The sequence below is a fragment of the Streptomyces sp. AK010 genome (genome assembly GCF_014207295.1).
Taxonomy (GTDB): Bacteria; Actinomycetota; Actinomycetes; order Streptomycetales; family Streptomycetaceae; genus Streptomyces; species Streptomyces massasporeus.
In genome coordinates this window covers 1-56,694 of sequence record NZ_JACHCX010000020.1, presented here as the reverse complement: position 1 = coordinate 56,694, position 56,694 = coordinate 1, and the positions used below count along the sequence as shown (strand labels likewise).

Here is a 56,694-nt window from a genome sequence, read left to right as displayed (position 1 = left end):
CACGCCCGTGGCGCAGAAGGCGGCCGGTGACGCGGCGGGCTCCGCCGGGCAGCTCGTCGGCGACACGGCCGGTCCGGCCAAGGGCGGCCTGCCGACGGACTCCCTCACCAAGGGCGGCGTGCCGTCCGCGGACTCCCTGCCGGCGAAGAGCCTGCCGGTCGGCTGACGCGACGGCGTTGTGACGTCGAAGGGGTCCGGGGAGCTTCCCCCGGACCCCTTCGGTGTGCTCGGCCGCGGTCACAGCCGCTGTACGGCCGCCGCCACCCTCTCGTCCGTGGCCGTCAGCGCCACGCGCACGAACTCCGCGCCCGCCGGGCCGTAGAAGTCGCCGGGGGCCACGAGGATGCCGCGCTTGGCGAGGTGGTCCACCGTGTCCCAGCAGGACTCGCCCCGGGTGGCCCACAGGTAGAGGCTGGCCTCGCTGTGCTCGATGCGGAAGCCGTGGGTGACCAGGGCCTCGCGCAGCAGCTCGCGGCGGGACGCGTAGCGCTCGCGCTGGACGCGCACGTGGTCGTCGTCGCCGAGGGCCGCGATCACCGCCGCCTGCGTCGGAGCCGACGTCATCATGCCGCCGTGCTTGCGGATCTCCAGGAGCGGACCGAGGACCGCCGGGTCACCGGCCAGGAAGGCCGCGCGGTAGCCGGCGAGGTTCGAGCGCTTGGAGAGGGAGTGGACGGCGACGATGCCGTCGTACGAGCCGCCGTTGACGTCCGGGTGCAGCACCGAGACCGGGTCGGCCTCCCAGCCCAGCTCCAGGTAGCACTCGTCGGAGAAGAGCAGGACGCCGTGCGAGCGGGCCCAGGCGACGATCCGGGTCAGCTCCTCCTTGGAGAGGACCTTGCCCGTGGGGTTCGACGGGGAGTTCAGCCAGAGGAGCTTCAGGCCCTCGGGGTCGAGCTCCGTCGGGTCGTCGTAGGCCTCGTGGTCGGCGCGTGCCAGGCGGGCGCCCACCTCGTACGTCGGGTAGGCCAGGCGCGGGTAGGCCACCCGGTCGCCGGGGCCGAGGCCCAGCTGGGTGGGCAGCCAGGCGACGAGCTCCTTGGAGCCGACGATCGGCAGCACGTGGCGGTGGGTGACCTCCCGGGCGTCGAGGCGGCGCTCGACCCAGCCGGTGATCGCGTCGCGCAGCTCGGGCGTGCCCCAGACCGTCGGATAGCCCGGCGAGTCGGCCGCGGCCACCAGTGCTTTCCGGATCAGCTCGGGCACCGGGTCGACCGGGGTGCCGACGGACAGGTCGACGATGCCGTCCGGATGGGCGGCTGCCGTGGCCTTGTACGGGGTCAGCTTGTCCCAGGGGAAGGTGGGGAGGCGGTCGGAGACTGCGGACACGGGTTCGGGCTCACTTTCTGGCACGTACGAGCCGGTCACGGCAAACGCCTCGGCCCCGTACGGCGATCAGCGGGCTGATCGGGCCGTACGGGACCGAGGCGGCACGGAGTGCGGGCCGCTCTTACTGGTTCTGCGGCGGCAGCGCGGCGACGAAGGGGTGGTCGCGCTCGATCAGCCCCAGCTTGCTGGCTCCGCCGGGCGAACCGAGCTCGTCGAAGAACTCGACGTTCGCCTTGTAGTAGTCCTTCCACTCCTCGGGAGTGTCGTCCTCGTAGAAGATCGCCTCGACCGGGCAGACCGGCTCACAGGCACCACAGTCGACGCATTCGTCCGGGTGGATGTACAAGGACCGCTGGCCCTCGTAGATGCAGTCGACCGGGCACTCCTCGATGCACGCCTTGTCCTTGACGTCGACACAAGGCTGCGCGATGACGTAGGTCACGCTGTCGTTCCTCCTCGATAGGGCGCTGGCGGGCCTCCTCAGGCTCCGCCGCCTGGCGCGCGGGAGCGCGGCGTCGTCGATGCCCGCCTCTAGTATCTCCGTTCCTGGGCATGATCCGAACAGGAGGGGTGAACTGACCTGTGGAAATCTCTGCCGCCGGGCGACTCGAGGTCCGTATCACCACTGCTGACGTGGGCAAACGGGTCTCCGTGCGGAGCTTGATCGAACATGATGCTCCGGGTGAGAAGTTCACCGACACGGTCGGTGTTCTCACATCATGGGACAACGGTGTGCTGCTGATCACACGCAAGAGTGGCGAGAGCGTCCGTATCGCGGAATCGGCGCTGGTCGCGGGCAAGACCGTGCCCGCCGCACCGGCGCGTCGCCGCGGTCCCGCCGCCTCCTACGAGGAGCTGGCCGGGGTCGCCGCGCGGGCCTGGCGGCCCGTGGAGAGCGAGTGGCTCGGCGGGTGGGAGCTGCGGGCCGCGTCCGGGTTCACGCGGCGGGCCAACTCGGTGCTGCCGCTGGGCGCGCCGGACATGCCGCTCGACGAGGCCCTGGACGCCGTGCGGCGGTGGTACGGCGAGCGCGGACTGCCCGCCTACGTCCAGACCGCGACGGGCGCCGAGGGCACGCAGGAGCTGCTCTGCGCCGAGCTGGAGCAGCGGGGCTGGGTGCGGGAGGTGACCGCCGAGCTGTGGGTCGGGCCGCTGGCGCCGATCGCCGACCGGGGTGATCCGGCGGGGGTCGTGCTGTCCCGGCAGGCCGGTGAGGGATGGCTGGCCCGGTACCAGCGCAAGGGCGTGAGCGAGGTGGCGCTCCGCGTTCTGGAGAGCGGGCCCTCCGTGTGGTTCGCGACCGTGCCCGGGGAGAGCGCGCAGGCGCATCCCGCCGCCATCGGGCGGTGTGTCGTCGACGGGCGGTGGGCCGGCTTCGCCGCCGTCGAGGTCGACCCGGCGCTGCGGCGCCGAGGGGTTGCCACGGCTGTGATGGCCGCGCTGGCCCGGCAGGCGCTCGACGAGGGCGCGTCGGCCGCGTGGCTCCAGGTCGAGGCCGAGAACGCGGCAGCGCGGGCGCTGTACGCCGGGATGGGCTTCGCCGCGCACCACGCCTACCACCACTACCGGGCGCCGGACGTCCGCGGCACCGGCAGATAGCCGGACGTCCGCGCCACCGGCAGACAACCGGACGTCCGCTCCACCGGCAGACAGCCGGACGCCTGCGGCACCAGCAGACAGCCGATCGTCCTCGGCACCGGCAGGTAACCGATCGTCCTGAGAGGGCACGAGCCAGATATGCGTCCCCCGCACCCCCCGTCCCCCGAGCGCTCCGCCGAGCTGCGGCGGCGGTTCGCCGAAGAGGCCCGGTCCGAGCGGCCCGATCTGTCGACGCTGTGCCTGCTGGTGGGCGCGGAGGCGGACGGGGAGCTGGACGAGGCCGGCCTGGACGCCGCGCAGGTCGAGCTGGACCGGCTGGCCGGGCTGCTGCCGTACCGGCCCGGCGGGCCGCGGGCGTGGGCACTCGCCCTGCGGGAGCTGCTCGGTGAGCGCATGGGCTTCCACGGCACCCCCGCCGACTACCAGCGGCTGGAGTCCTCGCTGCTGCACGAGGTGCTGGTGCGGCGCAGGGGGCTGCCGATCCTGCTGTCGGTGGTGTGGCTGGAGGTGGCCCGGCGGGCCGGAGCCCCGGTGTACGGGGTGGCCCTGCCGGGGCACTTCGTGGTCGGGTTCGGGCCCGACGAGGGGCAGGTGCTCGCGGACCCCTTCGACGGCGGGCGGGTGCTGACGGGGGCGGACGCGGAGTTGCTGGTGGCCGGGGCGACGGGGGCGGGGATCGATCCGTCGATGCTGCGGCCGGCGGATCCGCTGGATGTGGTGCTGCGGATCCTGAACAACGTGCGGGCGTGGGCGGTGGCGCGTCCGGAGCGGTCGGATGTCTCGCTGTGGGCGGTCGAGTTGTCGTTGCTGCTGCCGTCGCATCCGGCCCGGTTGCGGTACGAGCGGGCGCAGTTGCTGGTGCAGCGGGGGGAGTTCCTGGGCGGGGCCTCGGAGCTGGAGGCCTACGCGGAGGTGGTGGAGGCCGTGGACGAGGCCGCGGCCGAGCGGGTGCGGGGGGAGGCTTTCGCGGCCAGGGCGATGCTCAACTGACGCCTTTCGCCTCGGAGTGCCGGATGACGGATGTCATGCCGTTCGGATGACGACGCAGAGCAGCCCCTGCCCGGTGAGGCAGGGGCTGCTCGTGCGTCCGGGCCTACGAGGTCAGTTCGGCTTGGTCTCGATGACCCCGACGCGCTCCGCCGGTGTCTTGCCGCGCAGGGCCTTGCGCAGCGCGGAGACGACGTCCTGCGGCAGAACGGCGCGCTTGCCGCTCGCGCCCTCGATCTTCACACCCTCGAAGGTCGTGCCGTACGCCGCCTGGAGGGCCTTGAGGTCGTACGTGTCCACGAGCTTGCCGTCCACGGCCTTGAAGCCGAGGATCTTCGGCAGGGACACGGGACCGAAGTCGATGCTGTGGGCCGCGTCGGTGCGAACGGTGACGAGGTCGGACATCGCCGGCTGCGCGAACTCCTTGAGCATCCGGTCGACCTCGGCGTTCGAGACCGTCGGCCGGCGGGTGGTGGTCGGGAGGTTCACCGTGCCGGCCGTGCCGGTCTCCACCTGGGTGCGGTACGCCTCCTCCACCGCCGTCGTCGACTTGGCGAGGTCGACGCCCTTGCCGGTCTTGCCGTACACGGGGACGGCCTTGCCGCCCTTGAACTCGATCGTGCCGTCGCTCGTCGCGCCGGAGCCGCCCGCGGCCGCCTCCAGGGAGGCGTGCAGTTTCTCCTCGTCGACGGGCATGACCGGGGTGACGACGCGGTGGTTGCCGAACAGCGAGCCGATCACGGAGACCGGGTTGTAGTCGCTCTTGGCCGCCGCGTCGGCCGTGGCGTCCATGTCGAACTGCAGGCCCGCGTTGTCCGGGTCGAGGGCGACGGTCTTGCCGCCCAGCGACAGCTTCAGCTCCTTGCCGGCGTTCTTGTCGAAGGCCTCGTCGAGCTTCCTGACCGCGCCGTCGCGGGTGGTGCCGCCGATGTCGACGCCGAGCACGGTGGTGCCCTTGGGCACGTCGGTGCGGTTCATCAGCAGCCCGGCGCCGTAGACGCCACCGGCGAGGACGACCACGCCGACGGCCAGCAGCACGAGCTTGTTGCGGCCCTTCTTCTTCGGCGCCTTGGAGGAGCTCGCCGGGGGCGGGGACACCGGCTCGGGCAGCTTCGGCGCCGCGTGGGGCACCGGGCCGTCACCGGACGCGCCCGGGCCGAACGGCGAAGCGGCGCCGGACGGTACGACGGGGATGCCGCTGGTGACCGTGTGCCCGGAGACGTTGTCGTGCCGGGGGTTGTAGCCCTGGCCGTCCGGCGGTTCGGGGGCCGGCTTCTGCGGGGTCAGGATGGCGGTGTCGTCGCTCATGCCGCCGCCGGGGCCGGGGCCTGCGGCGCCGGGAGCGGGGGTGCCACCCTGGGCACCCGGGCCACCGGGGCCGCCGCCTATGGCTCCGGGGCCTCCCGGCCGGCCAGGGGCGTTGTAGGCGCCGGGGGCTCCGGGAGCACCGGGGCCGCCGGGGCCGCCGGGGCGACCGGGGTCGTTGAAGGCCTCGGGGGCGCCGGGCCTGCCCGGGTCGTTGAAGGCCTCGGGGGCGCCGGGCCTGCCCGGGTCGCCGAAGGCTTCAGAGCCGCTACGGCCACCGGGGACGCCGGGTGCGTTGAAGGCACCGGGGCCGGCCGGGCCGCCCGGCTCGTTGTCGAAGCCGCCGGGGCCGCTGGGTGCCCCCGGGCCTCCCGGCGCGTTGAAGCCGCCCGGCCTTCCGGGACCGCCCTGCTCGTCGTAGCCCGTGCCGGCCGGCGGCACCATGGGGCCGTTACCGGTGACCGGTCCGCCCGTCGGGCCGGCCGGGCCCCGGGAGCCGGGGCCGGGCGTGCCGAAGCCGTCCGCGGCGCTCGGGCCACCGGGCTGACCGCCGTAACCGGCCTGCCCGTTCTGACCGTTCCGACTGTTCCGACTGTTCCGTCCGGCCGGGCCGCTCTGACCGTTCTGCCCGTCGCGGTCGCTCTCCGAGAAGTACGGCAGGTCGTCACGGCGCGGTTCGCCGCCGCCGGGGTCGGGACGCGAGCCGTTGCCCAGCGGGCCCGCCGCCAGGGCCTCGGTGACGTCGAAGGAGCCGGTGCCGCCACCGTGCCCGGGCGCGACGGGGCCGCCTGTCGCGCCGCCCGGGAGCCCGGCACCGTTCGTACCGCCGGACCGGGAGCCGCCCGGCGCGCCCATGGAACCGACCACGCCTCCGGGCCGCCCGGCACCCGGCCGCGCACCGCCGGACGCACCGGCAGCGGGACCGCCCGCGCCGGAGCCGCCCGGCGCCGGACGCGAACCGCCCGGCAGCCCGGCCCCGTTGGTGGAGCCGCTGCCCGGACCGCCCTTGCCGCCGCCCGACTTGCGGGGGGCGAACCAGTCGCTGGCCGGCTTGTCGTCGCCCTGCTGTGCGGGCTCGGCGGGGGGCTCGACCGTGCCCGGGCCCGCGTACGTGGACGGGGCGGTGCCCGGCGCCGTCGACGCCTCACCGTGCGTGTCGGTGCCGGCCGGGGTCTCCGCCTCCGCGACGGGCTTGCGCACCACCACGGGCGGAATGGGCCGCGACCCGGGGATGTTGATCCGGATCCGGGTCGTCAGCGTGGTCTCGGTCTTGCGTTCCTCCGGCCGCGTGGCGGAACGGCCCGCGTCCGTACCCGCGTCGGAGACCGTCGGGGTCCCGTACGGCGGCGTACCCGACGGGTAGGCGGCTCCACCGCGCCCGTTGGGCCCGGAGGACGGAGTGTCAGTTTCACGACTCAAGGCAGGTTCTCCCGGTTGGCTCCGCCGCCCGACACAACCTCACGCGGGCAGCTCGGCGGCGCGCACCACCATACTGGCCACTTCTCGCCCGTATCCCGTGACCGCCGGGAAACCCACACCGGATCCCCCAGGCCACGTCCCGGCGAAGTGGTACGTCACTTGGCAAGTCGGACGGGACCGCCGTCCGGTTGCCGCCCGGGGGCGAGGGTGGCACAGATCACAGCCACGGCGATGCCCCCGAGCAGGAAGAGATAGGAGCCGCTCCCCGCGGCGAAGAGGAAGTCGCCCTCGGGGCGGCTGGCGGTGAGCAGGACGACCGCGAGCATCCATCCCGCGGCGGCCGCGACGCCCCCGGCCCGGCCGCGCAGGACGCGTGAGGCACCCAGGACGGCTCCGGCCTCCCCGGCCAGGGCGAGCAGCAGCCCGCCCGGGAACCAGCCGGGCTGCACCAGGGCCCCGGCCACGCCGACCAGTGCGCCGAGCACGAAGAACCCGAGGCAGGCGCCGACGCGTCCGGCGGTGGGCGGGCGCATCGGCTGGGCGAGCATCGACGTCCGGTCGCTCATGAGGCCTCCCCGACACCGTCGAAGAGGTCCGTCTCCGGTTCTCCGGAGCCCCGCTCGCCCCGCACCAGTTCGTAGTACTCGGTGGTGAGGATCGGCTGGGCGAGTTCGTTGGACAGCACGAAGTACGGCTCGGCCACGGTGATCTGGGTGGCGTGGGCGCGCATCGCGGCGGCCTTGGCGGCGGCGTGGGCGGTGCCGTCGACCACGGTGGTGATCCGCTCCTCGGGCACGACACCCGGGACGTCGTCGACCTCGGCGGCCTTGGCGAAGGGCGTGCCGGGCAGGTCCTCGCGGAGCCGCGCGAAGGACGCCTCCACAACGGGCCGGGGGACCCGGTTCCAGTAGACCTTGGGGATGGGCACACCGGCGTCGGCGGACAGTTCCGCGGCGCGCATGGCGACCCGGTGGGCCTGGATGTGGTCGGGGTGGCCGTAGCCGCCGTGGTCGTCGTAGGTGACGAGGACCTGGGGGCGTACCTCGCGGATCACCTCGACGAGGTGTGCGGCGGCCTCGTCGACGTCGGCCTGCCAGAAGCAGCCGGGGTCGTCGTTGTCGGGCAGGCCCATCATCCCGGAGTCGCTGTAGCGGCCGGCGCCGCCGAGCAGGCGGAAGTCCGTCACGCCGAGCTCGGCCATGGCGGCGGTGAGCTCACGGCGGCGGTGCCGGCCCAGGGCGGCGCCCGTCAGGTGTGCGAGTTCGGGCGGGATGACCTCGCCGCGCTCACCGAGGGTGCAGGTGACCAGGGTGACGTGGGCACCCTCGGCCGCGTACCTGGCCATGGTCGCGCCGTTGTTGATCGACTCGTCGTCCGGGTGCGCGTGCACCAGCAGCAGACGCCGGTCGGGCAGTTCCGTCATGGGACCACCCTATGAGGCGCCGGGGGGCTGTTCACCCCTGCCCAGGCGCTCGACGCCGGGGGTGACCGAAGCCCTCTCGGATTTTGGGATCAGGCCCTTCACTGATCCGCCTCTTCCGCGCCGTGGTCCTGGTAGCGCGGCAGGCCGCTCGTAGAGATGGTCCACTCGCCGATGGTGACGTCCTCGCCGTAGACGAAGTTCTTGCGCACCGCGTAGCGGGGGCCCTCAGGGGTGGCGTGGATGTCGGTGAAGACGGCACCGCTGCCGGTACGGGGGTCGAAGATCACGTAGATCGGGATGCCGAGCAGCGGGTAGTCGCGCATCTTGCCCACCCAGTCGTTCTCCGGGCTGGACCGGGAGACGATCTCGATGGCGGCGACGACCGTACGGGGGTCGACGGAGCCTTCGACGTCGAGATCGGCCCAGGCGATCACCATCACGTCCGGGTGCCGCATGATGCCCTCGGGTACGTCTTCCACGTCGGGTGTGCCGTTGTGGGCCAGCAACTCGTCCGGCATGACCTTCTCCAGACGGCGGCTGACGTGCGCGGCCGTGACCTCGTGCGGTCCCCCCGGCGACATCATGTCGTGCACGATCCCTTCCTTGGTGACTTCGAACTTCCCGGGGAGGGTGTCGCCCATCGACTGCACGACATCCCTCATGGCCCGGTACAGATGGGAGCCGTCCCGCCGCGCGTTGCCGGATGCGATGGTCATGGCGCTCGCTCCTCGTCGTCTGTGCCCAGGGGCAAGGATCGTCACTTTCATGCTAGGCGGCCTCCTCGAGGTCGGAGCGGCAGTCGCGGCAGCGGCCGGGACGGACAGCGCGGAACCCGCGGTCGCAGCCGTCGCAGTTCTGCATCGGGTGTCGTACGGGTGGCGGCGGGTCGACGGCCGGTGCCCGGAACGGGGCCGGGGGCGGAAGCAGGGCGGCGAGACGGTGGGCCAGAAAGGCGGCGGGCCGTCGTACGCCCTCGGGCGGCAGGTCGGCGGTCAGGGCGCGGCGCAGGGCGACGGGGCTGACGTCCCGTTCCAGCCAGGCGGCGACACCGGGGGCGAGGTGGGCCGTGTCGTCGGCGGAGAGGAGCAGGCAGGGATCGTGGCGACGGAGGTCCGCGAGGAGGCCGGTGGCGGCCTGGAGGAGCGCGGGGGCGGGGTACGAGGGTCGCGGTACGTCCGGGAGCGGCTTGCGGGGTGCTCGTGCCTCACGATTCACCCGGGACGCGCGCTCCTCGCAGGCATCCCGAGGCTTGGCCTCCGTGACCCCACGGGTCGCCTCGGTGGGGTGGCGGGCCGCCGCCGGCTGGTTGCAGGAGATCGTGCGCGTGACGATGCGGCCGGTGGGGGTGCGGACGCGTTCGCGGCGCAGGTAGCCGTGGGCCTCCAGTTCGCGCAGGGCGGCGGCGATCCGGGTGGCTCCCTCGGGGAACCGGTCGGCGAGGGTCTTGATGTCGGCCGGGGCGCCCTTCGGCAGTGACTGAAGGTGCGTGCCGAGCCCGATGGCGAGGAGCGAGAGCTCCTCGTGCTGGGCCAGGTGGTTGCCGACCACCGTGAAGCGGGTGGTGTGGCGGGTGTTGTCGTGCTGAAGCCCGCCGGTGCGGCGGGCCGCGCCGGGCCGCCGGTTCGGGTGCTTGTTGCCCGCAACTCGGGCCTGGGCGCGCGGGGGCGCGCTAGGGTTCTGGGTACCCATCGGGAAGCCTCTATCTTCCTCGGTGGTCAGGCCCTCGCACGGGATTGCAGTCCCGGCGGGGGCCGTCGCATGTCTGCGGTTGTGGTGGTGCGTTGCGCTGAGCCTCAGGCCCCGGGGGCCGCGAAATCCAGCCGGTTCGGGGATGTTCACCCGCCCGAGTGAGCGTGGGCCACGGGCGGGAGGGGTGGGGCTTGGTGGGGTGTTTTCCCCGGAGTTCTTTGTCTTTCAGCCTCCGACGGCACCGGAGCGCGAGGGTGCGGGTTCCGGCGGCGTGAAGCCCGGAGTTGGGGCCCGGTCCGGGCAGTTTCCTGATTCACGTCACTCAGCGTGGCCGACCGGACCTACCGTGATGCGTGATCGTCCGGCTACGCAGAGCTACAGCCCGACGCTCGTCCGGTGCTGTCCGGACTGTCGACGCGGCTCCCACGGGCAGGGCGCTGGTACGACGCGGCACTACGGAGGAGCGCGCATGTCGGTGAACGGTGAGGCGGTGCGGGTCAGGACCGAGGCGGAACAGGCCGACGAGCCGGGCTGGGAGGTGGACCCGGACGACGACTGGGCGCTCGCCGTGGTGGCCACGGTGGGGCGGCAGTTGAGGCTCCGCCGGGAGGCGGCGGGGCTGCGGGCCGGCGAGTTCGCGGTGGCGGTCGGGTACGGCGAGGACCTCGTCTACAAGATCGAGAGCGGCAAACGGATCCCCCGGCCCGAGTATCTGGACACGGCCGACGAGGTGCTGGACGCCGGTGGGCTCATCGCGGCGATGAAGGAGGACGTGAAGAGGGTCCGGTACCCCAAGAAGGTGCGGGATCTGGCGCAGATGGAAGCTCGGGCGGTGGAGCTTCAGCTCTACGATCCGCTGCACATTCACGGCCTGCTGCAGACTCCGGAGTGCGCGCACGCCCTGCTGTCGATACGACGCCCCGCCTACTCGACGGAGGAGGTGGAGCGCTTCATCGCGGCACGCGTAGCCCGGAAGGCGATCTTCGAGCGGAACCCGGCGCCCGACATCAGCTTCGTCCTGGAGGAGTGGACGCTTCGGCGGCCACTGGGTGGAAGGGTGATCCTGCGCGGCCAACTTGAACACCTGCTCAAAGCAGGGAACATGCGTAACGTCGAGCTTCAAGTGATGCCGATGGAACGGCAGGAGCATGCTGGGGTGGACGGCAGCATCGAGGTGCTCAAGTTCGAGGACGGATCAGCGATTGGACGTTCACCCGCGGTGGCCAACGGACGACCGGTTTCCGACCTGCGGCAACTCCGTATCCTGGAACTTCGGTATGGCATCATCCGGGCGCAGGCACTCACACCACGTGAGTCCACCGCCTTCATCGAACAACTGCTGGGGGAGACATGATCCGCAAGACCTGGTCGGGGGACACCTCCGACCTGGCGTGGTTCAAGAGCAGTTACAGCAGCGGCAGTGAGGGCGACTCGTGCGTGGAGCTCGCCACCGAGCCCGGCACCGTCCACGTCCGTGACTCGAAGAACGTCGAAGGTCCTCGCCTGGCCTTCGCCCCCGCCGCGTGGGCCGACTTCGTGCCGTACGCGGTCGGGCCCTGAATCGCACGAGGCACACACCCCGGCCGGATCCCGGGTCTCACCCGAAGCCCCGGCCGGGAGGCACGACGCTCAGAACTTGATGCTGCCGATCATGCCCGCGATGTTCGTCGTCAGCTCGTTGATCGTGGGAGCGACGGTCGAGGAGGCGAGGTAGAAGCCGAGCAGCATGCAGACGATCGCATGCCCCGCCTTCAGCCCCGACTTCTTGATCAGCAGGAAGACGATGATCGCCAGCAGCACCACCGCCGAAATCGAGAGTGCCACGGCGGCTCACCTCCAAAGATCCACAGGGGCGCGGGGGGTCGGACTATGGGGGCATCAAATCCGTACAGCAGCCAGCAGGTTCATACCCACTATGCGACATTGATCATAACTATCCCTCCGCGCGCATCGGTCGGCGCACGGCCGCACAAGGGGGCGCATGGCCAATATGGTCAGGGCATGACGACCGAGCCTCACTCCTTCCCCCGACGGCACGCCCGTACCCAGCGCTTCACCCTCGGCGCGCCGCGTTCGTTCAGCGTGGCGCCCGACGGTTCACGTGTCGTGTTTTTGCGCTCCGGTTCCGGTACGGACCGGGCGAATTCGCTCTGGGTCCTCGACACGGAGGAGGGCGCCGAGCGCGTCGCCGCCGACCCGAGCGCCCTGCTGGGCGGTGCCTCGGAGGACCTGTCGCCCGAGGAGCGGGCCCGCCGCGAGCGCAGCCGTGAGGGCGGGGCCGGCATCGTCGGGTACGCCACCGACACAGCGGTCGAACTGGCCTCTTTCGCCTTGTCAGGGCGGCTTTTCGCGGCCGAGCTGCGGGCCGGGACGGCGCGTGAACTGCCCACGCCCGGACCGGTGATCGACCCGCGTCCGTCGCCCGACGGGCGGCACGTCGCGTACGTCGCGCAGGGTGCCCTGCGGGTGGTGGGCGCCGAGGGGGAGGGCGACCGGGCGCTCGCCGAGCCGGAGTCGGAGAATGTCTCATACGGGCTGGCCGAGTTCATCGCGGCCGAGGAGATGGGGCGCTCCCGGGGCTTCTGGTGGGCTCCGGAGTCGGACCGGCTGCTCATGGCACGAGTGGACGACACGCCGGTGCGGCGGTGGTGGATCGCCGACCCCGCGCATCCGGAACGGGAGCCGCAGCGGGTGCCGTACCCGGCGGCGGGCACGGGCAACGCGGAGGTGCGGCTGTTCGTGATCGGCCTGGACGGGCCGCGCACGGAGGTCGCCTGGGACCGGAAGCGCTACCCGTATCTGGCGCATGTCCACTGGTCAGCGGCGGGCGCGCCACTCCTGCTCGTACAGGCGCGCGACCAGCGCAGTCAGCTGATCCTGGCCGTGGATCCGGGCACCGGTGCGACGCGGATGGTGCACGCCGACGAAGATCGAACTTGGCTGGATCTTTTCCCCGGGGTGCCGTGCTGGAGCCCGTCCGGTCAGCTGGTGCGGATCGCGGACGAGGGTGGTGCGCGGGTCCTGGCGGTCGGGGAACGGCCGCTCACGGGAGCGCAGTTGCATGTCCGGGCCGTGCTGGACGTCTCCGAGCACGACGTGCTGGTCTCGGCGTCCGCGGGTGCGGAGGCGGCCGGGGAGGCGGAGACGGGCCAGGTGCATGTGTACCGGGTGAACGAGCTGGGTGTGGAGCGGGTGTCGCAGGAGCCGGGCGTGCACGCGGCGGTGCGGGCCGGGGCGGTGACGGTTCTGGTCTCGGCGACGCTGAATCGGCCAGGTTCTCTGGTGCAGGTCCTGCGCGACGGAAAACCGACCAGGACTGTCCCCTCTTACACCGAAGATCCCGGTATGTCCCCCCGCGTGACACTCACCGAGGGGGGCGCACGCCGCGTCCCGTGCGCCGTGCTTATGCCTCGGGACTACGACGGTGACACTCCGCTGCCGGTGCTCATGGACCCGTACGGCGGCCCGCACGGCCAGCGGGTGGTCGCGGCCCACAACGCGCACCTCACCTCGCAGTGGTTCGCGGACCAGGGCTTCGCGGTCGTGGTCGCGGACGGCCGCGGCACCCCGGGCCGCTCCCCCGCCTGGGAGAAGGCGATCCACCACGACTTCACACTGTCGCTGGAGGACCAGGTGGACGCGCTGGAGGACCTCGCGAAGCGCCACCCCCTGGACCTGTCCCGGGTCGCGATCCGCGGCTGGTCCTTCGGCGGCTGGCTGGCGGGCCTGGCGGTGCTGCGCCGCCCGGACGTCTTCCACGCCGGCATCGCGGGCGCGCCGGTGACCGACTGGAGCCTGTACGACACCCACTACACGGAGCGCTACCTGGGCACGCCGGCGGAGCACCCGGAGTCGTACGCGAAGAGCTCCCTGGTCACTCCCGACGGACTGTCCTCCCCCGCCGAGCCGCACCGCCCGCTGATGATCGTGCACGGCCTCGCCGACGACAACGTCGTGGTCGCCCACGCCCTGCGCCTGTCCTCGGCCCTGCTCGCCGCCGGCCGCCCCCACGAGGTGCTGCCACTGTCCGGCGTCACCCACATCACCCCGCAGGAACAGGTCGCCGAGAACCTGCTCCTCCTCCAGGTCGACTTCCTGAAGCGCTCCCTGGGCATCACGACCGCCTGAACACGGCGACGGGCCGGGGCGACATGGCGCGCCCCGGCCCGTCTACGGCACCCGCACGGCCGTACGCTGACCAGCCTGACGCGTCCGTATATCGGAACCGGGTCGGCGAAGTTGCCTGCGTGTTAACGCAGTTGGCGGGGGTTTGCGGGGGTGTGCGCCTCGGACGCCACGAGTTCCACCTCGAAACCGTCGGTGTTCGAGAGATAGGCCGCGTAGTGCTCGGGGCCGCCGGCGTGCGGGTAGCGGTCCGCGAAGAGCGGCCTCCAGCCGTGCGAGGGAGCCTCGGCGGCCAGAGCGTCGACCTCCACCGGTGGCCCCGCGTGGAACGCGAGGTGGTTGAGCCCCGGCCGCATACGGTCGTGCCCGGCCGCGCTCATCGCCGGCGACTGCTCGACGACCAGGTACGTCGGGCCGAGCCGCCAACTGCGGCCGTGCTCCCACTCCTGGTACGGGTCGCAGCCGAGGCGGCCGAGGAGCCAGCCCCATGCGCGGACCGCCCGCGGCAGGTCAGGGACCCACAGTTCGATGTGATGCAGCATCCAGGATCCTCGAACGCCGGTTCCCGGCACCCCGTTGAAGGGATGCCGGGAACCGGTGTGGACGTCGGAACGACGGGTCAGGCCGCGTGGACCACGTCCTTTTCCTCCGCGAAGTGGCAGGCCGACTCGTGGGCCGCCGGGGTGTCCGAGCCCTGGAAGCGCTCGGGGATGGCCAGGAGGGGGACCTCCTGGGCGCACTTGTCCTCAGCCTTCCAGCAGCGGGTGCGGAAGCGGCAGCCCGAGGGCGGGTTGGCCGGGGACGGGACGTCGCCGGTGAGGATGATCCGCTCGCGGCCCTCGCGGGACGACGGGTCGGGGACCGGGACGGCCGACAGCAGCGCCTGGGTGTAGGGGTGCGTCGGGTGGTCGTAGATCTCCGTGTCCGAGCCGATCTCGGCCATCTTGCCGAGGTACATCACCCCCACGCGGTCCGAGATGTGCCGGACGATCGACAGGTCGTGCGCGATGAAGAGATACGAGAGGTTGAACTCGTTCTGCAGCTTCTCCATCAGGTTGATGACCTGCGCCTGGACGGACACGTCCAGCGCGGAGACCGGCTCGTCGCAGATGATGATCTCGGGGTTGAGGGCCAGGCCGCGGGCGATGCCGATGCGCTGGCGCTGACCGCCCGAGAACTGGTGCGGGTAGCGGTTGATGTACTCGGGGTTGAGGCCGACGACGTCCAGGAGGTCCTGGACCTTGCGGCGGCGGTCGCCCTTCGGCGCCACCTCGGGGTGGATCTCGAAGGTCTCCCCGATGATGTCGCCCACCGTCATACGGGGGTTGAGCGAGGTGTACGGGTCCTGGAACACCATCTGGATGTTCCGGCGGACCGCCTTCAGCGCGCGCCCGGACAGCTTGGTGATGTCCTGGCCCTTGTAGAAGATCTCGCCCGCGGTCGCCTTCTCCAGCATCATCAGCAGCTTGGCCACCGTGGACTTGCCACAGCCGGACTCGCCCACGATGCCGAGCGTCTCACCCTGGTAGAGGTCGAAGGAGACCCCGTCCACGGCCTTGACCGCACCGATCTGACGCTTGAACAGGATGCCCTGGGTCAGCGGGAAGTGCTTGACCAGGTTGCGCACCTGCAGGATCGGCTCACCGCGCTCGACCGGCGCCTCGATGGCGGCTACGGCCTCCGCATCGGTGGCGGCCTCGATCGTCTCGACCTCGGTGACGCTGGGGGTGGCGTCCATGGACTCGTCCGTCTTGTCCAGCTCAGCCATGGATCGTCTCCTTCCAGAAGTGGCACGCGCTGCCGCGCCCGGGCAACTCGCCGCCGTCGCGCTCGGTGACCGGGTGCAGCAGCGGGACGTCCGTACGGCAGATGTCCTGTGCCTGCGGGCACCGCGGGTTGAAGGCGCAACCGGACGGGATGCGCGTCAGGTTGGGCGGCAGGCCCTTGATCGCGTACAGGTCCTGGCCCTTCTGGTCCAGGCGCGGGATCGACTCGAGCAGACCCTTGGTGTAGGGATGCGCGGGCCGCTTGTACAGCTCGTGCACGGGCGCGGTCTCCACGATCCGGCCCGCGTACATCACGGCGATCTTGTCCGCGACGTCGGCGACCACGCCGAGGTCGTGGGTGATCAGGATCAGGCCCATGTTGTACTCGCGCTGCAGCTCCGCGAGCAGGTCCATCACCTGGGCCTGGACCGTCACGTCGAGAGCCGTCGTCGGCTCGTCGGCGATGATCAGGTCCGGCTCCAGGGCGAGCGCCATCGCGATCATGATGCGCTGGCGCATACCGCCGGAGAACTGGTGCGGGTAGTCGCCGACGCGCTCCTTGGCGGCCGGGATCTTCACGCGGTCCATCAGCTCGATGGCCTTGGCCTTGGCGTCCTTCTTGCTCAGGCCCTGGTGGACGCGGAACATCTCGCCGAGCTGGTAGCCGACGGACAGCACCGGGTTCAGCGCGGACAGCGCATCCTGGAAGATCATCGCGATCTTCCTGCCGCGGATCTTGCGCCGGGCGTCGTTGGACATGGTGAGCATGTCCTCGCCGCGGTACAGGATCTGCCCCTGGGGGATCCGCCCGGGCGGCATGTCGAGGATGCCCATGATGGCCTGGGCGGTCACCGACTTGCCGGAGCCGGACTCGCCGAGCACGGCGAGGGTCTCGCCGGAGCTCACGGTGTAGTTGACGCCGTTGACGGCCTTGGCCACACCGTCACGGGTGTGGAACTCGACGTGCAGGTCGCGCACTTCGAGCAGGGGAACGTCACCCTCGGCCGCGCCGCGCGGCTCGGGGACGTTCCTGGTCTTGTCGATGGTGGTCACGTACGCCCTCCTCAGCGCAGCTTCGGGTCAAGGGCGTCGCGCACCGCGTCGCCGAGCATGATGAACGCGAAGACCGTGAGGCTGAGCATGCCCGCCGGGAACAGCAGCGTGTGCGGGTTGTCCCGGATCACCTTGCTGCCCTCGGAGATGTCGATGCCCCACGAGATCGTCGGGTCGCTGAGGCCGAGGCCGAGGAACGACAGCGTCGCCTCGGCCGAGATGTAACCGCCGAGGGCGATCGTGGCCACGACGATGGTCGGCGCGACGGCGTTCGGCATCACGTGGCGGAACAGGATCCGCGGGGTGCCGGCGCCGAGCGCCCGGGCCGCCGTCACGTAGTCCGCCTGCTTGGCCGTGATCACCGAGCTGCGCATGACGCGGGCGATCGAGGTCCAGCCGAGGAAGGCCAGGGCCAGGATGACCACGTAAACCTTGCGCTCGGTGAAGGCGTTCAGGACGACCATGGTGCCGAGCAGGAACGGCAGGCCGAAGAAGATGTCGACGATCCGGGAGATCACCGAGTCGATCCAGCCGCCGAAGTAGCCGGCCAGCATGCCGAGCAGACCGCCGAGCAGCGTGACGGCCGCGGTGACGCAGACGCCGACGAGGATCGAGGCACGAGTGCCGTGGATGACACGCGAGTAGATCGAGCGGCCCTGCTGGTCGTAGCCGAACCAGTCGGGCTGGAAGAAGTGCCCCAGCTCCGGCTTGCCCAGGTAGTGGTGGACGAGGTCGCCGTCACGCGGGTCGACGCTGGTGAACCAGCCGGGGAACGCGGCGATCACGAGCAGCATGACCAGCAGCACCGAGGAGATCCAGAACATGGGCCGGTGGCGCAGGTCGTACCAGGCGTCGCCCCACAGGGAGCGGGGTTTCTCGCTCTTCTGCGTGCGCTCGTTGCCGGGTGCGTCGACGGCCGGCGGGGCGATGGCGTCCACGGCCGCGGCGTCGGTGGTCTGGGCCTTGGTCACGTCAGGCATACCGGATCCTCGGGTCCAGGACCGCGTACAGCAGGTCGATGAGCAGGTTGATCAGGAGGATGACGAGGACGAGCACCGTCACCACACCCGTGACCGTCGAGCCCTCGCTCGTCTGGATCGCCCTGTAGAGGAGGTTGCCGACACCCTGGATGTTGAAGATGCCCTCGGTGATGACCGCGCCGCCGATGAAGCCGCCGACGTCGGTGCCGACGAAGGTGACGACGGGGATCAGCGAGTTGCGCAGCAGGTGGACACCGATGATGCGGCGCCGGGGCAGGCCCTTGGCGAGCGCGGTGCGCATGTAGTCGGCGCGCAGGTTCTCGGCGAAGGTCGTCCGCGTCAACCGGGCCACGTAGGCCATGGACAGCATGGCCAGGACGAAGGCCGGCAGGAACAACTGCGAGTAGCTGGTGGAGTCCTGGACGTTGGGTGGCAGCCAGCCGAGTTCGTCGGCGAAGATGAACCGGGCGATGAAGCCGAGCACGAACACCGGGATGGAGATCACCGTCAGGGTGAAGACCAGCACGCCGGTGTCGGCGGCCTTACCGGCCCGCAGACCGGCCCACGCGCCCAGGCCGACACCGATGATGATCTCGATGGTGATGGCGAGCAGCGTCAGCCGCAGGGTCACCGGGAAGGCTTCGGCCATCAGGTCGGCGACCGGGCGTCCGGCGAGGTTGCTGCCGAAGTCTCCCTTGAGGAGATTCAGCATGTAGTGGAAGTACTGCTCGAGGACGGGCTTGTCGAAGCCGTACTCGCGCTTGATCTGCGCGATCTGTGCGGGATCGGGAGCCTTGTCCCCGTAGATGGCCCGGACCGGGTCGCCCGGCAGGATGTGGACCATCAGGAAGATCAACAGAGTTGTCCCGATGAAGATCGGGATCATCTGGAGCAGTCGCCTGGCGGCGTAGCGCCCCATCTTGCGCCTCCATGCCGTGAGGGGTCGGCGAGGCCTGCGCACTCATCTACCGCAGGTGAGGGGGGTGAGGTGGAGGCCTGTGCCTACGGACCGGCGCCGCCGCTCCCCTGGTACGGGAGAGGCGGCACCGGTCTGCGGTCGTCTGGTTACTTCTGCTTGACCTGGATGGTGTCGAAGATCGGGTCACCGTCCTGGCCGTACTCGATCTTGCCCAGGATGTTCTTGGACTGACCGCTGTTGACCTTGTAGAACCAGAGCGGAATCGCCGGCATGTCCTTGGCGAGGAGCTGCTCCGCGTTCTGGTACAGCTTCACGGTCTCGTCGATCGAGCTGGCCTTGTCCGCCTCGGAGCTCAGCTCGTCGAACTCCTTGTTGGAGTAACCGCTGGTGTTGCCGGCCGCCGTGGAGCCGTACAGGTCCCGCATGAAGTTCGAGTTGACCGGGTAGTCGAGTACCCAGCCACCCCGGTACATGGACTTGACCTGCTCCTTGTCACGGGCGTCGAGGTCGGCCTGGAAGGTCGGCTTCGGGTCGCCGGTGCACTCGACGCCGGTGGACTTGCGGATCGAGTTGCAGACCGCGTCGACCCAGGGCTTGTGGTCCTGGTCGGCGTTGTACTGGATCTGGATCTTGTTGCCCGGGACGCCGCCACCCTCCTGGATGAGCTTCTTGGCCTGGGCCGGGTCGAACTTGACGATGTCGCCGAGCGCGCCCTTCTTGTAGCCGAGGACACCGGGGGCGACATAGGAGTCGGCCGGGGTACGCGTGCCCTGGAGGACGGTCTTGGTGATCGTCTGGCGGTCGATCGCCATGGACAGACCCTGGATGACCTTGGGGTCGATGTCCTTGAACTGCTTGGTGTAGAACGCCGGGACGATCGACTGGACGGCCGAGTACGGCTCGTCGATGGCGCGGTCGCCGAGGTCGGTCTTGTAGTTGGTCAGCGCGGTGGTCGGGACCTGCTCGATCCAGTCCACGTTGTCCGAGCGCAGGTCCGAGTACGCGGCGTCGGCGGTCGTGTAGTTCTTGAAGTCGATGCCGCCGTTCTTGGCGACGTTCGGGCCCTTGTAGCCCGCGAACTTGCGGACCTTGATGAGCTTGTTGTGCTCCCAGGACACGAACTTGTAGGGGCCGTTGCCGACCGGCTTCTCGCCGTAGCCCTTCGGGTCCTTGAAGAAGGCCTCGGGCAGCGGAGCCCACACGTCGTAGCCCAGCTTGTACGCGAAGTACGAGACCGGCTGCGTCAGCTTGATCGTGAAGGTGTTGTCGTCGACGACCTTCAGACCCGACATCTTGTCGCTCTTCGGGTCACCCTTCTCCGGGTGCACGTCCTCGAAGCCGACGATGTCCGCGAACCAGCTGGAGTTGGTCTGGTTGTTCTTGATGTTGGCGGACCAGTTCCAGGAGTCCACGTAGGACTTCGCGGTGACCGGGGTGCCGTCGTGGAACTTCCAGCCCGGCTTGAGCTTGACGGTCCACTCGGACGAGTCGTCGTTCGGCGTGACCGACTCGGCGTTGACGTACTCGAGCTTGCCGGTGCCGGGCTCGTAGTCGACCAGGCCGGCGAAGATCGTGCGCAGGACACGGCTGCCCTGGCTCTCCTTGGCGTTGGCCGGCTGGAGCGGGTTCTGCGGTTCGCTCAGCTGCGCAGTGACGATGCCGTTCGGGTCGGCCTTCCCCTTGTTCATGTCGTCGCCGGCACTGTCGTCGCCGCCGCCGCAGGCGGTGGCGGCCAGGGCGACGACTATCGCCCCCGCGACCCACTTGGCGCTCTTGGCACCGCGCATGGGTTCCTCCTATGAAGTCATTGGTTCACCGCGAAGGGAGCACACGACACATCACGGCCCCCGCCCGTCGCCGGTGCCGGAATTCGTCGAGTGCCCCCGCGCTCGTGAGTCGCGCCGCTGCCGGCTACTGACCCGTACATCCGAGCTCTACGCGCCTAACTATCTGCCAAACGCCATGACCGAACCACACTCTCGAGGTCTCGGTTCGATCACAGCTCTCGCCTACATCTTCCAAAATCCGGACAAAGGGTTTGGTGAAAGATCCCTGCGAAACGGACTTGTTACACATCTATCGGTGTCGGCTGTCCGCAATCCGGACGCGAGAGTGAGATAAACCGCTTGCGACGTACCGTGGGTCCCGTGCAGGGTGCCACCGGAGTCTGTCGCGCGCTCAAGAAGCCTGTGCGGCAAGGCCGTTGTGCCTTCCCCGGGGTCGGGGAAGGCTGGCGCTTCGGGAGCAGGGTAGTGGGAGAAAACCGCCCCTGACGGCTGTCACCGGCAAATCGAGGGTTTTCCCTACCCCTTCCCTTCGCGTTCCCCCTCCTTTACACAACGGCACCGGGCACCCCGCATGAGCGGGGTGCCCGGTGCCGTTGGTGAAGTGCGTCAGCCGTGCTTGGCGCGGCTCGCGGCGCGGGCGCGCTCGCGGGCGTCCAGGTTCACCTTGCGGATGCGCACGGCCTCCGGGGTGACCTCGACGCACTCGTCGTCCCGGCAGAACTCCAGGGACTGCTCCAGCGACAGCTTGCGCGGCGGGACGATCGCCTCGAACGAGTCGGCCGAGGAGGACCGCATGTTCGTGAGCTTCTTCTCCTTGGTGATGTTCACGTCCATGTCGTCGGAGCGCGAGTTCTCACCGACGATCATGCCCTCGTACACCTCGGTGCCCGGGTCCACGAACAGCACACCGCGCTCCTGGAGGTTCGTCATCGCGAAGGCGGTGACGGCACCGGAGCGGTCGGCGACCAGCGAACCGTTGTTGCGGGTCTGCAGGGTGCCGAACCAGGGCTCGAAGCCCTCGTGGATGGAGTGGCCGATGCCCGTGCCGCGGGTCTGGGTCAGGAACTCGGTCCGGAACCCGATGAGACCGCGGGAGGGCACCACGAACTCCATGCGGACCCAGCCGGAACCGTGGTTCGACATGTTGTCCATACGGCCCTTGCGGACACCCATGAGCTGCGTGACCGCGCCCATGTGCTCCTCGGGCACGTCGATCGTCATGCGCTCGACCGGCTCGTACGTCTTGCCGTCGACCTCCTTGGTGACGACCTGCGGCTTGCCGATGGTCAGCTCGAAGCCCTCGCGGCGCATCTGCTCGACCAGGATGGCCAGCGCCAGCTCACCGCGGCCCTGCACCTCCCAGGCGTCGGGACGCTCGGTGTCGAGCACGCGGAGGCTGACGTTACCGATCAGCTCGCGGTCGAGGCGGTCCTTGACCTGGCGGGCGGTGACCTTGCGGTCCTTGACGGCCGCCTTGTTGTCGGCGCCCTTGCCGGTGGCGCCACGGCCGACCAGCGGGGAGGTGTTGGTGCCGATGACCATGGAGATCGCGGGCTCGTCGACCGTGATCAGCGGCAGCGCGACCGGGTTCTCCGGGTCGGCCAGCGTCTCACCGATCATGATGTCCGGGATACCGGCGACCGCGCAGATGTCACCGGGGCCGGCCATCTCCGCGGGCTTGCGGGTGAGCGCCTCGGTCATCATCAGCTCGGAGATGCGGACGTTGCTGACGGACCCGTCGCGCTTCATCCACGCGACCGTCTGGCCCTTGCGCAGCTCGCCCTGCTCGACGCGGAGCAGCGCGATACGGCCGAGGAAGTTGTCGGCGTCCAGGTTGGTGACGTGCGCCTGGAGCGGGGCGGCCTCGTCGTAGGTCGGGGCCGGGATGTGCTCCAGGATCGTGGAGAAGAACGGCTCCAGGCTGGTGGAGTCGGCGGGGACCGTGCCGTTGTCCGGCTTGGTCAGCGAGGCGATGCCGTCGCGGCCGCAGGCGTAGACGATCGGGAACTCGATCTGCTCCTCGTCGGCGTCCAGGTCGAGGAAGAGGTCGTACGTCTCGTTGACGACCTCGTCGATCCGGGAGTCCGGGCGGTCCGTCTTGTTGATGCAGAGGATGACGGGCAGCCGCTGCTGGAGCGCCTTGCGCAGCACGAAGCGGGTCTGCGGGAGGGGGCCCTCGGAGGCGTCCACGAGCAGGACGACACCGTCGACCATCGACAGACCGCGCTCGACCTCGCCGCCGAAGTCGGCGTGACCGGGGGTGTCGATGATGTTGATGGTGATGACGTCCCCCCCGTCCTTCGGGTGGTACTTCACCGCCGTGTTCTTGGCCAGGATCGTGATGCCCTTCTCACGCTCCAGGTCGTTCGAGTCCATCATGCGGTCGTCGACGCCTTCGAGCTGGTGCGCGGCGAAGGCGCCGGCCTGCTTCAGCATGCCGTCGACGATGGTGGTCTTGCCGTGGTCGACGTGGGCGACGATAGCGACGTTGCGGATGTCGTGGCGCGTGGCCATATTGCGGCGTTCTCCCGGAGTATGAGGAATGCCCTGCGCGGACGTCTGCGGTGCGCGGGCCCTGCCGGGCTGAACGTGCCACGGCCTCACCCCATGGTACGGGTGCGCTGCCGCTGGGACGCGCCGGGAGGCATATACGCAGGTGGCGAGGGCTCCACGGCGTCCTGCAGGGCACCCGGCGGCCGGGGCGGGCCGCCCCGGCCGCTCGGGGACCGCTCGGCTCAGTCCGCCGCCCTCGCGGCACGGGAGTCCGCCGGGCACAGTTCACCGGCCGCCGCACGGCCTGCCACGCCTTCGGGCGGCTCGGAACAGGGCATGAAGCCACTGCCGGTGCCTTCCCAGGTCCGCACGTGCCCCTTGACGGGCTCGCTGTCTCCGCAGGTGTACGTGAAGTCGGCCGTGACCAGCTTGGTGTAGCCCCAGGAGTAGTACGCGCCCTCGAGGCCCCCGGTCGCCACCTCGAAGTAGTGGCCTTGCTCCGGGATCTCCGTCTCGGACGGGCCCGCGAGCGGTTCCTCGACCTTCAGGTGCTTGCCCAGAGCCTTGATCACCCCTGCCGCGCCGACGCCGTCGGGTGTACCGGTCACCGAGGGGCGGTACACCGTGTCGTCGAGGGGCTTCAGGCGGGAGGTGTAGGTGCTGGTCTTCTTCTTGAACATGATCGGGTCGGACAGCTCGGTCAGCCGCTCCTCCCGCCGGACACCCGACCAGGCGTACGCACCGTCCGCGCAGGCCACGGCCTTGCCGTCCCTGTCGTCACCCGCTCCCGTACAGGCCGTCAGCCCCGTCACCAGTACCCCCATGACCACCCCGGCCGTGCAGGCCCGCCCCACCATGCCGCGCATCCGCCGACTCCCGTCCCCCGTGCGCGGACGCCGCCCGGCGCCCACACCATGATCGTTGCTGATCTCATGGTGCGGACGCCGGGCGGGAAGCGGCAAGGCGTTTGAGCGTTCCCAGAGCTACGGGGCGGGCGAGCCCTTCGCCGACGGGCCCGACGCGGGCTTCGCGCCCTTCTTCAGGAAGCCCATGTCCTCGTAGACCGGTGTGCCGAAGCCGAAGGCGCCGGTGTTGACCAGGTTCTTGCGGGCCGCGAGGAGCTGGGGGCGCTGGAAGAGGGGGATCGAGCCGGCCGCGGCCCAGATGCGGGAGTCGGCCTTGCGGATCAGGGAGCGGGACTCGCCCTCGTCGAGGGTGGCCACGGCCTCGTCGAAGAGCTGGTCGACCTGGTCGGTGCCGACGCGGGTGTAGTTCTGCTCGACGTTCAGCGAGCCGTCTGCGGCCGGGACGGGCTTGGCGTAGACGGGGCGGGCGTCGGTGGCGGGGTAGGCCGTGGCGGGCCAGGAGTACAGGGCGAGGTCGTACTGGCCGGAGGCGATGTGGTCCTTGAAGTAGGACTCGTCGGAGACCTTGGAGATCTCGGTGCCGATGCCGACGTGCTCCAGCATCCGGGAGATGCGGTCCGCGACCGTGCGCAGCGTCTGGGAGCCGGGGCCGGAGGGGAGCACGAAGCGGAGCGTGAGGGGCTTGCCGTTCTTGGCGAGCGGGGCGGCCTCCTGGTTCGCCGGGGCGGCGGTGCCCCGGGGGGCGTACGCGCCGGGGGCGCCGCCCTGGTGCGGGGCCTGGTACTGCGTGCCGTCCTGGGCGAGGTGCCCCGCGGGGTCGGGGCCGTGGTGCGCCTTGTTGTCCTCGCCGGTGTCGTCGTTGTCCTCGCCGGTGTCGTCGGACTTCTCGCCCTCGGGGCCGGCGGCCTTCTCCTTCTTCTTCTGCTCCGTGACCGGGCCGCCGCGCACCCACCCGGCGTCCGCGAGCAGCGCCTGGGCCTCCTTGGTGTCCTGGCCGCCGAGGGCGCCGCTGTTGTCGGCGTAGTGGGCCTGGCCGGACAGGGCGAGGTGGCTGCCGACCGGCACGGACGGCAGGCCGAGCGGCTTGAGGACGACCTGGGCCAGTTCCTTGCGGTCCAGGGCGCGGGCGACGGCCCTGCGGACGCGCTCGTCGGTGAGCGGGCCCTCGGCGCCGTTCAGGGCGAGCTGGGTGTAGGCCGGCTCCAGGGACTTGCGGACCTCGAAGCCGCCGAGGGCCTGCTGCTGCCGGGCGTACCTGACGGCGGCCTTGCGCAGCTTCTTGCGGGCGACGGTCTCCTCGTCGGCGGCCTCCTCGTCGGAGCCGTTGGCGACGGCCCACGACTCCAGGGAGTCCGCGGCGGACCGGTCGGCGCCCGGGCCCATCAGCGGACTGCCGGACGCGTGCGGGCGGGCGGCGACGGTGATACGGCGGGCCGCGGCGGGGTCGATCTCGGCCAGGTCGAGGGTGCCGGCGGCCAGCTCGGAAGCCCGCTTGTCGCGCGGGACGGTGCGCAGCACGATCTCGGAGAGCTTGGCCGGCTCACCCCACCAGCGCGGGTTGCGGGCGAGGGTGATCTCCCCGTCCTCGCGGTCGGTCTTCTTCACCCTGAAGGGCCCGGCGGTGACCTTGAGCTTCTTGCGGGCCCCGTCGTTGAAGGAGTCCGGGGTGCCCATGACGTCCTTGGGGTACAGCGGGGAGAAGAGCGAGCGCCAGTCCGCGTAGGGGCGGCCGAAGGTGACCCGGACCTCCAGGGCGTTGTCGCCGCGCTCGATCTTCTGGATGCGGTCGTAGCCGGCGTTGCGGGCGGTCCAGTACGCGGTGTCCTTGCCGGACAGGGCGCGCCACTGGGCGGCGAAGTCGGCGGCGCCGATCTCCCGGCCGTCGCTCCAGACGGCCTGCTGGTTGAGCTTGTACAGGACGACCTGCTTGGGCTCGGTGTCGACGACCTTGGCGGACTCCAGGTAGGCGGGGTTGCGCTCCGGGCGGCCGGAGGCGTCCATGCGGAACATCGACGGCAGCACGGCCTGGGCGACGCGGGTGGTGGTGGCGTCGGCGTCCGACTGGAACGTGTTCAGCGTGTCGGGTACGGAGTCGACGGCCCAGCGCAGGGTGCCTCCGTCGGTGATCCGGTCGCGGGGCGCGGGCTGGATGTCCTGCCCGGCGAGCGGCTTGCCGGACGGGTCCTCGGAGCCGCATCCGGCGAGCGCGGGCACCGCGAGCACTCCCGCGGTGAGGAAGGCGACCGAGCGCGTGACCGCACGCGGGCCGACGCCGTGCTGGGACATCTGTGCTACCTCCGGGAAGCCGCGGGCGTTATGATCACTTTTGGCGGTATTTGGAGTTCATCTGATGTATGCGGCCACTGAAGAGGAAAGGGTTCGGCAACACAGGGCGACACGGCGGTCACGGGCGGGAAGCCACCCGTGCGGCCCAATGCACCGCACGGTGCACCCGCACGCCTCGGCCAATCGATGCACATCCCTTCACAGCACAAGGTGTGACGCGCAACACTCGCAGGCGCATGAACGTTGCCGCCTTGGGCCACGAAGGACCCGCGGAAGTGAGGGCAAGTCATGTCCGTTCACGACGAACTGACGTCAGTCCAGCGCAGTCTCGACGAAGTGTTCCGATCGCTGGGACGCCTGGAGAAGCAGCTCGGCACCGGTGGCCTGGAGATGCGCCGCGTCCGGGCCGACGCCAACCATCTGCGCGAGAGCGTCGCCCTGCTGCGCGACGCCGCCGCGTCACCGGCCGCGCCGACCCGCCCCGAGCTGGTCACCATCTCGGACACGCCGTACGACTCCGCCCTGTGGAGCGACTCGGACGACGAGGGGCTCGGCGCCCGGGACCGGCGCGCTCCCTGACCCGGGGAGGAGTCGAGCGCGACCGGCACCTCCCCCGAACCCGACCGGAGTCGTCACGTGGCCACTGGTACGGAACCCCCTGCCACCGAACCCAGACCTGAGAGCGGCGGTGTGCGGGGTGGTACACGCGCCGCGATCGCCGCCCCGCATCTGCGCACCGACCGCTGGTGGCTGGCCCCGGCCGGCACGGCGGCGGGACTGCTCGCCTTCATCGTCTACTCGACGTGGCGGGCCTTCGCCGACGCCCACTACTACGCGGCGCCCTACGTCTCGCCCTTCTACTCCCCCTGTCTGGCGGAGAACTGCGAGCCGATGAAGGCCGGCCCGAACTGGGAGATCTTCGGGAGCTGGTGGGGCATCTCGCCCGCGATCATCATCCTGATCTTCCCGCTCGGCTTCCGCCTGACCTGCTACTACTACCGCAAGGCCTACTACCGGGGCTTCTGGGCGTCCCCGCCGGCCTGCGCGGTGGCCGAGCCGCACAAGAAGTACAGCGGCGAGACCCGCTTCCCGCTGATCCTGCAGAACATCCACCGGTACTTCTTCTACGCCGCGCTCGTCGTCGCCGGGATCCTCACGTACGACACCGTGCTCGCCTTCCGCGACGAAAACTACGCCTGGGGCCACATGGGGCTCGGCACGCTGGTGTTCCTGGTCAACATCGTGCTGATCTGGGCGTACACGATCTCCTGCCACTCCTGCCGGCACATCGTCGGCGGCAAGCTCAAGCACTTCTCCAGGCACCCCGTGCGCTACCGGATGTGGCAGTGGGCCGGAAAGCTCAACGCCCGGCACATGCAGCTCGCCTGGGCGTCGCTGGTGAGCGTGGCGCTCGCCGACTTCTACGTCTACCTGGTCGCGTCCGGCGCCTTCGACGATCCGCGCTTCTTCTAGAGGGATGGGGCCTTATCTGATGTCCGTGGTCGACCGGCAGGAGTGGGACGTCGTCGTGGTGGGCGCGGGCGGCGCGGGCCTGCGCGCCGCCATCGAGGCCCGTGAGCGAGGCGCCCGTACGGCCGTGATCTGCAAGTCGCTCTTCGGCAAGGCGCACACGGTGATGGCCGAGGGCGGCATCGCCGCGGCGATGGCCAACGCCAACGAGAACGACTCCTGGCAGGTGCACTTCCGCGACACCATGCGCGGCGGCAAGTTCCTCAACCAGTGGCGGATGGCCGAACTGCACGCCCAGGAGGCGCCGCAGCGGGTGTGGGAGCTGGAGACCTGGGGGGCGCTGTTCGACCGCACCAAGGACGGCCGGATCTCCCAGCGCAACTTCGGCGGCCACGAGTACCCGCGCCTCGCGCACGTCGGCGACCGCACGGGCCTGGAGCTGATCCGCACGCTCCAGCAGAAGATCGTCGCGCTCCAGCAGGAGGACTTCAGGGAGACCGGCGACTACGAGTCCCGGCTGAAGGTCTTCCAGGAGTGCACGGTCACGCGCGTGCTCAAGACGGTGTCCGACGGCGGCTCCGCCGCGGGCGGGAAGGTCTGTGGCGTCTTCGCCTACGAGCGCGAGTCGGGCCGCTTCTTCGTGCTGGAGGCACCCGCCGTGGTGATCGCCACCGGCGGCATCGGCAAGTCCTTCAAAGTGACGTCGAACTCGTGGGAGTACACGGGCGACGGCCACGCGCTGGCCCTCCTCGCGGGCGCTCCCCTGCTGAACATGGAGTTCGTGCAGTTCCACCCGACCGGCATGGTCTGGCCGCCGTCGGTGAAGGGCATCCTCGTCACCGAGTCGGTGCGCGGCGACGGCGGTGTGCTGCGCAATTCCGACGGCAAGCGGTTCATGTTCGACTACATCCCCGACGTGTTCAAGGACAAGTACGCCGAGACGGAGGAGGAGGGCGACCGCTGGTACGACGACCCGGACCACCACCGTCGCCCGCCCGAGCTGCTCCCCCGCGACGAGGTCGCGCGGGCCATCAACGCCGAGGTGAAGGAGGGGCGCGGCTCCCCGCACGGGGGCGTGTTCCTCGACGTGTCGACCCGGATGCCCGCCGAGGTCATCAAGCGCCGGCTGCCGTCGATGTACCACCAGTTCAAGGAGCTGGCGGACGTCGACATCACGGCCGAGGCGATGGAGGTCGGGCCCACCTGCCACTACGTGATGGGCGGGATCGCGGTCGAGTCCGACACGGCGGCGGCGCGCGGGGTGCCCGGTCTCTACGCGGCCGGTGAGGTGGCCGGGGGCATGCACGGCTCCAACCGGCTCGGCGGCAACTCCCTGTCCGACCTGCTGGTCTTCGGCCGCCGGGCCGGCTGGCACGCGGCCGAGTACGCGGCGGGGGCGGCCGGGGCGCGGCCCGTGGTGGACGACGTCCAGATCGACTCGGCGGCGGCGGAGGCGCTGCGGCCCTTCTCGGCCGAGGCGGAGATCGAGGAGCCGAAGGGCGGCCCGCCGGAGAACCCGTACACCCTGCACCAGGAACTCCAGCAGACGATGAACGACCTGGTCGGCATCATCCGCCGGGCGCCGGAGATGGAGCAGGCCCTTCAGAAGCTGGCCGAGCTGCGGCTCCGGGCGCGCCGGGCCGGGGTCGAGGGACACCGGCAGTTCAACCCCGGCTGGCACCTCGCCCTGGACCTCAGGAACATGCTGCTGGTCAGCGAGTGCGTGGCGCGCGCGGCGCTGGAGCGCACCGAGTCGCGCGGCGGGCACACGCGTGAGGACCACCCGGGGATGGACCGCACGTGGCGCCGGATCAATCTGCTGTGCGCGCTCACCGACCCCACGGGCGGCCTGGCGGCGACGGACCCGGTCCGCGGCCAGATCGCCCTCACCCGTGAGACCACCGAACCCGTCCGTGACGACCTGCTCGCCCTGTTCGACAAGGAGGAGCTGGTCAAGTACCTCGCCGAAGAGGAGCTCCACGAATGAGCGGCTATACGGCCCACTTCAAGGTGTGGCGCGGGGACGTGGGCGGCGGCGGCCTGGAGGACTTCGAGATCGAGGTCAACGACGGTGAGGTGGTGCTCGACATCATCCACCGCCTCCAGGCCACCCAGGCGCCCGACCTCGCCGTGCGCTGGAACTGCAAGGCGGGCAAGTGCGGTTCCTGCTCGGCGGAGATCAACGGCCGTCCGCGGCTGATGTGCATGACGCGCATGTCGGTCTTCGACCGGGAGGAGACCGTCACGGTGACGCCGCTGCGGGCGTTCCCGGTCGTCCGCGACCTGGTCACCGACGTCGGCTTCAACTACACCAAGGCCAGGGAGGTCCCTGCCTTCGTGCCGCCGGCCGGGGTCGGTCCCGGTGAGTACCGGATGATGCAGGAGGACGTGGACCGCTCGCAGGAGTTCCGCAAGTGCATCGAGTGCTTCCTGTGCCAGGACACCTGCCATGTGGTCCGCGACCACGAGGAGAACAAGCAGGCGTTCGCCGGGCCCCGTTTCCTGATGCGGGTGGCGGAGCTGGACATGCATCCGCTGGACGCGGCGTCGGAGGCGGGCCTGGACCGCAAGACCACCGCCCAGGACGAACACGGCCTCGGCTACTGCAACATCACCAAGTGCTGCACGGAGGTCTGCCCCGAGGGCATCAAGATCACGGACAACGCGCTGATCCCGCTGAAGGAGCGGGCCGCCGACCGCAAGTACGACCCGCTGGTGTGGCTGGGCTCGAAGATCAGGAGGCGCTCCTCAGCAGGCTGAGCGTCTGGTGGAGGTTGTGTTCCGCGATCTCCCGCATCGGGTCCGGGTGCGGGAAGTCGCCCTCGATCAGGGTCAGCGGGCCCGAGACCAGGCCGATGTGCATAGCCAGGCGGTACAGGCGCAGGCGTGCCTCGTCCAGGCCGGGGGCGCGCAGGGCGTCGTAGTGGGGGCCGAAGCGGAGCCGCAGGAAGACGTGTTCGTGCTCCACGTCGAAGTACATCAGGCCCTCGATGTCGATGAGCGCCGGATGCCCGTCGGGCGTGAGCAGGACGTGGTCGGCCCCGAGCTCGCCGTGGACGAGGGTGTGGTGGTCGCGGGGCCGGACCTCGGCGGCCAGGGCGTGGATCTCCTCCTCCAGCTCCCGGCGTGCGGCGGCGGCGCGGGGGTCGCGTGCGGCGGCTTCGGCCACGGCGCGCAGGGCCCCTTCGGTGACGCGCCGCTCGTGGCAGTCCAGTCGGTCAGTGCCCGGAGGGCGCGCGGCGCGATCGCCCGGCCCCGTGCGCGCTCCGCCGTCCAGTAGCCGACCTCGGCGGCACCGGGGACGACGTTCTGGTCCACCTGGAGCCGCGTCGTGATGTCGGGCATGGGGCGATCGTACGGGCGGTCGTCAGCTCCTGTCAGAACAGGCTCAGCAACGCCTCCGCCGGGTCCGTCAGGCTCGTGTCGCCTCCGGGCAGGGGCAGTTCGAACCACACCGTCTTGCCCCGGGGGGTGCGGCGGGAGCCCCACGCGGCGCTGAGGAGGCCGACGAGCTGGAGGCCGCGGCCGCCCTCGTCGGTGTCGCGGGCCCGGCGGCGGCGGGGCTGGACGAGGCCGGAGTCCCAGACCTCGCAGACCAGGGTGCGGTCGAGCAGGAGGCGCAGCCGGATCTCGCCCTCGCCGTAGCGCAGGGCGTTGGTGACCAGTTCGCTGACCAGGAGCTCCGTGGTGTCGACCAGGGGTTCCATGTCCCAGGCGAGCAACTGGGCGCGGGCGTACTCGCGGGCCCGGCCCACACTGCGCGGCTCGCGCGGCAAAGTCCAGTCGCCGACGGACTCCGTGGGCAGCCCCTGTACACGTGCCATCAGCAGCGCGATGTCGTCCTCGCCGTGATGGGTGTCGAGGGTGTTGAGGACGTGGTCGCAGACGTCCTCCAGCGGCTGGGTGGGGTCGGAGAGCGCGCTGACGAAGGCCTGGAGACCTTCGTCCAGGGGGTGGTCGCGGCTTTCGACCAGGCCGTCCGTGTAGAGCGCGAGCAGGGCGCCTTCGGGGAGTTCGACCTCGACCTCTTCGAACGGCTCCCCGCCGACGCCGAGCGGCATGCCCGGCGGCACGTCGAGCATCAGCGCCGCCTCGCCCGGCTCGACCAGGACGGGCGGCAGATGGCCCGCGTTGGCGAAGGTGCAGCGTCGGGTCACGGAGTCGTAGACGGCGTAGACGCAGGTGGCGAGGTACACCTCCGAGAGGTCCGCCTCGCGGGGGCGGCGGGCTGCCCGGGTCGCCTGCGTGACACCCCCGGGGGCGCCGAGGCCGCGGGCGATCTCGTCCAACTGGGAGAGCACCTCGGCCGGTTCGAGGTCGAGCTGCGCCAGGGTCCGGACCGCCGTACGGAGTTCACCCATGGCGACGGCGGCGCGCAGGCCGCGGCCCATGACGTCGCCGACGACCAGCGCGGTGCGGTGCCCGGGCAGTTCGATGACGTCGAACCAGTCGCCGCCGACCTCGCTGGGCCGGCCGGTGTTGACGTTGCCGGGCAGATAGCGGCAGGCGATGTCGAGGCCGGAGGCCTCCGGGTCGCCGGGCGGGAGCAGGGACCGTTGCAGTATCAACGCGCGTTCGTGCTCCCGGCGGTAGAGGCGCGCGTTGTCGATACAGACCGCGGCCCGCGCGGCCAGTTCCACGGCGAGGTCGCGGTCCCGGTCGCCGAACGGCTCGCTGCCCTTCGTTCGGGCGAACTGCGCGAGCCCGACGACCGTGTCGTGGGCGACCATCGGCACCGCGAGCGTGGACTGCACGAGCCCGCCGTCCTCGCCCGGGACGGTCTGCGGGCGGGCCGTGCGCAGGGCGTCCGCGCAGGGCGAGTTGAACGGGTAGTGGTGGACGGCACCGACCGCGACGGGCACGCCGGTGCCGGCGAAGGGCGCATCGGAGACAGCGCTGGCGAAGGCCACGCGGCGCAGCTCGGCGCTGCCGTCGGCGAGCCCGGGCGGGGTCTCGTCGCCGGCCAGCAGGCCCTGGTAGAGGTCGACCGTGGCCAGGTCGCAGAACCCGGGGACGACGACGTCGAGGAGCTGACGGGCCGTGGTCTCCAGGTCCAGGGAGTTGCCGATGCGGGCGCCGGCCTCGTTCAGCAGGGCGAGGTTGCGCCGGGCGGCGGCGGCCTCGCGGGCGGCGGCGCGGCGCGCGGTGATGTCGATCCCGAGCCAGGCGACCCCGATGGGGCGGCCCGAACCGCTGTGCACGCGGTAGAGGTTGACGGACCAGTGGCGGCGCTCGTCGGAGCCCGGCGCGAAGCCCGTGACGTGCATGTCGGTGATGGAGCTGCCGGTCTCCAGCACCCGGCGCAGCGTGGCGGCGACCCGCTCGGCCTCGCCGCGCTGGAGGTAGTCGTGGACGCCCCTGCCGCGGTGGTCGTCGGGCGCGCCGCCGAAGATGGACGCGAACCGCTGGTTGACGCGGCGGACCCGCAGATCGGGGTCGATCAGCAGGAATCCGAACGGGGATTGACTGAAAATGGCCTGCGAGGCGGCGAGGTCGGTCTCGATGCTGCGCAGGGTGCGTACGTCGACGACGATGCAGACGGCGGCCTTCTCACCCTCCTCGGTGCGCGTCGGCATGACGTACACCTCGGCGAGCCCCTCGTGGCCGCACTCCCCCTCGACGCCCCTCGGCATCCGGAAGGGCACCACGCCGGTCCACTCGCGGCCGTCGAGGATCTCGGCCATCTTGCGCATGCCGCGCTCGCGGTGGCGCGGGTCGATGAACGCCTCGATGGGGTCCATACCGACGGCGCGGTCGGCGGGGATGCCGAAGAGGTGCTCGGCACGCAGGCTCCACTGCTCGACCAGTCCGTCGGGGCCGATGGAGAAGGACGCTACCTTGATGTAGTCGTAGATGGATCCGGGGGGACTGCTCTGCCACATGGCGTCCCCGGTCCGCACCCCGTCGGCCGCGAGCGCACCTCCCACCGCGGAGGCCAGGCCGTCGGCAGCCCTCGCCCTCGCGCCCTCCGACGGGTCCTCGGACTCCGTGGCCTTCGCTGGTATCTCGCTCACGCGAACCGTCCCCTCCAGCTCACCGCGTCCGGCACCGGTCACCGGGGGCGGCTGCCCGCAGTATCCAGCACTACGGTGCCGCACAACACGGTGTTCACGATCACAGCACGGTCCCGATGGTTTTCGGTCCGGACCGTGACAACACTTCCAGTCTTCTAACCAGGGGACACGTCGTCGAATCCCGTCTGCCCTCAACCGCCACTGGCCTGAACCATTCGCTCTACAGCGGTAAGACGTACGTACACCGGATTCTCACTCCGTCACCGCGAGTTCGAACCACACGGTCTTGCCCGTGGCGCCGGGCCGGGTGCCCCAGCGGCGGGAGGAGGAGGCCACCAGGTACAGTCCGCGGCCGCTCTCGTCCTCCAGGCGGGCGGGGCGCTCGTGGGGCGGGTCCGGCAACGGGTCGGAGACCTCGACGAGGAGGACGCCGCCCAGGCCCGAGGGGCGTACCAGGCGTACCCCGATGGGGCCCGTGGCGTGCCGCAGGGCGTTGGTGACCAGCTCACTCACGAGCAGGGCGGCGAGGTCGGCGAGGCTGTCCAGGCCCCAGCGACGGAGTTGGCCACGCACGGCCTGGCGGGCGGTGCGCACGGCACCCGGGTCGGCGGGAAAGCTCCACGCGGCGCAGTCACCTTCGGTGTCGATCACGCCGATCACTTCCCAGGCAGGAGCCCCGCCCATGTCCGGTTTCATGGGGTTAATGGGCACATACCCGATATCCGGGGTGGATTACCGCGCGGGGCGGCGCACTGTGGCACGAAAGGCGTAGGAAGCACCCCTACGGCAGTGCGATGAGGGCCGCACGCCCCCGGCCGCAGGCTTCAGGCGCCGGGCGCTTGCGCTCCACCGGAGCCGGGGCCGTGCGAGGCGAGGTTCTCCGCGGCTCCCAGGTGCGCGAGGGCCTGCCGTACGGCCGGGACGTCCTGGTCGAGCCAGGGCACGTCCCAGATCTCGTCGGGGCCGAGCCAGCGCAGTTCGTCGTGGTCCTGGAGGGGTTCGGGGGCGGCGGAGCCGGGTCGCAGCCGGGCGGTCCACACATGCAGGACGTACGGCGCCCTGAGGGGCCACTCCCCCGGGACGCGCCCGCCCACCTCGGCGTCGACGCCGAGCTCCTCGCGCAACTCCCGCGCGAGCGCCGCCTCGGCCGTCTCCCCGGGCTCGACCTTGCCGCCGGGCAGCTCCCAGCGCCCGGCCAGCTCGACGGGCGCGCTGCGCCGGGCGGCCAGCAGCCGCCCGTCCTCGACCAGCGCGGCCCCCACGACGATCCGCTCACTCATGCGGGGAGCCTACGGGAGCCCCGCCGGCTTCCGGGGTCCCCGGGGCCTTTCACGATGGTCGGTCGTGCGCCCCTCACGATGGTCGGTCGTGCGCCCTTCACGACGCTCAGTCGTGCGCCACGGCCGACCCGTTCTGACCGAGCCGCTCGACCCAGTACAGCTGTTTGTGGCCGCGACCGTCGAGGCTGTCCGCGATCTTCTGGGCCTCGGCCCGGGTCGCGTACCGGCCCACGCGGTAGCGGTTGCCGTTGTCGTCCTCTCGTATCACGAGCCAGGGAAGAGTGACCGTGCTGTCGTTCATCGCGCCCCTCCACTTCCCACCCGCGGCCTGTGCCGTGCCCCACCCGCCAAGGAAACCGCAATGCGCATATGCCCGAGCCTACGCCTAACCTTTACGCAGCGAACACGGCTTTTTACAAAGAGGTACGCAACCAGCCAGAACGCAGGGGCGCACGCCGACGAACGCGCCGTCGGCGCACCTCGGCGCAACCGGTCCGGGGCATACCGCAGAGGCGAGCGCCGACCTGCGCAAACGACGGCGGGTCACGGGGCACGCGCCGCCCCCGCCCATGACCATCCGCACGGCGACCGTGTGAGCGGGGCGCGCGGGGTGCGCGCCGCGGGGCGGATGTGAGCGTTCGCTACTTGACCGGAAGGTGGTATGCGACCCGGTACCGATCGGCCGGAACGACCACGTCGGCCGTCTCGACGGGGCGGCCGGAGGCGTAGAACGTGCGCTGGATGACCAGGACGACATGACCCGGTACGCCGCCCAGGACGAGCAGTTCCTCGGCGAGGCCGGGGCGGGCGCCGACCTCCTCCGTGACGTTGTCCACGATCACGTCGATGGCGCGCATGCGCTCGACGACGCCCATGCCGCCGACCGGGCCCTCCTCCGGCAGCATCACGGGCGTACGCCCCGTGACGGTGAGGGGTTCCCAGGACGTGGAGAGCATCATCGCCTCGCCGCCCTCGCGGTAGAGGTACCGCGTGCACATGACCCGCTCGCCCGGCTCGATGCCCAGCCGCTCGGCGACCACGACGCTCGCCTCGGACTGCTCGCTGCTGGACTCCCAGGTGCCGCGGCCCTCGCCGTCGGCCTGCTCCTGGCGGAACGGGGTGGCGCCTCCGGTCGGGCGGTAGCCGGAGCGGGAGATGCGCCGGGGCACGGGCCGCTCGCGCACATACGTCCCCGAGCCGGAGCGGCCCTCGACCAGGCCTTCCGCCATGAGCACCTTGCGGGCCTCCAGCGCGACCGTGTCCGAGACCCCGTACTCCTGGCGGATTCTGGCCTGGGAGGGGAGGCGGGTGTGCGGTGGCAGCTGACCGTCGACGATCTTCTTGCGGAGATCACCCGCGACGCGCAGGTACGCCGGCTGCTCACCGAATGTCACTGGCCGCTCCCATCAGGTTGTACAGACAGCAACAGCGTGGCAACCGTAGGTTGTGCGGTGCAAGCAAAGGCCAGGGAATCACTCGATGTGATGACATAGGGGGCCTGCGGGCTTTACGCAGGCACTTTCTCCCCGCTATGGCCGCCGTCACACCTGCGCTTCGGAGGTGCTTCTCTCGTCCTCCCCGGAGGCGGGCGGCGTCGCCCCCAGCGCGAGGGCCTTGCGCGCCGTGACGGTCACAGGGCCGTCCACGGATCCGTACGCCTTGTCTGAGTGCGCGAAGTAGGTGTCCACGTCGCGTGCGGTGCTCGCCCTGCGCCACTCCTCCCGGGCGCCCTCCATGTCCTCGACCAGGTCGGCGACGGGCTTGCGGGCACCGGCCGGCCAGGAGTGCCCGCGCAGGGCCTCGATCTGCTCGCCGAGCACGTCGTGGACCTGGCCGGCCCAGGCCCGGTGGGCGGCGAGGTCGTCCTCGGGGCTCTTCTCGGGCCCCTCGTGAAGCACCGTGTCGAGGGCGTTGGCCGTCGAGAGGAAGACGACCTGGTCGGTGTCGAGGGTGGTGGGGTCGGTGCGCAGTGGAGCTTCCCCTTGATCGTGGACACCTGGAGTCTGGGACCTGAGGTTCCAGAGGAAGTAGCACCAGGTGGGAAGCAAGTACACGAAGCGGTACACCGAGGAGTTCGAGCGGGACGCGATCGCGCTCGTCGATTCCTCGGGCAAGACGGTCACCGCCGTGGCCCGGGAGCTCGGGTTCAGCTCCGAGTCCCTGCGCGGCTGGTACCGCCGGGCCAAGGCCGACCGGGGAGAGGGCGCCTCCGGCGAGCTGACCAGCGCCGAGCGCGAGGAGCTCAAGCGGCTGCGCAAGGTCCAGCAGCGCGTGCCGGGTGTCCTGGTCCAGCACCGAGGAGAACCGCGAACAGCAGCAGACGATCGAGATCCTGGCATGCGGCGCCGAGGGGTTCGGGGCGGCGGCGGTGGCGACGTTCACCGCGGTCCACCGGGGCCGGTCGCCGGAGGAGCCGCCGTACGGGACGACCCGGGCAATGGCCTGTTTCGACCGTCCCTTCGGGTTACTGACGGTCCACCGTGACAGCGGGCTGGTCCTCGTGGCCGGGTGGGTCAGCGATCCACCGTTCGCGAGGGACGGGGGCGGTCACGTCGCGGACGTCCTGGTGGAATGACGCGTGCCCGCCCCACCCACCGGGAACACCGCCCTCACCGTGAAGCCGCCGTCGGGCGCCGGGGGCCGCGTGGAAGTCGCCAGGCACGTGGAAGTACGCCACCCGCAAGATCTGGGTCGTGATCAACAAGGCCGGCAACGTCGTGTCCATCGGCCGCGACTGAGGTTCCCGAGAGCGGTTCCACGGGTTGAGCGGGGGCACCAGGCCGGTACGCCCGGCCTGCCCCTCAGGGACCGGAGTGACCTGAGCGCAGGGCCGGGCTCGTACGAGTCCGGCCCCGTCCCGTGTGTGACGAGCCCTCAGGCGGAACCCCGGCGCAGCAGGGCCAGTTCCGCGTTCATCTCGGCGAGGAACCGGACGACCACGTCCAGATCATCCGCGCTGAACCGGCTCCTGGCCGCTTCGGTGCTCCGGGCCAGGGGCCGGAAGTAGTCCCGGGCCACGCCCCGGGCCGTGTCGGCGTAGTGCAGGTGCACCACGCGGCGGTCGCCGGCGTCACGGACCCGGCGGATGTGCCCGGCCCGCTCCAGCCGGTCGAGGCAGGCCGTCACCGCTCCGGACGTGAGGTTGAGCTGCCCCCGCAGGCGGCCCGGTGTCATGGGCTCGCCCCCCGCGTCCGGGTCGGAGTCGGCGTCGAGGATCGCGATCAGGGCCTGCATGTCGGTGAGGTGCAGGCCCTGATCCTGGGCGAACTCCTGGGCGATGCGGTTGAACTCGCTGTTCATCCGGCGCAACAAGACGGCGAAGGTCTGCAACCCGGTGGGGTCGTCCGCCGGAAGAGATGCCGTGGGTGCACCGGAGCCGCTCATGCCCCCAGCCTAGTATCTCTTAATCATTGAGATACTTTATGAGTGAGCTACTTCTCCCGTGGCTCACCTCCTACGGCTTGGGATGCGCATGAGAACCGCACAGCGTCGGGCCCGCCGGCTCGTACCGCTCGTCCTGCTCCTCGTCTGGCTGGGCGTGGGCGGAACGCTCGGCCCCTACGCGGGCAAGCTCGGCGAGGTCGCCACCAACGACCAGGCCGCCTTCCTGCCCCGGAGCGCGGAGTCCACCCGGGTGCTGGAGGCCCGCGCGGCCTTCGACCAGGCCGAGACCGTGCCGGCCATCGTCGTCTGGACGGCGGACGGGGCCCGGTTCACCGAGGACCGGCAGGCCGAGGCCACCCGGGCCGTCGCCGCGCTCGCCGGGAAGCCCGGCGTCGTGGGCCGCCCGTCGCCCGCCCTGCTCTCCGACGACCGCGAGGCGCTACAGGCCGTCGTCCAGCTGGAGCCCGACCTGGGCGACGAACTGCCCACCGTCCTCGACGCGGTGCGCGAGGCGGCCGGGGCCGTGCCGGACACCACGGCGCGGATCGCCGGGCCCGCGGCCAGTCAGGCCGATCTGTCGGACGCGTTCGCGGGCATCGACGGACTGCTGCTCGGCGTGGCCCTCGGTGCCGTGCTGCTGATCCTGCTGCTGGTGTACCGGAGCGTGTTGCTGCCGTTCCTGATCATCCTGGGGTCGGTCTTCGCGCTGGGCCTCGCCTGCGCGGTGGTCTACGCACTGGCCGACCGGGACGTGGTCCGCGTCGACGGACAGGTCCAGGGCATCCTGTCGATCCTGGTGATCGGCGCCGCCACCGACTACGCCCTGCTGCTGGCCGCGCGCTTCCGTGAGGAACTCGCCCTGCGCGGGGACCGCTTCGGGGCCGCGGTGGCCGCCGTACGCCGCTCGTTCGGCGCGATCACCGCCAGCGCCGCCACCGTCGCGCTCGGACTGCTGGCCCTGCTCGCGAGCGACCTCACCAACAACCGCGCCCTCGGGCCGGTCGGCGCCATCGGCATCGGCTGCGCCGTGCTGGCCACGCTCACCTTCCTGCCGGCCGCGCTGGCCCTGCTGGGCCGCACCGCCTACTGGCCGTCCCGGCCGAAGCCCCCGCAGGAGTCCGGGGATGCAACCGGCGTGTGGCGCCGGGTCGCGAGGACGGTGAACGGCCGGCCGCGGCGGACCTGGGCGGTGACGGCGCTCGTACTGGCCGCCTTCGCGGCCTTCTCGCCCTCCCTGTCCTCCAAGGGCGTGCCGCTCGACGAGATCTTCGTGAACGACGCGCCCTCGGTGGCCGCGCAGACGACGCTCGGCGCGCACTTCCCCGGCGGGTCCGGCAACCCGGCCGTCATCATCGCCGACGCCGGCCGGACCGCCGAGGTGACGGCCGCCGCGCGCAGCACCGAGGGCGTGGCCTCCGCCGGCGCCGTCTCCGCCTCCGGCCGTCCCGGGGCGGGCGAGCCGCTCGTCGTCGACGGGCGCGTACGCATCGACGCCACCCTGAAGGCCGCGGCGGACAGCGACGCGGCCAAGGAGACGGTCGAACGGCTGCGCGCGGAGGTCCACGCGGTCCCCGGGGCCGACGCGCTGGTCGGCGGGTACACCGCGCAACAGTACGACACCCAGCAGACCGCCGCCCGGGACCGGACGGTCATCGTGCCGATCGTGCTCGCCGTCATCCTGCTGATCCTGATGCTGCTGCTGCGTTCCCTGCTCGTACCGGTGCTCCTGGTCGCGACCGTGGGGCTCAACTTCCTGGCGACGCTGGGGGTGTCGGCGCTGGTCTTCCAGCACGTGCTCGGGTTCAGCGGCACGGACGCCTCGGTGCCGCTGTACGGCTTCGTTTTCCTGGTGGCGCTCGGCGTCGACTACAACATCTTCCTCATGTCGCGGGTCCGGGAGGAGGCGCTGGTGCACGGTAACCGGCAGGGGGTGCTGCGCGGGCTGACCACCACCGGCGGGGTGATCACCTCGGCGGGTGTGGTGCTCGCCGCGACGTTCGCGGCCCTGATGGTGATCCCGCTGGCGTTCCTGGTGCAGATCGCGTTCATCGTCGCCTTCGGGGTGCTGCTCGACACGCTCGTGGTGCGCTCCCTGCTGGTGCCCGCGCTGATGATCGACATCGGGCCCCGGGCGTGGTGGCCGAGCACGCCGGCCCGCCGAAGCCCGGATGGCGGCGGGACCGGTACTCCCTCCGGCTGAACCGCCGGCGGCGCCCGTGTCGTGCATCCGCCGAGGGCCCCGGGCGGGAAGTGTTCGCGTCAAGGCCGGCCGTGACCCGACAGCACGGCGACGGTGTCGGAGAACGGAGGCACGACCATGACGACGGACGGGCAGCGGCTGCATTGCCTGGTCACCGGGGCGTCCGGCTACATCGGCGGACGCCTGGTGCCGGAACTGCTGCAGGAGGGCCACCGCGTCCGGTGCCTCGCCCGCTCCCCCGGCAAGCTCCGCGACCACCCCTGGGCGGCGCACGCCGAGACCGTCCAGGGGGACGTCACCGACGCGGAGTCCGTCGCCTCGGCGATGCGCGGGGTGAACGTCGCCTACTACCTGGTGCACGCCCTCGGCTCCGGCTCCGGGTTCGAGGACACCGACCGCACCGCCGCCCGGATCTTCGCCGAGCAGGCCCGGGCCGCCGGCGTACGGCGGATCGTCTACCTCGGCGGGCTCACGCCGCGAGGCGTCCCCGAGGAGGAGCTCTCCCCGCACCTGCGGTCCCGGGCCGAAGTGGGGCAGATCTTCCTCGACTCGCCCGTGCCCGCGACCGTGCTGCGCGCGGCCGTCGTCATCGGCTCGGGCTCGGCGTCGTTCGAGATGCTGCGCTACCTCACCGAACGCCTGCCCGTCATGGTGACCCCCAGCTGGGTGCACACCCGCACCCAGCCCATCGGCGTCCGGGACGTGCTGCGCTACCTCGTCGGGTCGGCCACCATGCCGGACGACGTCGACCGGGCCTTCGACATCGGCGGCCCGGACGTCCTCACCTACCGGGACATGATGCGGCGCTACGCCGCCGTCGCCGGACTGCGGCGGCGGTTCATCGTGCCGGTCCCGGTCCTCACACCTCGGCTGTCCAGCCACTGGGTCGGCCTGGTCACGCCGGTGCCCGCCTCGCTCGCCCGGCCGCTGACCGAGTCGCTGCGGCACGAGGTCGTCTGCCACGAGCACGACATCGCCCGGTACGTGCCCGACACCCCGGGCCGGCCCCTGCCGTTCGACGAGGCGCTGGCCCTGGCGCTGCGCCGGGTGCGGGAGGCGCAGGTCTCCACGCGCTGGTCCTCCGCCTCGGTGCCCGGGGCGCCCAGCGACCCGCTGCCCACCGACCCCGACTGGGCGGGCGGCAGCCTCTACCAGGACGAACGGCAGCGGCCGGTCAACGCGTCCCGGGCCACGCTGTGGAAGGTGATCGAGGGCATCGGCGGCGACAACGGCTGGTACTCCTCCCCGCTGGCCTGGGCGGTCCGGGGCTGGCTGGACCGGTTCGCGGGCGGGGTGGGGCTGCGCCGCGGCCGGCGGGACACCGAGCGGCTGCGGGTCGGCGACTCGCTGGACTTCTGGCGGGTCGAGGAGATCGAACCGGGTCGTCTGCTGCGGCTGCGCGCCGAGATGCGGCTGCCCGGCCTCGCCTGGCTGGAGATGTACGCCGAGACCGACGACGAGGGCCGCACCCGCTACCGGCAGCGCGCCCTGTTCCACCCGCGCGGCCTGCTGGGCCACGCCTACTGGTGGAGCGTCGCCCCCTTCCACTCCGCCGTGTTCGGGGGCATGGCACGCAACATCGCGCGGGCGGCGGCCGAGGGCCCGAGCGGACGCCGGAGCGCCTCGCGCATCCGACGGGCCCGCAAGCGGCGAAGCCTCCGGGAGCGACGAACGCAATCCGCACCACCGCACCAGGAGTGACGCCATGACCGTCGCGGTCGTCCTGTTCACCTCGGACCTGCGTCTGCACGACCATCCGCCCCTGCACGCGGCGCTGAAGGCGGCCGACGAGGTGGTGCCCCTGTTCGTCCGCGACCCCGCCGTCCACGCCGTGGGATTCGACGTGCCCAACCGGGCCGCGTTCCTCGCCGACTGCCTGGCCGACCTCGACTCCTCGCTGCGCCGGCGCGGTGGGCGGCTGGTCGTGCGCACCGGGCCGGTCGCCCGGGAGGTCCGCGCGGTCGCCGCCGCGTGCGGTGCCACGCAGGTGCACATGGCCGCGGGAGTCACCGGCTTCGCCCACCGCCGTGAGGAGCGACTGCGCGAGGGACTCGACGCGGACGGTGTCGCACTGCGGGTGCACGACCGCGTGATCACCGCCGTCGCGCCGGGGGCCGTGACCCCCCAGGGCTCGGACCACTTCGCCGTCTTCACGCCGTACATGCGCCGCTGGTGCGAGGAGCCGCTGCGCGACCCCCTGCCCGCCCCGCGTGCCGTGCGCGTCCCCGAGGCGGTGCGCGGCGAGGAGCCGCAGTCCCGCGCGGGGGTGGCGGACGTGTCGCCGGACCTCCCGGCCGGCGGCGAGTCGGCGGGCCGCGACAGGTTCGCGCGGTGGGCGGACACCGGCCTGGCCCGGTACGAGGAAGGGCACGACGACCTGGCCGGTGACGCGACCTCACGCCTGTCGCCCTACCTGCACTTCGGGGCGCTGTCTCCGGTGGAGGTGGTCCGGCGGGCCAGGGCGAAGGGCGGCGCCGGGGCGGAGGCGTTCGTCCGTCAGCTGTGCTGGCGCGACTTCCACCACCAGGTCCTCGCGGCCCGGCCCGAGGCGTCGGTCCGGGACTACCGCTCCCGGGGCGACCGTTGGCGGGGCGAGGAGGACGCCGCCGAGGAGATCGCCGCGTGGCGGGAGGGACGCACCGGCTACCCGGTGGTCGACGCGGGCATGCGCCAGTTGCGCCACGAGGGCTGGATGCACAACCGGGCCCGGCTGCTGGTGGCGAGCTTCCTCACCAAGACGCTGTACGTGGACTGGCGGATCGGCGCCCGGCACTTCCTGCGGTTCCTCGTCGACGGCGACCTCGTCAACAACCAGCTCAACTGGCAGTGGGTCGCCGGCACCGGCACCGACACCCGCCCCCACCGCGTCCTCAACCCCGTCCTTCAGGGCAAGCGCTACGACCCGGACGGCACCTACGTACGCCGATGGGTGCCCGAACTGGCCGACGTCGGCGGGGCCGCGGTGCACGAGCCCTGGCGGCTGCCGGAGGACGAGCGGGCCCGGCTGCGCTATCCGGCGCCGCTCCTCGATCTCGGCGAGGGCCTGGCCCGCTTCCGGCAGGCCCGGGGCCGCGACTGAGAGCGCGGTTCACGGCCGAGAGCCCGGATCACGGCCAAGAGCCCGGAGCACAGCCAAGAGCCCGGAGCACAGCCAAGAGCCCCGATCACAGCCGAGAGCCCGGATCACGGCCGAGAGCCCGGATCACGGCCGAGAGCCCGGATCACAGCCAAAAGCCCGGAGCACAGCCAAAAGCCCGGATCACAGCGGAGAGCCCGCCATCCGGCGCAACCGAAACACCTCTGTCCGGGGAAGCACTGATGTGCGGAGGACCGGAAGCGAGAAGGGGTTGCGCATGCTTGGACCGCGGCCGATGGTGGCCGGACCGGCGGAGACGAACCACGCCCCGCTCACCGCTCCCGGGGCCACCCGCGCCATGGAGGCGGTCCTGGAGCGGGTGCTGGAGGCGCGGCTGCGGCAGGCCCGCGACACCGACGCGGTGTTCGCCGCCGACATGGCCGACCGCCTCGCCGCGTACGTCCGGCGGGGTGGCAAGCGGCTGCGTACGGCGTTCGTGTGGTGCGGCTGGCGGGCCGCGGGCGGCTCGGGCGACGCGGGCGCGGTCCTGCGCACGGGGGCCGCCCTCGAACTGCTCCAGGCCTGCGCCCTCATCCACGACGACGTGATGGACGGGTCACCCCTGCGCCGGGGCGCCCCCGCGATGCACGTGGACTTCGCCCACGGCCACCCGGCCGACCGCACGGGCGGCTCCGCCGAGCCGGCCCGCGGCCACCCGGCCGGCCGTACCGGCGCAGCCCCGGAGTCGTTCGGGACGTCGGCGGCCGTGCTCGCGGGTGATCTGGCGCTGGCGTGGGCGGACGACCTGCTCACCGAGACGGCGCTCGCCTCGCCGCACGGCCCGCGGCTGTTCGAGGAGTGGCGGGCCATGCGCACCGAGATGGTCGCCGGGCAGTACCGCGACCTGCGGGCGCAGGCGAGCGGCTCGTCCGGCGCCGAGGAGGCGCTGACCATCGCCGTCCTGAAGAGCGCCCGGTACACGGTCGCGCGGCCCCTGGCACTGGGCGCGTCGCTGGCCGGTGCCGACGCCCGCACCCTGGGCGCGCTGCGGGCCGCCGGCCGGTGCGCGGGGCTGGCCTTCCAGCTGCGCGACGACCTCCTCGGCGCGTTCGGGGACCCGGCGCTGACCGGCAAACCGGCCGACGAGGACCTGCGCGCCCGCAAACTCACCCCGCTCCTCGCCGTCGCCGTCCGGCTCGCGGAGACCACCGGCGACCGGGACGCCGCCGCCGTGCTCGCCCCCGACGCGGGCGCCCGTCCCGGGCACTCCGTCGAGCGGATGCGGGCGGCGCTGGAGCGCACGGGTGCCCGGGCCGAGGTGGAGGCGAGGATCGCCGACCTGGCGGCCTCCGGGCTGCGGCACTTCGAGGCGACCGGCGCCGCCCCCGGCGTACGGCGGGAGTTCGCCGCGCTGGTCGAGCGGGCCTCGGGCGTCGCCCCGCCGCAGGCGGAGGAGCTCGTATGAGGACGGTGACGGGACCGACGGACCATGTCGTCGTGGTGGGTGCCGGCCTGTCCGGGCTCGCCTGCGCCCTGCATCTGCTGGGCGCGGGCCGCAGGGTCACCCTCGTCGAGCGGGACGACGGCCCGGGCGGCAGGGCCGGGCGGCTGCGGCTCGGCGACTACCTGGCGGACACCGGGCCCACCGTGCTGACGATGCCCCATCTGGCCGACGAGGCGTTCGCGGCCGTCGGCGAGAACCTCGACCGGCACGTCGAGCTGCTGCCTCTGCACCCCGCCTACCGGGCGGGCTTCGCGGACGGGACCTCGCTCGACGTGCACACCGACGGCGACGCCATGGAGGCGGAGGTGCGGCGCTTCGCCGGACCGGCGGAGGCGGCGGGCTACCGCAGGCTGCGGGAGTGGCTGGAGCGGCTGTACCGGGCGCAGATGCGCCGCTTCATCGACACCAACTTCGACTCGCCGTTCCAGCTGGCGCACCCGGACCTGGCCCGACTGGCGGCGCTCGGCGGTTTCGGGCGCCTCGACGGCGCGATCGGCCGCTTCCTCTCCGACGACCGCCTGCGCCGCGTCTTCTCCTTCCAGGCCCTGTACGCCGGGGTGGCACCGGCCCGGGCGCTCGCGGCCTACGCGGTGATCGCCTACATGGACACCGTGGCCGGCGTCTGGTTCCCCAGGGGCGGCATGCACGCGCTGCCCCGCGCGATGGCGGACGTGGCCGCCGGGGCCGGTGCCGAACTGCGCTGGTCGGCCGAGGTGAGCGCGCTGGAACGCTCGGCGGGCCGGGTGCGGGCCGTCCACCTCGCCTCGGGCGAGCGCATCGCCTGCGACGCGGTGGTGCTGACCTGCGAACTGCCCGCCGCGCACCGGCTGCTGGGCCGGGCACCCCGGCGTCCGGTACGGCTGCGGCACTCGCCGTCCGCGGTGGTCCTGCACGCGGGGACCGACCGCACCTGGCCCCACCTCGCCCACCACACGCTGTCCTTCGGCGGCGCCTGGGAGCGCACCTTCGACGAACTGACCCGCTCGGGAACGCTGATGAGCGACCCGTCCCTGCTGATCACCCGCCCGACGACGCACGACACCTCCCTGGCACCGCCGGACCACCACCTCCACTACGTCCTGGCACCCTGCCCCAACACCGACGTCGGCCCGTCCGCCACGGCCTGGCGCGACCTCGGACCGCGCTACCGCGACACCCTGGTCGCCGAGCTGGAACGCCGCGGCCTCGACGGGTTCGGCGACAGCATCCAGCGGGAACAGCTGGTGACCCCCCTCGACTGGACGGCCCAGGGCCACGCGGCGGGCAGCCCCTTCTCCGTCTCCCACACCTTCGCCCAGACCGGTCCCTTCCGGCCGCGCAACCTCGTCCGCGGCGTGGACAACGTGGTGCTCGCCGGCTGCGGGACCACACCCGGTGTCGGCGTGCCGACCGTGCTCATCAGCGGGAAACTCGCCGCCGCCCGCGTCACCGGGAGCCGCACCCGGGCGAGCCGGCCCTCGGACCGCCGCCCGACCATCCCGACCGGAGCAGATGCCCATGACCCGTCGTGAACTGGACGCCGCCGGGATCACCGACCCCGGCCTGCGCACCGACTACGGCGTGTGCCGGCGGCTCAACGCCCGGCACGGCCGGACCTACTTCCTGGCCACGCGCCTGCTGCCGCTGGAACGCCGTTCCGCGGTGCACGCGCTGTACGGCTTCGCCCGCTGGGCCGACGACATCGTCGACGACCTGGACCGGCGTCTGACCCCCCACGAGCGGGACCTGCTGCTGAAGCGGCTGGAGGGCGACCTCACGCACGCGCTGCGCACCGGCGGCGGGACCGAACCGGTGGTCCGGGCCGTGGCCGACACCGCCGACCGGTACGGCATCGAGGTGGACCTGTTCGGCGACTTCCTCGCCTCGATGCGCGCCGACCTGACCGTCACGGACTACCCGACCTACGCCGACCTGCGGGCCTACATGCACGGCTCGGCCGCGGTGATCGGCCTGCAGATGCTGCCCGTGCTCGGCACCGTCGTCCCGCGCGAGGAGGCGGCACCGCACGCGGCGGCCCTCGGGGTCGCCTTCCAGCTGACCAACTTCCTGCGGGACGTGGGCGAGGACCTCGACCGCGGTCGCGTCTACCTGCCCGCCGACCTGCTCGCCGCCCACGGCGTGGACCGGCCGCTGCTGGAGTGGAGCAGGCGCAGCGGCCGCGGGGACCCGCGGATCCGGGCGGCACTCGTCGCCGCCGAGGCCCTGACCAGGGACGTGTACCGGGACGCGGAACCGGGCATCGCGATGCTCGACCCGCGGGTGCGCCCCTGCATCAGGACCGCGTTCACGCTGTACGGCGGCATCCTCGACGCGATCGCCCGGCACGACTACACCGTGCTGCACCGCCGGGCGGTGGTACCCCGCCGGCGGCGGGCGGCCACCGCCGCGGCCGGCGTCCTCAAGGTGGCCCGCGCCCGGTGGCAGGCGCCGCCCGCGGCGGACCGCGCAGCACTGGAACGGAAAGGACCGGGCCGTGGCTGACCGGACGGACAGGGCACGCTGGACCTCACCGCTCAGGCGGCGCCGCGGCCCCGGCTGGGCGGAGCAGACGCCGACCTGGCGCGCGGCCCGTCCGGCGCTGATCGCCGACACCCTCAAGCGCGCGTCCGCCCGGCCCTCCGGCAACTGGTTCGTGGCCGGCGCCTCCCGGGAGGTGCGCCCGGGCAGCCCCTGCGGCAGGACCGTCGGCGGTGTCGAAGTGGTGCTGTGGCGCTCTCGGTCGGGCGACCTGAGGGCCGGTCCCGGGGCATGCCCGCACCTCGGCGCACCCCTGCGGGACAGCCGGGTGGTGTGCGGCACGCTGGTGTGCCACTGGCACGGACTGGCCCTGGACGGCTCCGCGTTCGCCGGCTGGCAGCCGTACCCCGCCCACGACGACGGGGTGCTGGTGTGGGTACGGCTGGACGCGGTCGGCGGCGAGGAGCCGACGGAGCGGCCCGTGGTCCCGGACCGTCCCGCACCGGGCAGCGGGGTGGACGCCGTGTACACGGCGGTCGGGCGGTGCGAACCGCAGGACGTGGTGGCCAACCGGCTCGACCCGTGGCACGGCTCCTGGTTCCACCCGTACTCCTTCGTCGATCTGACGGTCGTGAGGGAGCCGCGGGGCGACGAGGACGACCAGGACGACGCCTTCGAGGTGGACGTCTCCTTCCGGGTGGCGGGCCGTCTGGTGGTGCCCGTGCGGGCCGAGTTCACCGCGCCGGAGCCGCGCACCGTCGTCATGCGCATCACCGACGGCGAGGGCGCCACGTCCGTGGTGGAGACCCACGCCACGCCGCTGACCGCCGCGGACGCGCGGCCACCGCGGACGGCCGTGATCGAGGCGGTCGTCGCCGCTTCGGACCGGCGCGGCTTCGCCCTGGCCCGGGCCGCGGCCCCCGTGCTGCGCCCCCTGATGCGGCGCACCGCCGGGCGCCTGTGGCGCGACGACCTCGCCTACGCGGAGAGGCGCTGGGAGTTGCGCGGCAGCGGGCGGTTTCCCGGCTGACACGACCCCGCCGGACGGGCCTGCGCGGAGCGGCCCGGGCCCGTCCGGCGGCCCCGCGTCACCGGCGTACCCGACGCTCCGCGAGCCCGGCGAGTGCCCGCAGCACCCGGGAGCGGCCCGCCCGTGGCACGGTCCACAGCACCTGGCCGCGGACACCCCACCCGGCGAGCAACGCGTTGGACGCCAGGAAGCCGGTGGTGGCGGCGCGTTCCATCAGGGCCACGGGCAGGTCGCAGCGCAGCCCGTCGCCGGCCAGCGTCAGCCACGGGTGCGGGGTCCGCACGGTGGGGCGCCGGTGGTGGGTGCCGACCGGGAAGAGCGGGCAGTCCGAGCGCCACTCGTGCCGGGCGTCGACCACGCGCGCCTCCCGGGTCTCCGGGTAGATCCGCCGCAACTGCCCGAGCAGCGCGTCCTGCACGTCCTCCCGGTCCGCGGCGGGGCCGACGGCGTAGGCATGCAGTTCCACGACCGAACCGGTGTTCTTCGCGGCCCAGCGGGCGGCCTCGCCCTCGTAGCGTTCCAGGACGCTGATGTTGTCGAGGCCGTCGTAGCCGCTGGTGCCGAGGAAGCCGGGGCGGTCGGCGTGGACCGGCCGGTCGAGCCAGAGCCGCGAGACGAGGAACGGCGGTGCGGTGCGCAGGGCGGCGATGCCGTCGCGCCAGGGGGCGGTGCCCAGGCCGGGCGAGGCGGCGACGACCCCGCGCAGTCCCCCGGTGTCGAGGGCGAGCACCACCGCGTCGTGCCGGTCGGTGCCGGTGCCGGTGCGCACCTCGGCTCCGCCGGTGCCGGCGGGCTCCACGCCCAGGACGGCCGTGCCGGTGCGGACGGTCGCGCCGAGGCGCCGGAGGTAGTCGCCGAGCGGCTCCCACAGGGCCTGGGGGAAGGGCTCGTCGGGCACGTCGAAGAGCAGCCCTTCCGAGGAGCCGAGGAAGTAGATGTGGAACATCAGCATCAGTTCGGCGGCGGACAGTTCGCGCGGGTCGGCGAAGAAGCTGCGCGAGAACACCTCGAAGGCCAGGTGGTGCGCGGCCTCGGGGAAGCGGATGCGCTCCAGGAACTCGGTCGCGCTGACCTGGTCGAAGCGCGCGTACACGTCGGGCACGCGCACGTCCGTCAGCGGCAGTGCCGCCCGCGCGTCCAGGGCGGAGAGGTCGCGGCGGCCGAAGGTGGGGCTGAGAGCGACGAAGCCGAGGGCGCTGAGGGGCGGGGTGCGCGGGACGCGGGCGAAGCTGTCGGTCAGTCCGCCGCTGTGCCGCAGGGGGTAGTCGGGCAGCGGGGTGAGGCGGCTGAGGGCGGGGTCGGTGCGCCGTAGCAGGCCGCGCAGGTTGTAGTACTGGCGGAAGAAGGCGTGGAAGCCGCGGCTCATGGTCACCTCGGTGCCGTCGGCCAGCCGGGTGGGGTGCCCGGCGAGGCGACCGCCGAGGGCGTCCTCGCGTTCGTAGAGGGTCACCCGGGCGCCGCGCTCGGCCAGTCCGGTGGCCGCGGCGAGTCCGGCGATGCCGCCGCCCACCACGGCGACGGACGGCGCGTCCCCGGGCGCGAACCGGGCCCGGCCGGGCGTGGGCATCAGGATTTCGGCCTTGCGGTCCCGCCCGCGGCGGGCGGCGCTTCGCGGGGGTGTCGGGCTGCTCGCCGCGCGGCTCATCGGCCGGCCTCCCCCGCCGTGGCCGCGAACGTGTGCGTGATGCCGGTGTGCCACCCGGCGAGGGGCAGGGCCCGTGCGTTCGTGAACCCGGCCCTCGTCAGCCGCCCGGTGAACTCGGCGGCGGTGTCGAAGGCGAGCACGCTGTGCCACAGGTGCCGGTACAGGGCCCGGTCCCCGGTGAGCGTGCCCGCCGGGATGATCACTCCCCGGCACACGGCCGTCCACAGCGCCCGGTGCGCGGGCGAGCCGCCGAGGCTGTACTCGTGGACGGCGAGGCGCCCGCCCGAACGCAGCAGGGTCCGCACCGTGCCGAGGACTCCGTCCGGATCGGAGACGTTGCGGAACAGATAGGCGGCGAAGACCGCGTCGAAGGGGCCTTCGCCGGCCGCGTCGAGTTCCTCGGCGCTCAGGTGCAGGAACCGCACGCTGTCGGGCCACGGCTTGGCCAGCGCCCGGCGCAGCATGCCCGCGGAGGCGTCCACGGCGGTGATCCGCGCCCGGGGAGCGGCCCGCAGCAGCGCCCGGGTGGAGGCACCGGTGCCGCAGCCCAGGTCGAGCAGGTGCAGTCCGGCCCCGCCCCCGGGGAGCCTCAGCCGGCGCGCCGAGCGCAGCAGGTCGGCACCGTACCCCGGGCTGAGGCCGGTGAGGCGGTCATAGGTGCGGGACGCGTGGTCGAAGGCGTGGGCCAGGTCGCGGTCGCGCAGCAGGGTCATCGGGGGCTCTCTCCGGTTCCTGGGGCGGGGTGGGGGCGGCGGGGCAGGAAGGGAACCTCGAGTGCGGTGCGCAGCATCGGGCCCACGGGGGTGCGCAGTCCGATGCCCCACTCCTCCCGGACCGAGGTGGCTCCGTCGAGGAAGCGCAGCAGGCGCTGTGGGGGCGTACGGCGGAACAGGCCGGTGAAGAACGCGGGGCCGTCGATGCGCCCGGTGTCCAGGGCCCGCAGCAGCACGGCGTCCATGGCGAGCGCCCGGCGCCCGTGCGGTGCGGGCACGCTGCAGCGGCCGTCCCGCAGAGCGGCGGCGATGGCACGGCTGTGCCGCTGCACGGCCGCGAAGGTGTAGCCGGTGGCGGGGCGGGTCGCACCGCCCGCCGTCCCGATGCGGAAGACGGCCGCTCCGGCCCGCCGGGGGAAGCGGGCGTCGGTCATGGGGATGACGCCCTGCTCGGCCGCGTCCACGGTGAACTCGCCCAGGCGCAGCACCTCGCGGGCGTAGTGGCCGAGCGCCGCCTCGTAGGCCGCGGTGGTCAGCGGGGTCCGGGAGAACTCGGTGTACTCGACCAGCGCCCGGTCCGGCGCCAGGGGCAATACGTAGCCGAAGGCGAGCCCGTGCCCCGGCTGGGGGACCCGGAAGTCCATGAGGTCGGCCACCGCCGGGTCGAACCGGTCGGTGCGGGTGCGCACGAACCAGCCGCGGAAGTGCTGCAACAGCCGCGTCCGGGCCGGGGGCAGGGCGCGCAGGGGCCGCGAGTCGAACACGTAGCGGGAGCGCAGCGTCAGCGTGCGGCCGTCGGCCGCGGTGCAGCGGACCTCCGCGCCGCCGGGTACGTCGCGCACCGAGTCCGCCGTGGCCCGAAGGACCCGCCCGCCGGGCGAACGCTCCAGCCGGGCGTGCACCAGTCGCTCGAACGCCGTGGACCGCACCATGCGGTAGCGCGAGGGGGCCGGGTCGACGGTGAGCGGGCTGCCGTCGGGGCCGTGCACCCGCAGCAGGGGCCAGGTGCCGGTGACGGCTTCGTCGAAACCGCCGTCACCTCCGCCGGCAGCGTCGTCGTCACCATCGCCGTGGTCCCAGTAGCACCAGGTCCGCTCCGCGGGGCGCGCGGGACCGTCCGGCGGCTCCACCACGGTCACGGTCGCCACGCCGGTCTCGACCAGACGGTGCGCGAGGCTGAGACCGGCGGCTCCGCCCCCGACGACCACCACGTCCGACGTGCCGACGGGCCCCTGGCTCACCGGGCCCACCACGCGCCGCTCATCTCCGTACCCCGCTCCCGGCCACCCGGCCGGTCGACTGTGTGCTGGTTTCCGTCCCGCTTCGGGCCGACGGCCGTGTTCGGATGCAGTCGGCCGGGGCGCATGGGGAGGGACTGTTGGATGCGGTCGGCCGGAGGGCTTCCGACGGGGCTTCCGGACGCAGCCGGCCGAGGCACATCAGACAAGACTCTCGGACACAGCCCGCCGAAGCACATCCCACGAGACTTCCGGACACAGCCGCCGGTGGCTAGCGCGACACGACCGATTCCAGAACCGCGACGGCCTCGGCCAGCCCCGTCGGACGCGGCAGGCCGGTGACGGTCCGGCCGCTCCAGCCGGGCCCGATCGTCAGGACCACCGGCTTGCGGCGGGCGCCCCGCACCCCCCACTCCATCGCGGCCACGTGCTGGGCCAGCGGCCGGCTGGCGGTGGTCCGGGACTGCGCCCACAGCCCCACGGCCGCAGGCCCGGTCCTGCGTACGGCCGTGACCAGGGACTCCACGGGCAGAGCCCCGCCGAACATGCGCACCGGCAGGCCGCGTTCGGCCAGCGCGGCGGCCAGCACCTCCAGGGGCAGCGTGTGGTTCTCCCCCGGCACACAGGCGAGCACGATGGTCGCGCCCGGGCGGTCGGCGGCCGAGGACGGGGCACCACGCCGGATCGCGCCGGAGACGTGCCAGGACAGGAAGTGCTCGACCTCGACGTACCTCTCGCCCGAGCTCTCCCACTTGCGGCCGACCGCCTGGAGGGTCGGCATGATCACCTCGGTCCAGGCGGTGACCAGCCCGTGCTCGACGATCGCGGCCTCGAGCAGCTCGTCCAGCGCGACGGCGTCGAGGCGCAGAGCGGCACGGGCGATGCCCTTGCACTCCTGACGGACGTCACCGAGGCGCAGTCCGCTGCCCGCGCGGCTGCGGGCACGAGCGGACGGCAGCGGCGGCGCGTCGGAGGTCCGGCGGGCCGGGGCCTGCGCCTGCGGGGGCGAGGGCGGGAGCGTGTCCGGTGATGCCGGGGCGGTCGGCCCGGCCGAGGCGGTCAGCGCAACCGGTTCCCGCTCTTGCGTCGCTTCGCCGAGCACGGTGCGCGCCGCCTCGGCGGGCGGTATCCCGGTCGTCGTCAGGGCGCACATCCGCTCCAGCCGTGCCACGTCCGTCGCCGTCCACCGCCGGTGCCGGCCACCGGTGCGGGCGTCGGGGCCGAGGCCGTAGCGGCGGTCCCAGGTGCGGACGGTGGTGGGCGCGACTCCCAGCCGCCTGGCCACCTCGCCGGTGGTCAGCCCACCGCCGAGCGGCACGCCCCCGCGTCCGCGGTCCTCGCCGTCCCGTTCGTGTGTACCCATACCTCCGACTGTACGACGCACAAACGACGCATGTTGAGTTGCGTCGTTTGTGCGCCGAACACTGGCTCCGAGCGCATGGTCGCGGCTCCGCACAGCGCGACCGGTGCGGTTCGGCAGACGGCCTTCCGTCCCCGCGCGACGCATTGCAGGAGGAGCAGGAGGAACCAGGCCATGATCACGAACACGCGACTCACCACCCCCGCCGCGCCCACCGTGCCCGCCGCGCCCACCGTGCCCGCGGAGGAAACGCGGTACGAGGAGGAACTGGCCCGTGGCCTCGTCGCCGCCGACGAGGAGGCGTTCGCCGCGATCTACCGGCGCTGGGGCTCGCTCGTCCACACCATGGCCACCCGACTGCTCGGTGACACGTACGAGGCGGAGGACGTGACCCAGCAGGTCTTTCTCGGTGCCTGGCACGGCCGGGCCGGTTTCCGTCCCGAACGGGGCCCGCTCGGCGCCTGGCTGGTCGGCATCACGCGCCGCAAGATCGTCGACGCGCTGGCGGCGAGGACGCGGCGGCTGACGCTGATCGACTCGGCAGGCCGCGCCGCGGACACCACCGGACCCGACGAAGCGGTACCGGACCGCGTCCTGGACCGGGTGCTGCTGGTCGACGCCCTGGCCCGGCTGCCGCGGCACCAGCGGGAGGTGCTGTGCATGGCCTTCTACGAGGACCTGACCCAGGCGCAGATCGCGGAGCGGACCGGCATGCCCCTGGGGACGGTCAAGAGCCACGCCCGTCGCGGCCTGCACCGGCTGCGCCTGGTGATCGAGCAGCCCGCGGTCCCCGACGCGGACCGGTAGCGGTGACGCCGTACGCGCATCCGCGGCGGCCCCCACACCTGAAAACAGGACTGAGACTCGCACCGTACGGAGGCTCCGTTCGAAGGGATGATTCCCATGACCTCTCACACCCGCCTCGCCCTCGCCGCCGCCTCGGCCGGCGCCTGTGCCCTTGTCCTCGGCGTCTCCGCGCCCGCCCTGGCCGACCAGGAGGACAAGGCCATGGTGTCCGTCTTCCACGGCATCCCCGGCATGACCGTGGACGTGTACGCCAACGGCGACGAACTGATCGGCGACTTCAAGCCCGGCACGGTGACGGACCCCAAGTCCCTCGATGCCGGGGCCTACGACATCCAGATCTTCGAAGCGGGCCAGGGCCCCGACGGAACTCCGGCCCTGGAGAAGAAGATCGAGGTGCCGGAGGGCGCGAACGCCACGGTCGCCGCGCATCTGTCGGCCGACGGCAAACCGGAACTGACGGCCTTCACCAACGACGTCTCCCAGGTCGACGCGGGCAAGGCCCGTCTGACGGTCCGCCATGTCGCCGCCGCGCCCGCCGTCGACGTCCGGGCCGGCGGACAGCCGGTCTTCAGCAACCTGAACAACCCGAAGGAGGACACCGCCGAGGTCGACGCGGGCACCCTCAACACCGATGTGGTGCTGGCCGGTACGGACACCGTGGCGATCGGCCCGGCCGACCTGAAGCTCGGCGAAGGCACCAGCAACGTCGTCTACGCCTGGGGCAGCGCCGACGACAAGAACCTGGCCCTGGCGACGCAGACGTTCAGCGGCATGGCGTCGTCGCCCCGCGGCGTCCCGGCGGGCGGCAGCGGTGCCGCCGGCGCGACGAACTCCTCCGACCTGGGGCCGGCTTTCGCCGCCGGGGCCGGAGCGGTCGCGGTGACCGGCGTGCTGATGGCCCGCCGTCTCGCCCACCGGCGTGGCTGACGGCCCGCGACGGCTGACGGGACCGATGGGGGCGGCTGCCGCTCTGGCAGCCGTCCTCGGTTTTCCGCCCACGCCGTCGGCCCCGGCCGCACCTCCGACCGACTTCGCGGCAGAGCCGCTGGACCACGGGCCGGCGGCGGCCCCGGCCCCCGGTACACCGGCACCGGATACACGACCCGGCGCGGCGGCCCCCGGCGCAGGGCAGGATCCGCCACCGCCCCGGCGCGTGCTCGCACCCCGCACCGGCCTCGACGCCCGGATCAGCCTGGTGGGCGTGACGGCCCGAGGGGACATGACCGTCCCCGACGACCCGGCCGTGGCCGGCTGGTACCGCCACGGCCCCGCGCCGGGCAGTGCCCGTGGTTCGGCCGTCCTCGTCGGGCACGTCGACACCGACACCGGAGCCCTCGGCGAGTTCCTGGCGCTGTACGACATGCGGCGCGGAGACCGGATCGAGGTGCGCCGCGCGGGGGGCGAGCCGGTGACCTACCGAGTCGTCTTGCGTCTCACCGTGCCGAAGGAAGCCCTGCCCCCTTCGACGTTCCGCCGCTCCGGCCCCCCGGCCCTCATCCTGATCACCTGCGCGCCGCCGTACCTCCCCGAGCAGGGCGGCTACGCATCGAACCTCGTCGTCACGGCGGAACCCGTCGGGAGGACGCAGTGGCCCACGTAGAGTCCGCGCACCTGGTGGAACTGGCGCTGAGCAACGCCACCCCGACCGACGCCGACGCCGAGGCGCTGCGTCACATCGACGACTGCGCCCGCTGCCGCGAGGAACTCGCCATGCTGACCCGACTGGTGACGGCGGCACGCACCGCGGAGACGGTGGACCTGCCGGCCCCGCCCCCCGAAGACGTCTGGCTCCGCATCACCCGGGAGGTCTCCCGCGAGGCGGGCACACCCTCACCGCCGCACCACCCGTGGCACGACGCGGGGCCCGGGTCATAAGAGCCGGGCGCCCTGGGGGCTGGCCGGTCCCGCCGGACGTCGAAACGGAATGCTCCTGCCTGCGATGACGCGCCTTCGGGATTCAAGGTACTTGGCGCGCTGGTAGGGGTTCTCCGAGCGCCGCTGCCCGCCGGACCGCACCGTCGTCGGCTCGGCCCTGACCCGTGCTTCACCGGCCAGGAGCCGGGGCTTGTCATCCGCGTCCACGCCGATCCTCCTGCACCGGCCTCGCTCTGTCCTACCGTGGCGAACGACCGGCCTGCTCGCGACGGTGTCGGGGAGGATGTCGCGCTCGAACCGGCCCCCCGAAGAAAATCTTCACCGGCACGCAATCACTGCAATATGAATCACACCAAGTGATTCAGTTCTCGACTACACCGACTCGACCGAACGGCACACACCTGCCATCCGCATACGTTGAACCGAACCCGCACATCCGGCACAGCGCTACGACCTGCGAAAAGCAATGCTTCGAGAGAGGCCGCCCCAACACGGCGGCCCTTCCCAGCGCACCGAACCGACTTAGGGGTCCTTTCACTATGAGCGTCCGATCAGGGCGCGTGGTCTGGTGCCGTGCGTCGCAAGGCGCCGGGAAGCCCTCGTAGCGGAGCTACT

The 56,694-nt window shown here is 72.2% G+C and carries 51 protein-coding genes and 1 pseudogene (1 of these 52 only partly in view); 23 read left to right on the top strand and 29 right to left on the bottom strand.

Features of this window, described 5'->3' with window-relative positions; translation table 11 throughout:
* On the top strand, positions 1-166 hold the 3' end of the coding sequence (locus HDC93_RS30570; protein WP_185014080.1) for an ATP-binding protein. The gene continues 281 nt to the left of window position 1, outside the view; only the last 166 of its 447 coding nucleotides appear in the window; its start codon lies beyond the left edge, outside the window; it ends in the stop codon at positions 164-166.
* 71 nt (positions 167-237) lie between these two features.
* Here the strand turns inward: HDC93_RS30570 and HDC93_RS30565 are convergent, their stop codons facing one another.
* Both HDC93_RS30565 and fdxA read right to left on the bottom strand, forming a co-directional pair.
* Positions 238-1,329, bottom strand: coding sequence for a bifunctional succinyldiaminopimelate transaminase/glutamate-prephenate aminotransferase (locus tag HDC93_RS30565; RefSeq protein WP_185014079.1), 1,092 nt, complete (start codon positions 1,327-1,329; stop codon positions 238-240).
* 121 nt (positions 1,330-1,450) lie between these two features.
* Complete coding sequence (fdxA, locus tag HDC93_RS30560; RefSeq protein WP_003973842.1) at positions 1,451-1,771, bottom strand: ferredoxin; 321 nt, start codon at positions 1,769-1,771, stop codon at positions 1,451-1,453.
* Positions 1,772-1,911: 140 nt separating this feature from the next.
* Here fdxA and HDC93_RS30555 point away from each other — a divergent pair, with 140 nt between their 5' ends.
* Complete coding sequence (locus HDC93_RS30555; protein ID WP_185014078.1) at positions 1,912-2,928, top strand: GNAT family N-acetyltransferase; 1,017 nt, start codon at positions 1,912-1,914, stop codon at positions 2,926-2,928.
* 138 nt (positions 2,929-3,066) lie between these two features.
* Positions 3,067-3,918 (top strand): transglutaminase-like domain-containing protein, encoded by an 852-nt coding sequence (locus HDC93_RS30550; RefSeq protein ID WP_185014077.1) that lies wholly within the window; start codon positions 3,067-3,069, stop codon positions 3,916-3,918.
* Positions 3,919-4,029: 111 nt separating this feature from the next.
* Here the strand turns inward: HDC93_RS30550 and HDC93_RS30545 are convergent, their stop codons facing one another.
* From HDC93_RS30545 to HDC93_RS30525, 5 genes are all read right to left on the bottom strand, one after another.
* The gene (locus tag HDC93_RS30545) at positions 4,030-6,639 is read right to left on the bottom strand and encodes a hypothetical protein (RefSeq protein ID WP_185014076.1); all 2,610 of its coding nucleotides are present in this window, start codon (positions 6,637-6,639) and stop codon (positions 4,030-4,032) included.
* Positions 6,640-6,794: 155 nt separating this feature from the next.
* Positions 6,795-7,205: a DUF6113 family protein gene (locus HDC93_RS30540; RefSeq protein ID WP_185014075.1), complete on the bottom strand. Its 411-nt coding sequence runs from the start codon at positions 7,203-7,205 to the stop codon at positions 6,795-6,797.
* Positions 7,202-8,062, bottom strand: a complete 861-nt coding sequence (mshB, locus tag HDC93_RS30535) for an N-acetyl-1-D-myo-inositol-2-amino-2-deoxy-alpha-D-glucopyranoside deacetylase (protein ID WP_185014074.1) — start codon at positions 8,060-8,062, stop codon at positions 7,202-7,204. Before mshB ends, HDC93_RS30540 begins: the two co-directional genes overlap by 4 nt.
* A 98-nt stretch (positions 8,063-8,160) precedes the next feature.
* A complete protein-coding gene (locus HDC93_RS30530) occupies positions 8,161-8,778 on the bottom strand; it encodes a Uma2 family endonuclease (protein WP_185014073.1) in 618 nt (205 codons plus the stop codon).
* A gap of 52 nt (positions 8,779-8,830) precedes the next feature.
* Positions 8,831-9,751, bottom strand: coding sequence for a helix-turn-helix domain-containing protein (locus HDC93_RS30525; RefSeq protein ID WP_185014072.1), 921 nt, complete (start codon positions 9,749-9,751; stop codon positions 8,831-8,833).
* 469 nt (positions 9,752-10,220) lie between these two features.
* Between HDC93_RS30525 and HDC93_RS30520 the strand changes: the two genes are divergently transcribed.
* Together HDC93_RS30520 and HDC93_RS30515 are read left to right on the top strand one after the other, a co-directional pair.
* The gene (locus tag HDC93_RS30520) at positions 10,221-11,105 is read left to right on the top strand and encodes a helix-turn-helix transcriptional regulator (protein WP_185014071.1); all 885 of its coding nucleotides are present in this window, start codon (positions 10,221-10,223) and stop codon (positions 11,103-11,105) included.
* Entirely contained in the window at positions 11,102-11,311 is a 210-nt protein-coding gene (locus HDC93_RS30515) for a DUF397 domain-containing protein (protein ID WP_185014070.1), read from the top strand. Before HDC93_RS30520 ends, HDC93_RS30515 begins: the two co-directional genes overlap by 4 nt.
* 69 nt (positions 11,312-11,380) lie before the next feature.
* Here the strand turns inward: HDC93_RS30515 and HDC93_RS30510 are convergent, their stop codons facing one another.
* Positions 11,381-11,575, bottom strand: a complete 195-nt coding sequence (locus tag HDC93_RS30510; RefSeq protein WP_030842840.1) for a hypothetical protein — start codon at positions 11,573-11,575, stop codon at positions 11,381-11,383.
* A gap of 177 nt (positions 11,576-11,752) precedes the next feature.
* On the opposite strand from HDC93_RS30510, the gene HDC93_RS30505 reads away from it, so the two are divergent.
* On the top strand, positions 11,753-13,879 hold the full coding sequence (locus tag HDC93_RS30505) for a S9 family peptidase (protein WP_185014069.1): 2,127 nt from the start codon (positions 11,753-11,755) through the stop codon (positions 13,877-13,879).
* 122 nt (positions 13,880-14,001) lie between these two features.
* On the opposite strand, the gene HDC93_RS30500 is transcribed toward HDC93_RS30505, so the two are convergent.
* The 9 genes from HDC93_RS30500 to HDC93_RS30460 form a co-directional block, all read right to left on the bottom strand.
* Positions 14,002-14,418, bottom strand: a complete 417-nt coding sequence (locus HDC93_RS30500; protein WP_185014068.1) for a VOC family protein — start codon at positions 14,416-14,418, stop codon at positions 14,002-14,004.
* A 77-nt stretch (positions 14,419-14,495) separates the two neighbouring features.
* Positions 14,496-15,644 (bottom strand): ABC transporter ATP-binding protein, encoded by a 1,149-nt coding sequence (locus HDC93_RS30495; RefSeq protein WP_185014067.1) that lies wholly within the window; start codon positions 15,642-15,644, stop codon positions 14,496-14,498.
* On the bottom strand, positions 15,637-16,695 hold the full coding sequence (locus HDC93_RS30490; RefSeq protein WP_185014066.1) for an ABC transporter ATP-binding protein: 1,059 nt from the start codon (positions 16,693-16,695) through the stop codon (positions 15,637-15,639). Before HDC93_RS30490 ends, HDC93_RS30495 begins: the two co-directional genes overlap by 8 nt.
* Positions 16,696-16,706: 11 nt before the next feature.
* Complete coding sequence (locus tag HDC93_RS30485; RefSeq protein ID WP_185014065.1) at positions 16,707-17,675, bottom strand: ABC transporter permease; 969 nt, start codon at positions 17,673-17,675, stop codon at positions 16,707-16,709.
* Positions 17,668-18,594, bottom strand: coding sequence for an ABC transporter permease (locus tag HDC93_RS30480; RefSeq protein ID WP_185014064.1), 927 nt, complete (start codon positions 18,592-18,594; stop codon positions 17,668-17,670). The genes HDC93_RS30485 and HDC93_RS30480 overlap by 8 nt, the downstream gene beginning before the upstream one ends.
* Positions 18,595-18,740: 146 nt before the next feature.
* On the bottom strand, positions 18,741-20,381 hold the full coding sequence (locus HDC93_RS30475; protein ID WP_185014063.1) for an ABC transporter substrate-binding protein: 1,641 nt from the start codon (positions 20,379-20,381) through the stop codon (positions 18,741-18,743).
* Between the two features lie 606 nt (positions 20,382-20,987).
* The gene (gene typA / locus HDC93_RS30470; RefSeq protein WP_031103289.1) at positions 20,988-22,895 is read right to left on the bottom strand and encodes a translational GTPase TypA; all 1,908 of its coding nucleotides are present in this window, start codon (positions 22,893-22,895) and stop codon (positions 20,988-20,990) included.
* A 221-nt stretch (positions 22,896-23,116) separates the two neighbouring features.
* On the bottom strand, positions 23,117-23,740 hold the full coding sequence (locus HDC93_RS30465; RefSeq protein WP_185014062.1) for a hypothetical protein: 624 nt from the start codon (positions 23,738-23,740) through the stop codon (positions 23,117-23,119).
* A 117-nt stretch (positions 23,741-23,857) separates the two neighbouring features.
* Positions 23,858-26,026 (bottom strand): ABC transporter family substrate-binding protein, encoded by a 2,169-nt coding sequence (locus HDC93_RS30460; protein ID WP_185014061.1) that lies wholly within the window; start codon positions 26,024-26,026, stop codon positions 23,858-23,860.
* Between the two features lie 288 nt (positions 26,027-26,314).
* Here HDC93_RS30460 and HDC93_RS30455 point away from each other — a divergent pair, with 288 nt between their 5' ends.
* Genes HDC93_RS30455 through HDC93_RS30440 form a run of 4 tightly spaced genes read left to right on the top strand, consistent with a single transcriptional unit; the run spans position 26,315 to position 30,256 of the window.
* Positions 26,315-26,605, top strand: a complete 291-nt coding sequence (locus HDC93_RS30455; RefSeq protein ID WP_062928894.1) for a hypothetical protein — start codon at positions 26,315-26,317, stop codon at positions 26,603-26,605.
* Between the two features lie 57 nt (positions 26,606-26,662).
* The gene (locus tag HDC93_RS30450) at positions 26,663-27,499 is read left to right on the top strand and encodes a hypothetical protein (protein WP_185014060.1); all 837 of its coding nucleotides are present in this window, start codon (positions 26,663-26,665) and stop codon (positions 27,497-27,499) included.
* A gap of 19 nt (positions 27,500-27,518) precedes the next feature.
* The gene (locus HDC93_RS30445; RefSeq protein WP_185014151.1) at positions 27,519-29,483 is read left to right on the top strand and encodes a fumarate reductase/succinate dehydrogenase flavoprotein subunit; all 1,965 of its coding nucleotides are present in this window, start codon (positions 27,519-27,521) and stop codon (positions 29,481-29,483) included.
* On the top strand, positions 29,480-30,256 hold the full coding sequence (locus HDC93_RS30440; protein ID WP_185014059.1) for a succinate dehydrogenase/fumarate reductase iron-sulfur subunit: 777 nt from the start codon (positions 29,480-29,482) through the stop codon (positions 30,254-30,256). Before HDC93_RS30445 ends, HDC93_RS30440 begins: the two co-directional genes overlap by 4 nt.
* Here the strand turns inward: HDC93_RS30440 and HDC93_RS30435 are convergent.
* The 7 genes from HDC93_RS30435 to HDC93_RS30405 form a co-directional block, all read right to left on the bottom strand.
* A complete protein-coding gene (locus tag HDC93_RS30435; protein ID WP_398987074.1) occupies positions 30,231-30,710 on the bottom strand; it encodes a phosphotransferase in 480 nt (159 codons plus the stop codon). The two genes, HDC93_RS30440 and HDC93_RS30435, sit on opposite strands and share 26 nt — an antisense overlap.
* Positions 30,711-30,873: 163 nt before the next feature.
* Positions 30,874-33,510: a SpoIIE family protein phosphatase gene (locus HDC93_RS30430; protein WP_185014058.1), complete on the bottom strand. Its 2,637-nt coding sequence runs from the start codon at positions 33,508-33,510 to the stop codon at positions 30,874-30,876.
* A gap of 252 nt (positions 33,511-33,762) precedes the next feature.
* The gene (locus tag HDC93_RS30425; protein ID WP_185014057.1) at positions 33,763-34,206 is read right to left on the bottom strand and encodes an ATP-binding protein; all 444 of its coding nucleotides are present in this window, start codon (positions 34,204-34,206) and stop codon (positions 33,763-33,765) included.
* Positions 34,207-34,334: 128 nt separating this feature from the next.
* Entirely contained in the window at positions 34,335-34,790 is a 456-nt protein-coding gene (locus tag HDC93_RS30420; protein ID WP_185014056.1) for a (deoxy)nucleoside triphosphate pyrophosphohydrolase, read from the bottom strand.
* Between the two features lie 106 nt (positions 34,791-34,896).
* Positions 34,897-35,091 (bottom strand): SPOR domain-containing protein, encoded by a 195-nt coding sequence (locus HDC93_RS30415; RefSeq protein WP_031132511.1) that lies wholly within the window; start codon positions 35,089-35,091, stop codon positions 34,897-34,899.
* Between the two features lie 340 nt (positions 35,092-35,431).
* A complete protein-coding gene (locus tag HDC93_RS30410; protein WP_185014055.1) occupies positions 35,432-36,184 on the bottom strand; it encodes a GntR family transcriptional regulator in 753 nt (250 codons plus the stop codon).
* A gap of 147 nt (positions 36,185-36,331) precedes the next feature.
* Positions 36,332-36,904, bottom strand: a complete 573-nt coding sequence (locus HDC93_RS30405; protein WP_260419847.1) for a hypothetical protein — start codon at positions 36,902-36,904, stop codon at positions 36,332-36,334.
* Between HDC93_RS30405 and HDC93_RS39805 the strand changes: the two are divergent.
* Positions 36,828-36,992: pseudogene (locus tag HDC93_RS39805) on the top strand (transposase); the annotation flags it as partial. The gene HDC93_RS30405 and the pseudogene HDC93_RS39805 sit on opposite strands and share 77 nt — an antisense overlap.
* 76 nt (positions 36,993-37,068) lie before the next feature.
* Positions 37,069-37,365 carry a hypothetical protein gene (locus tag HDC93_RS38880; RefSeq protein ID WP_260419846.1) on the top strand — a complete coding sequence of 99 codons (297 nt, stop codon included), beginning with the start codon at positions 37,069-37,071 and terminating at the stop codon, positions 37,363-37,365.
* 299 nt (positions 37,366-37,664) lie between these two features.
* Here HDC93_RS38880 and HDC93_RS30395 read toward each other — a convergent pair whose 3' ends face one another.
* Positions 37,665-38,174: a MarR family winged helix-turn-helix transcriptional regulator gene (locus HDC93_RS30395; protein WP_185014053.1), complete on the bottom strand. Its 510-nt coding sequence runs from the start codon at positions 38,172-38,174 to the stop codon at positions 37,665-37,667.
* An 88-nt stretch (positions 38,175-38,262) separates the two neighbouring features.
* Here HDC93_RS30395 and HDC93_RS30390 point away from each other — a divergent pair, with 88 nt between their 5' ends.
* From HDC93_RS30390 to HDC93_RS30360, 7 genes are all read left to right on the top strand, one after another.
* Entirely contained in the window at positions 38,263-40,374 is a 2,112-nt protein-coding gene (locus tag HDC93_RS30390) for an MMPL family transporter (protein WP_185014052.1), read from the top strand.
* Between the two features lie 117 nt (positions 40,375-40,491).
* The gene (locus tag HDC93_RS30385) at positions 40,492-42,075 is read left to right on the top strand and encodes an SDR family oxidoreductase (RefSeq protein WP_185014051.1); all 1,584 of its coding nucleotides are present in this window, start codon (positions 40,492-40,494) and stop codon (positions 42,073-42,075) included.
* Between the two features lie 4 nt (positions 42,076-42,079).
* On the top strand, positions 42,080-43,453 hold the full coding sequence (locus tag HDC93_RS30380) for a deoxyribodipyrimidine photo-lyase (protein ID WP_185014050.1): 1,374 nt from the start codon (positions 42,080-42,082) through the stop codon (positions 43,451-43,453).
* Positions 43,454-43,727: 274 nt separating this feature from the next.
* Positions 43,728-44,915 carry a polyprenyl synthetase family protein gene (locus tag HDC93_RS30375; protein ID WP_185014049.1) on the top strand — a complete coding sequence of 396 codons (1,188 nt, stop codon included), beginning with the start codon at positions 43,728-43,730 and terminating at the stop codon, positions 44,913-44,915.
* Positions 44,912-46,465, top strand: a complete 1,554-nt coding sequence (locus tag HDC93_RS30370) for a phytoene desaturase (protein ID WP_185014048.1) — start codon at positions 44,912-44,914, stop codon at positions 46,463-46,465. The genes HDC93_RS30375 and HDC93_RS30370 overlap by 4 nt, the downstream gene beginning before the upstream one ends.
* A complete protein-coding gene (locus tag HDC93_RS30365; protein WP_185014047.1) occupies positions 46,452-47,435 on the top strand; it encodes a phytoene/squalene synthase family protein in 984 nt (327 codons plus the stop codon). Before HDC93_RS30370 ends, HDC93_RS30365 begins: the two co-directional genes overlap by 14 nt.
* Complete coding sequence (locus HDC93_RS30360; protein WP_185014046.1) at positions 47,428-48,441, top strand: DUF5914 domain-containing protein; 1,014 nt, start codon at positions 47,428-47,430, stop codon at positions 48,439-48,441. The genes HDC93_RS30365 and HDC93_RS30360 overlap by 8 nt, the downstream gene beginning before the upstream one ends.
* Before the next feature lie 58 nt (positions 48,442-48,499).
* On the opposite strand, the gene HDC93_RS30355 is transcribed toward HDC93_RS30360, so the two are convergent.
* The 4 genes from HDC93_RS30355 to HDC93_RS30340 form a co-directional block, all read right to left on the bottom strand.
* Positions 48,500-50,086: an FAD-dependent oxidoreductase gene (locus tag HDC93_RS30355; RefSeq protein WP_185014045.1), complete on the bottom strand. Its 1,587-nt coding sequence runs from the start codon at positions 50,084-50,086 to the stop codon at positions 48,500-48,502.
* The gene (locus HDC93_RS30350) at positions 50,083-50,799 is read right to left on the bottom strand and encodes a class I SAM-dependent methyltransferase (RefSeq protein ID WP_185014044.1); all 717 of its coding nucleotides are present in this window, start codon (positions 50,797-50,799) and stop codon (positions 50,083-50,085) included. The genes HDC93_RS30355 and HDC93_RS30350 overlap by 4 nt, the downstream gene beginning before the upstream one ends.
* A complete protein-coding gene (locus HDC93_RS30345; RefSeq protein WP_311774657.1) occupies positions 50,796-52,040 on the bottom strand; it encodes a lycopene cyclase family protein in 1,245 nt (414 codons plus the stop codon). The genes HDC93_RS30350 and HDC93_RS30345 overlap by 4 nt, the downstream gene beginning before the upstream one ends.
* Positions 52,041-52,308: 268 nt before the next feature.
* A complete protein-coding gene (locus HDC93_RS30340; protein ID WP_185014043.1) occupies positions 52,309-53,400 on the bottom strand; it encodes a MerR family transcriptional regulator in 1,092 nt (363 codons plus the stop codon).
* Between the two features lie 171 nt (positions 53,401-53,571).
* Here HDC93_RS30340 and HDC93_RS30335 point away from each other — a divergent pair, with 171 nt between their 5' ends.
* From HDC93_RS30335 to HDC93_RS30320, 4 genes are all read left to right on the top strand, one after another.
* The gene (locus tag HDC93_RS30335) at positions 53,572-54,204 is read left to right on the top strand and encodes a sigma-70 family RNA polymerase sigma factor (RefSeq protein ID WP_185014042.1); all 633 of its coding nucleotides are present in this window, start codon (positions 53,572-53,574) and stop codon (positions 54,202-54,204) included.
* Positions 54,205-54,300: 96 nt separating this feature from the next.
* Entirely contained in the window at positions 54,301-55,131 is an 831-nt protein-coding gene (locus HDC93_RS30330) for a DUF4397 domain-containing protein (RefSeq protein WP_185014041.1), read from the top strand.
* A 226-nt stretch (positions 55,132-55,357) separates the two neighbouring features.
* On the top strand, positions 55,358-55,804 hold the full coding sequence (locus HDC93_RS38875; protein ID WP_311774656.1) for a class F sortase: 447 nt from the start codon (positions 55,358-55,360) through the stop codon (positions 55,802-55,804).
* On the top strand, positions 55,792-56,079 hold the full coding sequence (locus HDC93_RS30320; RefSeq protein ID WP_185014040.1) for a hypothetical protein: 288 nt from the start codon (positions 55,792-55,794) through the stop codon (positions 56,077-56,079). Before HDC93_RS38875 ends, HDC93_RS30320 begins: the two co-directional genes overlap by 13 nt.
* Positions 56,080-56,694: the final 615 nt, after the last annotated feature.

What these genes read in the sequence shown, in the direction of transcription:
- HDC93_RS30550 (WP_185014077.1), top strand. Translation starts at nt 3,067, where the DNA reads ATGCGTCCCCCGCACCCCCCGTCCCCCGAGCGCTCCGCCGAGCTGCGG.
- HDC93_RS30390 (WP_185014052.1), top strand. Translation starts at nt 38,263, where the DNA reads ATGAGAACCGCACAGCGTCGGGCCCGCCGGCTCGTACCGCTCGTCCTG.
- HDC93_RS30355 (WP_185014045.1), bottom strand. Translation starts at nt 50,086, where the DNA reads ATGAGCCGCGCGGCGAGCAGCCCGACACCCCCGCGAAGCGCCGCCCGC.
- HDC93_RS30540 (WP_185014075.1), bottom strand. Translation starts at nt 7,205, where the DNA reads ATGAGCGACCGGACGTCGATGCTCGCCCAGCCGATGCGCCCGCCCACC.
- HDC93_RS30515 (WP_185014070.1), top strand. Translation starts at nt 11,102, where the DNA reads ATGATCCGCAAGACCTGGTCGGGGGACACCTCCGACCTGGCGTGGTTC.
- HDC93_RS30480 (WP_185014064.1), bottom strand. Translation starts at nt 18,594, where the DNA reads ATGGGGCGCTACGCCGCCAGGCGACTGCTCCAGATGATCCCGATCTTC.
- HDC93_RS30530 (WP_185014073.1), bottom strand. Translation starts at nt 8,778, where the DNA reads ATGACCATCGCATCCGGCAACGCGCGGCGGGACGGCTCCCATCTGTAC.
- HDC93_RS30365 (WP_185014047.1), top strand. Translation starts at nt 46,452, where the DNA reads ATGACCCGTCGTGAACTGGACGCCGCCGGGATCACCGACCCCGGCCTG.
- HDC93_RS30440 (WP_185014059.1), top strand. Translation starts at nt 29,480, where the DNA reads ATGAGCGGCTATACGGCCCACTTCAAGGTGTGGCGCGGGGACGTGGGC.
- HDC93_RS30335 (WP_185014042.1), top strand. Translation starts at nt 53,572, where the DNA reads ATGATCACGAACACGCGACTCACCACCCCCGCCGCGCCCACCGTGCCC.
- HDC93_RS30385 (WP_185014051.1), top strand. Translation starts at nt 40,492, where the DNA reads ATGACGACGGACGGGCAGCGGCTGCATTGCCTGGTCACCGGGGCGTCC.
- HDC93_RS30370 (WP_185014048.1), top strand. Translation starts at nt 44,912, where the DNA reads ATGAGGACGGTGACGGGACCGACGGACCATGTCGTCGTGGTGGGTGCC.
- HDC93_RS30495 (WP_185014067.1), bottom strand. Translation starts at nt 15,644, where the DNA reads ATGGCTGAGCTGGACAAGACGGACGAGTCCATGGACGCCACCCCCAGC.
- HDC93_RS30375 (WP_185014049.1), top strand. Translation starts at nt 43,728, where the DNA reads ATGCTTGGACCGCGGCCGATGGTGGCCGGACCGGCGGAGACGAACCAC.
- HDC93_RS30520 (WP_185014071.1), top strand. Translation starts at nt 10,221, where the DNA reads ATGTCGGTGAACGGTGAGGCGGTGCGGGTCAGGACCGAGGCGGAACAG.
- HDC93_RS30485 (WP_185014065.1), bottom strand. Translation starts at nt 17,675, where the DNA reads ATGCCTGACGTGACCAAGGCCCAGACCACCGACGCCGCGGCCGTGGAC.
- HDC93_RS30340 (WP_185014043.1), bottom strand. Translation starts at nt 53,400, where the DNA reads ATGGGTACACACGAACGGGACGGCGAGGACCGCGGACGCGGGGGCGTG.
- HDC93_RS30475 (WP_185014063.1), bottom strand. Translation starts at nt 20,381, where the DNA reads ATGCGCGGTGCCAAGAGCGCCAAGTGGGTCGCGGGGGCGATAGTCGTC.
- HDC93_RS30350 (WP_185014044.1), bottom strand. Translation starts at nt 50,799, where the DNA reads ATGACCCTGCTGCGCGACCGCGACCTGGCCCACGCCTTCGACCACGCG.
- HDC93_RS30525 (WP_185014072.1), bottom strand. Translation starts at nt 9,751, where the DNA reads ATGGGTACCCAGAACCCTAGCGCGCCCCCGCGCGCCCAGGCCCGAGTT.
- HDC93_RS30380 (WP_185014050.1), top strand. Translation starts at nt 42,080, where the DNA reads ATGACCGTCGCGGTCGTCCTGTTCACCTCGGACCTGCGTCTGCACGAC.
- HDC93_RS30455 (WP_062928894.1), top strand. Translation starts at nt 26,315, where the DNA reads ATGTCCGTTCACGACGAACTGACGTCAGTCCAGCGCAGTCTCGACGAA.
- HDC93_RS30415 (WP_031132511.1), bottom strand. Translation starts at nt 35,091, where the DNA reads ATGAACGACAGCACGGTCACTCTTCCCTGGCTCGTGATACGAGAGGAC.
- HDC93_RS30465 (WP_185014062.1), bottom strand. Translation starts at nt 23,740, where the DNA reads ATGCGCGGCATGGTGGGGCGGGCCTGCACGGCCGGGGTGGTCATGGGG.
- HDC93_RS30505 (WP_185014069.1), top strand. Translation starts at nt 11,753, where the DNA reads ATGACGACCGAGCCTCACTCCTTCCCCCGACGGCACGCCCGTACCCAG.
- HDC93_RS30395 (WP_185014053.1), bottom strand. Translation starts at nt 38,174, where the DNA reads ATGAGCGGCTCCGGTGCACCCACGGCATCTCTTCCGGCGGACGACCCC.
- HDC93_RS30460 (WP_185014061.1), bottom strand. Translation starts at nt 26,026, where the DNA reads ATGTCCCAGCACGGCGTCGGCCCGCGTGCGGTCACGCGCTCGGTCGCC.
- mshB (WP_185014074.1), bottom strand. Translation starts at nt 8,062, where the DNA reads ATGACGGAACTGCCCGACCGGCGTCTGCTGCTGGTGCACGCGCACCCG.
- HDC93_RS30425 (WP_185014057.1), bottom strand. Translation starts at nt 34,206, where the DNA reads ATGAAACCGGACATGGGCGGGGCTCCTGCCTGGGAAGTGATCGGCGTG.
- HDC93_RS30445 (WP_185014151.1), top strand. Translation starts at nt 27,519, where the DNA reads ATGTCCGTGGTCGACCGGCAGGAGTGGGACGTCGTCGTGGTGGGCGCG.
- HDC93_RS30330 (WP_185014041.1), top strand. Translation starts at nt 54,301, where the DNA reads ATGACCTCTCACACCCGCCTCGCCCTCGCCGCCGCCTCGGCCGGCGCC.
- HDC93_RS30500 (WP_185014068.1), bottom strand. Translation starts at nt 14,418, where the DNA reads ATGCTGCATCACATCGAACTGTGGGTCCCTGACCTGCCGCGGGCGGTC.
- typA (WP_031103289.1), bottom strand. Translation starts at nt 22,895, where the DNA reads ATGGCCACGCGCCACGACATCCGCAACGTCGCTATCGTCGCCCACGTC.
- HDC93_RS30420 (WP_185014056.1), bottom strand. Translation starts at nt 34,790, where the DNA reads ATGAGTGAGCGGATCGTCGTGGGGGCCGCGCTGGTCGAGGACGGGCGG.